Here is a 55355-nt window from a genome sequence, read left to right on the forward strand (position 1 = left end):
TTACGGAGTACGGCGGCCGACGCGGGCGGTTCCTCACGGAGTGCGGCGGCCTGCGTGGGTGTCAGGGGGCGGATGGGGCGGTCGCGCAGCAGCAGCCACAGTCGCGCGGTCTCCTCCAGCTCCTCCACGACATCGGCGGCGGTCGCCAGGTCCGCGCCCGCGACGATCGGACCGTGGTTGGCCAGCAGCAGGGCGTGCGCGTCGCGGGCGGCCCGCTCGGCGATCGGCCCCAGCGCCGGATCACCGGGCGCGTGGTACGGCAGCAGCGGCAGCCGCCCCACCCGCATCACGTAGTAGGCGGTCAGGGGAGGCAGCGCGTCGTCCGGATCGAGCCCGTCGTGGCAGGACACGGCGACGGAGTGGGTGCTGTGCAGGTGAACCACCGCGCCGGCGTCCGGGCGGGCGCGGTAGAGAGCGGCGTGCAGGAACGCCTCCTTGGACGGACGCGGGCCGTCCAAGTGGTCGCCCGCGAGCCCGACGAGGGACAGCCCACCGGGCGAGAGGTCGCCCAGCGACCCGCCGGTCGGCGTGATCAGGAAGCCGTCGCCGGCGCGGGCACTGATGTTGCCGGTACGCCCGTGCGTCAGCCGCCTGCGGAACAGGGACGCGCCCAGCTCCGCGATCCGAACGGATATGTCGGTCATGTCGTCTCCACGGCCTGGACCAGGAGGTCAGGACGGCCGAAGTTGCCGGATTTGAGCAGCAGCGCCAGCGGCCGGTCGCCCGTGGTGAGCAGCCACGGCACGCCCGGGTCCGCCTCGGCGCCCACGATCACGCCGGTGACGCCGAGCGCATTGACCACGGCGCCGGAGGTCTCGCCGCCCGCGACGACGAACCGGCGCGCGCCGAGCTCGGCGGCGCGCGCTGCGACGGCGGCCAGCGCCCGCTCCAGAGGCTCAGCCGTGCCCGGCGAGCGCTCCTCGGGCGGGGCCGACGAGTAGACCATGACCGGACCGCCCGCGCCGAAGTGGCTCTCCAACCACTGGATCGCCTCCTCGACCAGGCCGCCGTTCTCGGGACGGAGCCGATAGGAGGGCATCCGCTCGCGGGCCCGCGCCACCTGCTGAAGGGTGGCCGCCGAACAGCTCCCCGCGAGCACCACACTGGGCCCCACCGGCAGCTCGGGCATCCCGACCGCACTACCCGAGCTGGTCGCCCCAGACACCGCGACCTCGCCGGGCACCTGGACCACATCAGACGCCCCGGTCTCCCCGGTCGCGCCGGACACCCCGCTCGGGCCGGCCACCCCATCCGGAGCGGCCACCCCGGTCGGGCCGGACATCCCGACTGCGGCAGGCGCCCCGATCGGGCCGGTCGCCCCGGTCGAGCCGGTCGTCGTTGTCGGGGCTGACACGCCGGGAACGCCCGTGGGGCCGGGCGCGACAGCCGCCAGGAGTGTGCCTGCCGCGCGGCCCAACCCTGCCGCGCCGGTGATGACCGGCAGGTGGGCGGTGGCGCGGGCGATCGTGTCGAGGTCGTGGTCGTCGATGGCGTCGGTCACGGCATGGCGGACGCCGCGCGCCTCCAGGTCGTCCAGGGCCGCGCGTACGGCGTCGGCTCCGCGCGCGACCACCGCGTGCGGGACCAGCGCCACAGGGTGCGGCGTCTGCCGTCCCAGCACCCGTACCAGGTCCGGGTCGGTCATCGGGGTGAGCGGGTGGTGCCGCATCGGCGACTCCGACAGCAGCCGGTCACCGACGAACAGATGCCCCTGATAAACGGTGCGGCCGTGCTCCGGCGAGGCCGGACAGGCGACGGTCAGCCGCGCCCCTGCCGCCTCAACCAGCGCGTCGGCGACCGGGCCGATGTTGCCGTCGTCGGTGGAGTCGAAGGTGGAGCAGTACTTCACGTAGATGCGACCCACGCCCTGCCCGGCCAGCCACAGCCACGCGGCCAGCGACTCCGCCACGGCCGTCTCCACCGGCACGGAACGGGTCTTCAGCGCGATCACGACGGCGTCGCAGTCCGGAACAGCCGTCCCGTGCGGTGGCGTGCAGAACAGCAGGACCGTGCGCAGCCCCGACCGCCGCAGCGCCGCGGCGACGTCGGTGCCGCCGGTGTAGTCGTCGGCGACGCAGCCGAGCGAAGGGCTCATACCAGCGCCTCGCGCAGCGCCCGCGCCGCCATGAGCGGTGGGCTGAGCACCGGCACGCCGAGCCGGTCGGCCAGTTCGGCGTGCACAGGGCTGATCGAGTACTGGCCGAGCAGGACCAGCTCGGCCAGGCCGAGCGAGGGCTCGGCGGCCCGCGCGAGCGCGTCCACCAGGGCCGGCCAGTCGCGCACAGCGGCTGCGGCGGCGGCCCCGGGCGCCGCGACCCCCTTCACCTCGACGCCCTCGACGACACGCTGTAGCCGCCGCGCCGAATCCGCCGCCGCCGAGTCGAGTGAGCCGAGCACGAGGACCTTGCCGGGGCGCCGCTGGGCGACGTCGGCGAACATCGCCTCGTCCGAGCCTGTCACCGGTACGTTGTGCAACCGCCGCGCCAGCTCGGCGGCGGGGCCGTACATCGAGCAGGACAGCAGCACGGCGTCCGCGCCGCCGCGCACCGCGTAATCGATGAGGGCCAGCATCCGGCGGGTCAGAGCGGGCGTCATCCCCCCTGCCGCGTCCGCCTCCGTCACGAGCCGGTCGTCCATCAGGTGCCAGGCGGCGGCCTCGGGGAATCCTTGGCCGAGCCCGTCGGTGGCGGGCCGCATGGAGGCGGGCGTGGCGTTGACGACCGCGACCGTGAAGCTCATCGCTTCACACCGGCCGCGACGGCCTCGGCGAACGCGCGGGTGCCCGCCGTGCCGCCCATGTCGCGGGTACGGGTGCCGGAGCGGACGGTGTCGGCGACCGCCGCCTCGATCAGCGCGGCGGCCTGGCTCAGCGTGGCGTCCTGGTGGCGGGTGGCGAGCCAGTCGAGCAGCATGGCGCTGGACAGGATCATCGCGATCGGGTTGGCCAGGTCCCGTCCGGCGATGTCGGGGGCCGAGCCGTGGGCGGCCTGGGCCATGGCGCGCTCGTTGGAGGCGTTGATGGACGGGGCGATGCCGAGTGAGCCGGCGATCTCGCCCGCCAGGTCGGACAGGATGTCGCCGAACATGTTCTCGGTGACGATGACGTCGAAGTCGTCGGCCCGGCGCACCAGGTGGACGGTCATCGCGTCGATGTGGAAGTCGTCCACCGTGACGTGCGGGTAGCGGGCGCCCACCTCCTGGCAGACGTCGCGGAACAGGCCGGTGGTCATCTTCAGCACGTTCGCCTTGTGCACGATGGTGAGCTTGCCGCGCCGGCGGGAGGCGAGTTCGAAGGCCTCGACGGCGATCCGCTCGACCGCGGGCCGGGTGATGATCCCCATGGCGATGGCCACGTCGGGGGTGGGCATGAACTCGCCGCTGCCCTTGTAGGTGCTGCGGTCGGCGTAGAAGCCCTGGGTGTTCTCCCGGACGATGACCAGGTCGGTGCCCGGGACGACCGCGTCGGCCCCCTCGAACGACTTGGCCGGGCGGATGTTGGCGAACAGGTCGAAGTGCTTGCGGATGGTGCCGCTGGGATTGAGGCGGGAGCGGTGCGGCTCGGGGTAGGCGGCGCTGTCGTGCGGGCCGAGCAGCCAGGCGTCCAGCCCGGCGAGCGCGGTCAGCGTCGAGTCCGGTACGGCGTCCCCGTGCGTGTCGATGGCCGAGCCGCCCAGCGGCAGCTCCACCCACTCGACCGGTGACGCACCGGCCGCCGCGAGCGCGGCGTCCACGACCAGAACCGACGCGGGGACGATCTCGGGGCCGATGCCGTCACCTTCGAGTACGCCAAGACGGTAAGAGGTCACGTTTTGTCCTTCTTCAATCGGTGACGGTGACGAGTGCCTGCACGTCCTGAGGCAGGACGCCGGTGGTCGGGTAGACGAGGCAGGCCGCGGGCTCGGCGAGGAGGGTGACCTCTCCGGCCAGGCCGGGGCGGGCGCTCTCGACCTGGATGATCTGGTTGCCCAGGCGGAGGCCGTACTCGTAGCGGGAGCCGATGTAGGAGCTGGTGAGCACCTGGGCGGTGAGTACGTTCACGCCGTCGGGGGTCGCACGTCCGGTGGGCAGGATCTCCAGCCGTTCGGGGCGGACGGCCACGCTGACCGCCTGCCCGGTGGCCGCGGCGCCGGGCTGGACGGTGATGGTCTGGCCGGTGCAGTCCAGCCGCACTTCCTGCGGGCCGGTCGCCGTGCCGGTGAGGAAGTTGCACCGTCCGACGAAGGCGGCCACCTCCGCGGTGGCGGGCGTCTCGTAGATCTCCATGGGGGTGCCGATCTGCACCATGTCGCCCTTGGACATCACCGCGATGCGGTCGCTCAGCGCCAGGGCCTCCTCCTGGTCGTGGGTGACGTAGACGGTGGTGATGCCGAGCTCCTCCTGCAGCCTCTTGAGCCAGGCGCGGGCCTGCTCGCGCAGTTGCGCGTCGAGGTTGGACAGCGGCTCGTCCAGCAGCAGCACGCTGGGCGAGTAGACCAGGGCGCGGGCGAGGGCGACGCGCTGTTGCTGGCCGCCGGAGAGCTGGTGCGGGTAGCGGTCCTTCAGCTCGGCCAGGCCCACCTTGCCCAGGGCCTCGGTGATGAGCTCGTCCTGCTTGCGCCGGTCGACTTTGCGGATCTTGAGGGGCATGGCCAGGTTCTGGGCGACGGTCATGTGCGGCCACAGCGCGTACGACTGGAACACCATCCCGAGGTTGCGGCCCTCGGGCGGCACGAACGTGCCCGCGTCGACGAAGGTGGCCGCTCCGACGGCGATGCTGCCGTCGGTCGGCCGCTCCAGCCCGGCGATGCAGGCCAGCGTGGTGGACTTGCCGCAGCCGCTGGGGCCCAGCAAGGTGAAGAACTCGCCGTCGGCGATGGTGAAGGTGATGTCACGCAGAACGGCGTTGTCGCCGAACTGCTTGCACAGGCTGGTGACCTTGACCTCAGGCATCGTTGCGTCCCTTGAGAAGTAGTCCGGCGAGTCCGACGAAGGTCGCCGTGATGGCGATCTGCAGGCTGGCCAGCGCGGCCACGGAGCCGGTGTTGCCCTGCACCCACAGTTCGAGCATCGTCGTGCCGATGATGTTGGAGTCCGCCGAGCCCAGGAACACCGCGGGCGAGTACTCCTTGAGCAGCGTGACGAACGTCAGGATCAGCGCCCCGGCGAACGCCGGCCGCAGCAGCGCGGCCAGGATGCGGGTGAACGTACGCACCCAGTCGGCTCCCGACACCCGGGCGGCGTTGTCGAGCTCCCGGCCGATCTGCATGACCGACGGGGAGATCGAGCCGAACCCGCTGGGCAGCGCGCGCAGCCCGAAGCCGATGATCAGCGCCCACAGCGTGCCCTGGATGAGGGAGCCCAGCCCGAAGGGGGCGAAGGCCAGCGCCCAGAACAGGCCGATGCCGACGATGATGCCGGGCATCGCCTGCGGGGCGAGCGCCAGGTACTCGACCGCGCGGGCGAAGCGGAAGGTCGAACGCCGCGACACCATCACCGCCAGCAGCGACAACGCGCTCACCAGGACGGCGCCGACCGAGGCCACGATGAGGCTGTTGACGATGGACTGCACGTACACCGGATAGGTGAAGATCCGCTCGTAGTTGTCGCCGGTGAGGGTCTTGAACGGCGACTGCAGCGGCGTGAAGATCTGCGTGAACGAGCGGAAGATCAGCCCGCCGATGGGCACCAGAGCGCCCATCACCACGTAGAAGCCGATGACGGCCACGCTCAGCCACTTCAGCCAGCCCAGGTCCAGGCGGCGCGGACGGGTGGCCTTCCCGCGTACGGAGACGAACCGCTGGGCGTTCTTCAGCAGCTTGGCCTGCAGGGCGACCAGGCTGATCGTGACCAGCAGGATGATGGCCGAGGCCGCGCCGAGCACTCCGTAGTCCGGGCTGATCGACTGCAGGCCGTTGCGATAGAGGAAGGTGGAGAAGACGTCGATCCCCACCGGCTGGCCGAACAGCAGCGGCACGCTCAGCGTCTCGACCGCCATGCTGATCACCAGGATCGAGCTGTAGACGATCGGCGGGCGCAGCAGCGGCAGGACCACCGACCGCAGGATCCGCAGCGGGCCCGCCCCGCACACCTGCGCGGCCGACTCCAGCGAGGCGTCGCTCTGGCGCAGCGCGTTGGCGCAGAAGGTGTAGGCGATGGGGGCCAGCGCCACCGCCTCGGTCACCGCCATGCCGGGGATGGAGTACAGGTTCCACGGCAGGAAGCCGAGGGCCCTGCGTACCTCGACGCTGACGAACCCGGCCGGGCCGTACATGGTGATCCAGCCGAAGCCGAGGATCAGCGAGGAGATGAAGAACGGCCACTGCATGGCGGCGGCGAACACCCGGCCGCCGGGCAGCTTGGTGCGGACCACCACCACGGCCATCGGCACCGCGATCAGCAGGCTGAGCACGGTGGTGAGCCCGGCGAACAGCGCCGTGTTGAGCACGACGCGGCCGAAGCCCGCCTCGGTGAACAGCCGCACGTAGTTGCCGGCGCCCAGGACGCCGCCCGCCTCGTACAGGGGGCGGTCCAGGAAGGACTGGTACAGCGTCGGGACGACCGGCGCCAGCACCAGGACGGCGAGCAGGACCAGCACGCCGTACTGCAGCCAGGTCTCCCGGGCCAGCCCCAGCGGCCTGCGGTAGCGCGGCGGGGGCTCCGCCTGACGCGGCGGGGACAGGGTGGTCATCTCGATCCTTTCGCCTGCCGGTCAGTGACCGAGCAGGCCGTTCCACTTGGCGGTGAAGGACTTGACCTGGTCGTCGGGGACCTTCGTGTACTTGGGGAGGATCACGTTGGCCTCGCCCACGGACTTCACGAGCTCCTGGTAGGTGTGCAGGCCGTCACTCGCGGGGACGTCGTCGCGATAGGAGGTGAGCCCGCCCTCGGCCACCGCCCGCTGTCCCTCCTGCGACAGGACGAAGTCCACGAACAGCTTCGCCGTCGCCGGGTGCGGTGCCTTGGCGGCGATGCCGATGCCGCGCGGCAGCGCCACGGTGCCGTCGTCCAGGAAGGAGATCGCCAGCAGGCCGCCGCTCTTGGCCACCACCGGGTAGGCCGGGGCGGCGCTGACAAAGAAGCCGGCCACGTACTCGCCGGAGGTGATCTTCTCCAGCTGGGTGCCCGAGGAGGTCTCCGGGCGGGCCATCGGCAGGACCGACTGGAGCGATGCCCAGGAGCCGGGGCGGGCCTCGGTGAAGGCGTGCGAGACGGTGAAGCCGAAGGCGCCGCTCACGTCCCGCGTGGTGATCTTGTTCTTGTACTGGGCAGGGTCCTTGGCCAGGATCGCCGCCAGGCTCTTCAGGCCGGTCGGCTTCTCCGGCAGCAACGAGGTGTTGTACGCGATCGACAGCGGGTCCACCGACATCGCGTAGACCTTCGGCAGCGGCTCGGCGAAGTCCGGGAGTTTGTCCCGCTCCGGCGAGGCGTAGTCCAGCAGCGTGCCGGGCCGGCCGGCGAAGTCGGCCCACGCCTGGGCGGCGTTCGAGACCGCCAGGTCCGCGGGCGAGTTGCCGGTGGCCTGCTCGCTCAGCAGGCGCTGGAACACCTCGTCGCTGTCCAGGTTGTTGGCCGCGATCTTGGTCACCCAGGGGTACTTCTTCTGGAAGTCGCGGAAGATCGGCGCCCAGTTCTCCTGGTCGGTGTTGGAGTAGATGGTGAGCGAGCCGCCCTCCTTCTTGGAGGCCTCCACGATCTGGCTGTAGGCGCTCGGGTAGTACGACGGAACCTGCCCCGTGGCGATCGGGTTGGCCGGCGGCTTCTTCGCCGCCTCGCCGCCACCGCCGCCGCCGCAGGCCGTGACGAGCCCGAGCGCGAGTACGGCGGCACCGATGGCGCGGAAAGTGGGGTGGAAGGTGGTCATGTGCTTCCTCCTAGACCAAGCGAGGCTGGCCGCCGTCGCCTGCGATGGCGCACACTCTGCTCGTTATAACCTATGACGTCAACCCTTTGTTTCCGGAACGTAACGTTCTCTAGCTGCCATGATGCCTTATATCGGGTGCTACAAACCCCATATAAGGCATGCACAGGAGGACCCAGGGCTTGGCGACAAAGACGCGGAGCGGTGTAGGTTATAACCGTGACCGATGAGACGGGACAGCGATGAGCGAACCAGCGGCAGAGCTCTACTCCACCAAGGCGGACTACGCCTACCTGCGGGTCAAGGAGCGGATACTGTCCGGCGAGCTACCACCCGGCTCCGTCATCGCGCAGGCCAGGCTGGCCCGCGACATCGGCATCAGCACCACTCCCCTGCGTGAGGCCCTGCGCCGGCTCAAGAGTGAGGGGCTGGTGGAGCTGGACGCCCACCGCGACGCCCGCGTCGCTCCCCTGGCCGCGGAGGAGGCCCGCGACCTGCTGGAGATGCGGCGCTCCCTCGACCCCCTGGCGGTCGCGCTGGCCGCCGAACGCCGGACCAAGGCCGACATCGCCGAGATGCGCGCCGCCGCCGACGGGCTCAAGCCGCTGCCCGGCAACCCCGCCTACGAGCACCTCGTCGCCCACCGCAGGTTCCACACCGCGCTCTACGCCGCCTCGCACAACGACTTGCTGATCCAGACGCTCGACAGCCTGTGGGACAAGGCCGACCGCTACCGCCGGCTCGCCCTGGAGGTCGAACGCGGCCAGCAGGCCCGCGACCGCAAGGCCGCCGAGCACGAGGCGCTGCTGGAGTGTGTGATCGCGGGCGACGCCGACGGCGCCGCCACCGTCATGCGCGAGCACATCGACACCAGCCTCGGCGCCCAGGCCGCCTGGCGGCTCCGCAAGCATTCATCCGGCGACCAGGAGGACGCGTCATGACCATCGTCACGGCAGACCTGTACGACGAGCACGGCGACCGCCTCGACTCCTGCGACCTGCAACTACGCCAGTACGGCGGGCGCCACGCCTTCGCCGGCCCGATCGCGACCGTCCGCTGCCACCAGGACAACGTCCTGCTCAAGTCCGCCCTGTCGGAGCCGGGAGCCGGACGCGTGCTCGTCGTGGACGGCGGCGGCTCCCTGCACGCCGCCCTCATGGGCGACCTCATCGCCGGGCTGGCCGTCTCCAACGGCTGGTCCGGCGTGGTGATCAACGGAGCCGTACGGGACGTCGCCGCTCTGCGCGAAATGGACCTGGGCGTCAAAGCGCTCGGCTCGAACCCCCGCAAGAGCGACAAGCAAGGCACCGGCGAGCGCGACGTCCCCGTCACCTTCGGCAACGTCACCTTCCGTCCAGGCGCCGACCTGTTCAGCGACGACGACGGCATCCTGGTGACGCGGGCCTGAGCGCCAGACGCGGGTCTAAGGGCCAGACGCGGGCCTGAAGGGCCAGACGCGGGCCTGAAGGGCCAGACGCGTCCCCGCCGGGCCGCTCGGCCTCCTACCATACGGCCCATGACCACGCACGGATTCACGCTCACCGCCGAGGGCCCGTTCGACTTCGGCGCCTCGCTGCGCTTCGTCGAGGACTGGCCGGCCACCAGCGCGCTGCCGTCCGACGGGCGGGCGCTGCGCTTCGCCTACGCGGCGGAGTCCGACTGGCGGCCGATCGGCGTGACCGTGACGGCCGCGCCGGGCGGGGTGGCCGTCGCCACGACACGCGCCGCGGGGCCGGGGATCCGGGGTGAGGTGGCGCGCATCCTCTCCCTGGACGTGGACGGCGCCGGTTTCGCCGGGCTCGGCGAGGCCGATGCGGTGCTCGGCGACCTGCAGCGGCTCCGTCCCGGCCTGCGGCCGGTCTGCTTCTGGAGCCCATGGGAGGCGGCGTGCTGGGCGGTGATCGTCCAGCGCTCGTCGATGCTCATCGCCGCGCGCATCAAGCAGCGCATCGCGGAGCGGTACGGCGCCAAGGTCACCATGGACGGGCAGGTGTACCCGGCCTTCCCGCCGCCCGTGACCCTGCTGGAGGCCGGCGGCCTCGGGCTGCCCGCGCAGAAGGAGGAGTGGCTGCGCGGGCTGGCCGGCGCGGCGCTGGACGGCGTGCTCACCACCGAGCACCTGCGCGCGCTCGCCCCCGAGGAGGCGCTGGCCGAGCTGCGCGCGCTGCCCGGCGTGGGGCCGTTCTCCGCGGGCCTGATCCTGATCCGCGGCGCGGGCGCGCCGGACGCGTTCCCGGGTGACGAGCCGCGGCTGTTCGGGATCCTGCGTGAGGCGTACGGCCTGCCGGAGGACGCGCCGCCGGCCGCCTACCGGAAGCTGGCCGAGGCGTGGCGGCCCTATCGCTCCTGGGCCTCCTTCTTGTTCCGGGCGGCCACCTATGGCGTCATGGACGACCCGGTGAAGGTCTAGAGCGCGAAATCCCGGGCAGTTCGAGGGTCTTTGACGGACACTCGGGAGAATCGCATGAGCGAAGCTGAGGCCGTAGCACGCCGGGCGGCGGACAGCCCGGCCATGGACAAGCTTGCGCGGGTTGGGCTGGTTTGTCGCGGTGTGCTTTATGGGCTGATCGGAGTGCTGGCCGTCCAGATCGCGTTCGGCGGCGGCGGGCAGCAGGCCGACAAGAACGGGGCCATCAGTACGGTCGCGGCGCTGCCGTTCGGATCCGTGATCTTATGGGTCATGGCCGTGGGGTTCGCCGCCCTGGCACTGTGGCAGGCGTCCGAAGCGATCTTCGGGGCGCACAAGCTCAAGGACCGGATCGAGCCGGGCAGCCGGGTCGTGGTCTACGTGCTCATCTGCGCCGCGCTGCTGACCATGCTGCTGACCGGCAAGACCGGGTCCGATGACAAGAAGTCCCAGGATCTGACGGGCAAGCTGCTGGAGCTGCCCGCCGGACAGGTCATCGTGGGGCTGATCGGGCTCGGCATCCTCGGGCTGGGCATCTACTGGGTGCGGTACGGGATCAAGAAGGAGTTCCGCAAACAGCTCAGGCCGATGCCGCCGCGGGCCGGCGCGGTGATGAACCGGCTCGGGCTCGCCGGCTACCTCGCTCGCGGGGTGATCGCCGGTCTGGCCGGGGTCTTCGTGATCCAGGCGGCCATCACCTTCGACCCTGACAAGGCCGGGGGCATCGACGCGACACTCAGGGCGTTCGCCGACACTCCGGCGGGGCCGTGGCTGCTGGCGGTGGTGGCGCTCGGGCTGCTGCTGTTCGCCCTGTACTGCCTGGGGGAGGCTCGCTGGCGACGCACCTGAGGCTTGACCGGGTGGCCCGTGTGATTGGCTGAGCAGCATGGAAGCACCTTCGGTAGTCGCGTCGTCCAGCACGTCGCACCGCGTCACCCGGCTGCTGCGCGAGCACCCGCTGATCGACGGGCACAACGATCTGCCCTGGACGGCGCGCAAGCTCGCCGGATACGACTTCGACCGGCTCGACATCGGTGGCGACACCTCCGATCGGACCCATACCGATCTGCCCCGGCTGGCGGCCGGAATGGTCGGCGCGCAGTTCTGGTCGGTCTTCGTGCCTTGCCGCCCCGCTGAGAAAGCGGTCACCGCGACTCTGGAGCAGATCGACTGCGTGCTGGCCATGGTCCGGCGCTACCCCGACCGGCTGGCCCTGGCGACCACGGCCGACGAGGTGGAGCGCGTCTTCGCCGGGGGCCGGATCGCCTCGTTGATGGGTGCCGAGGGCGGGCATTCGATCGACTGCTCGCTGGGGGCGCTGCGGATGCTGTACGCCCTCGGGGTCCGGTACATGACGCTCACCCACAACGACAACACCCCCTGGGCCGACTCCGCGACCGACGAACCGGTGAACAACGGGCTGTCCGCGTTCGGGGAGGAGGTCGTACGGGAGATGAACAGGCTGGGCATGCTGGTCGACCTGTCCCACGTGTCGGCCGACACCATGCGCGACGCCTTGCGGGTGACCCGGGCGCCGGTGATCTTCTCGCATTCGTCGGCGCGGGCGGTCTGTTCCACGCCGCGCAACGTACCCGATGACGTGCTGGAGACGCTGGCGGCCAACGGCGGGGTCTGCATGGCCACGTTCGTGCCCGACTTCGTGTCGCAGGACGCCCGGGAATGGCGGCTGGCCGCGACCGACGCCGCCCGCTCGGCCGGTGTCGACACCCATGACTACGAGGCGTTCCACGAGTTCCTGAACACCCGGGCGAAGTCGCACCCGAGGCCCGCCGTCACGATCGACCATGTCGTGGCGCACCTGGCGCACATTCGCGACGTGTCAGGCATCGACCACCTCGGTGTCGGCGGCGACTACGACGGGTGCGACGGGCTGCCCCACGGGCTGGAGGACGTGACCGGCTATCCCCGGCTGTTCGCGGCCCTGGCCGACCGGGGCTGGTCCGACGCCGACCTGGCGAAGGTGGCCGGCCGCAACGTGCTGCGGGTGCTGCGCCAGGCCGAGGCCACCGCCGATGACCTGCGGCTGCGCGAGGAGCCGAGCACGATGCGGTTCACCGCTACCGAAAGCGGCTGACCGGTCACACCGCCGGTAGGCAGATCGTGAGCGCGCCCGGGACGGCCTTGGCCTTGATCCGCGTGGTGGCCTCGCGGTCTCCGCCGTCGAGCTCGTACGTCAGCGGCGTGCCGAACCGGGCGGACACCTTCCTGGCGCGGGTGATCCGGACGAACGGGGAGTCGTCGGAGCGGCCGGCGGCCATCCTGCCGATCACCCGGGCCCACTGGATCGGCCCCTTGGCGGTGGAGACCCCGACCTCCAGCCAGCCGTCGTCCGGCCGGGCGTCGTCGAACGCCTCGATGCCGCCGGCGATCGTGCTCACGTTGCCCAGCAGCAGACAGCTCGCGTCCCCTTCGAACCAGGTCGTCCCATCGATCTTGATCTTCATCGGCACCAGCGGCCCGCCGACGTGCCGGACGGCCGCCTTGACGTAGCTCAGCTTGCCGAGCTGCCTCTTGGCCTGCCCGTCGGCGTCGGCGATCATCTCGGCCTCGAACCCGGCGCCGGCCATCACCGCGAAATGCTCGCCGTTCAGCAGGCCCAGGTCCAGCTTCTCCCGCCGTCCGTGGAAGCCGATCTCCACCGCCTCTTCGAGGTCGATGGGGATGCCGAGGTTGGTGGCGAACAGGTTCCCGGTCCCGGCCGGCAGGACGGCCATCGGCACGCCGGAGCCGGCCATCACGTCGGCGCACCGTTGCACCATGCCATCGCCGCCCCAGACGAACACCAGCTCGGCGCCCTGTTCGAGCGCCTCGCGGACTTTCTTCCGGGCCTTCTTGCTCTTGGGCACCTCGTACCAGAGGAGCTCGCCGACGTCCTGCTCGGCGATGAGCACGCGCAGCCTGTCCAGGCCTGCGCCGAGAGTCTTCTTGCGGTGCGCGACAACCGCCACGGTGGGGGACATGCCCTCCGGACTACCCTCGCCGCCGGCTTTCAGGCAGGAATCAATTCCCGCCGCCTGGGTAGCCGAGCGCGAACGCTTATCGAGGAAGGAGCGGGGCTGTGAGGCGTCAATGGCTCAAGGCACGCGTCGATCGGGACCGCAGTCTGGGGCTGCGGCTGACGATCGCGAGCCTCGCGGTGGCGCTCGTCATGATCCCGTTCAGCCTGCTGCTCGTCGTGGCCAAGATGCCCGTCAACGGGCTGGACGCGGACGTCGCCGAAGATCTGCACGCGTACGCGGTCACCCATCCAGACGTGACCAGAGTGCTCATCGTATGGACGGATCTGTTCGGCCCGTGGCCATGGCGTATCGCGGTCATCGCGTACGCCGGCTGGCTGCTGCACAAGGGCGCCCCGAGGCTGGCCATCTGGGCGGTCACCACCGTGACGGTGGGCGGGCTGCTCGGCCTCGCGCTCAAGATCATCATTGCCCGGGCCAGGCCGCATCTGCCGGATCCGGTCGCGCTCGCGCCGGGTGACTCCTTCCCGTCGGGCCACGCGGTCAACGTGACGCTCGGCGCCGGAGTGATCGTTCTTCTCGTTCTGCCCAGGTTGCCCCGGTGGGGGCGGCGGGTGGTGTGGGCCGTGGCCTGGTTCCTGGTGCTGTCGGTCGGCTACACCAGGATCGCGCTCGGCGTGCACTGGGTGAGTGACGTGGTCGCCGGGATCGTCCTGGGCGTGGCCGTGGTCGCCGCCACCGCGGCGGGATTCGAGACATGGCGGCGCGAGCAGGGCCGGAAGCCCGCCTCGCCGCAGGCCGAAGGAGTGGAACCCGAATCAGTGAAGGTGACCCATGACCAGAGTTGAGCACGTGAAGTACTACGCGCTGACGATCTTATTGCCGATGCTCCTGATGGCCGGGGTGACGTTCGGCGTCGGCAAGCTGATCCTCGCCTGGCCCACCGGCGAGGCGGAGGTGAGCCGGACCCTGGCCGCCGACCGCACCCCGCTGTGGAACACGCTCACCGACTACGGCACCAGCCTGTCGGACACTCCCTACATTGTGGCGCTCACCGTGATCGTCGCGATCGTGTTCAGGCTCGTGTACAAGCGCTGGCGCGAATCGATCTTCCTTGTCGCGGCCGTCTGGAGCCAGTCGCTCATCTTCCTGGCCACCACCACGCCTGTCGGACGGCACCGGCCGCCCGTGCAGCACATCGACCCGGCCCCGCCCACCTCCAGCTTCCCGTCGGGGCACGTCAGCGCCGCCGTCGGGTTCTACTGCGGGGTCGCGCTCGTCCTGAGCACGCACATCCGCAACAGGGCGCTCCAGGTGGTGATCTGGGTGCTGGGCATCGCCGCCCCGCTCATCGTCGCCTTCTCCCGCCTGTACCGCGGCATGCACTTCCTCACCGACGTCATCTGGGGCCTGCTGCTGGGCGTCGGCTGCGTCGTGATGGCCGCGCGGGCGATCCTGTACCGGCGCGAGAAGCAGCGACGTCAGCGGCCGGTCGTAGCCGGTCAGGAATCAAGAAGCGCCCGCCTTTGAGCCGCACCTAGCCTGACCGCCATGGACCTCACCATTCACTGGACCTTCCTCCCGCACGACGACCCGGACGCCGCCCTGGCCTTCTACCGCGACGCCCTCGGCTTCGAGGTCCGCGACGACGTCCGGCACGACGGGAGGCGCTGGATCACGGTCGGCCCCGCCGATCAGCCCGGCACGTCCATCGTCCTGGAGCCGCCCGCCACCGGCCTCGGCATCACCGACGACGAGCGGCGCACCATCGTCGAGATGATGGCCAAGGGCACCTACGCCCGCATCACCCTGGCCACCGCCGACCTCGACGGCACCTTCACGCGGCTGCGGGCCGCCGGAGCCGACATCGTCCAGGACCCGACCGAGCAGCCGTACGGCATCCGCGACTGCGCCTTCCGCGACCCCGCGGGCAACCTGATCCGCATCAACGAGGTGCGCTGATCCGTCGGACGTTTGTCGGCCGGTCACCGGGTATCGAGTGATTTTCATGAGCGACCTGGATACCGGCACCGTCACCACCAAGGTGCCCGCGAGGCTGGATCGGCTGCCGTGGTCACGCTGGCACTGGATGATCGTCATCGGTCTCGGCACCGTCTGGATCCTGGACGGGCTCGAAGTGACCATCGTGGGCAACCTCTCCGCCCAGCTCGCCAAGCCCGGTAGCGGCATCGACATCACGCAGGCGCAGGTCGCCGGCCTCGCCGCCGCGCTGTACGTCGCGGGCGCCTGTACGGGAGCGCTGTTCTTCGGCTGGCTGACCGACCGGTTCGGCAGGAAGAAGCTGTTCCTGATCACGCTGGTCGTCTACCTGGTCGCGACGCTGATGACCGCGTTCTCCTTCGACGCGTGGTGGTTCTTCCTGTTCAGGTTCATGACGGGATTCGGCATCGGCGGGGAGTACGCGGCGATCAACTCGGCCATCGACGAGCTGATCCCGAGCGCCCACCGGGGACGGATCGACATCATCATCAACGGCAGCTACTGGCTCGGGGCGGCGGGCGGCGCGCTGCTGACCGTGCCGCTGCTGAACGACCTGCCGGTCAACATCGGCTGGCGCGTCGCCTTCGGGATGGGCGTGGTGCTCGGACTGGCCATCCTGCTCGTACGACGACACGTGCCGGAGAGCCCGCGCTGGCTGTTCATCCACGGCCGTGGCCAGGAGGCCGAGAAGATCGTCGACGACATCGAGCACCAGGTCGGCGGCGACCTGCCGGAGCCGGCGCGGTCGATGACGATCCATCAGCGCAAGTCGATCGGGTTCGTCCGGATCGCGCACACCATGGTGGCGCTCTATCCCAAGCGGACGGTGCTCGGCCTGTCGCTCTTCATCGGCCAGGCGTTCCTGTACAACGCGATCACCTTCGGGTACGCGCAGATCCTGTCCACGTTCTTCAAGATCGACACGCATACCGGCTACTACTTCGCGGTCATCGCGGTCGGCAACTTCCTGGGCCCGCTGCTGCTCGGGCCGCTCTTCGACACGGTCGGCCGGGTCCCGATGATCTCCGCCACGTACATCGGGTCGGGGGTGTTGCTGCTGGGCACGGCCTGGCTGTTCAACCAGGGGATGCTCACAGCGGTGACACTGACGGCCTGCTGGTCGGTGGTGCTGTTCGTGGCCTCGGCGGGGGCCAGTTCGGCCTATCTGACGGTCAGCGAGATCTTCCCGATGGAGACCAGGGCGATGGCCATCGCGTTCTTCTTCGCCATCGGCACGGCGGCGGGTGGCATCGCGGGCCCGCTCGTCTTCGCCCATCTGGTCGAGACCGGAGTGCCCGGCGACACGGCGCTGGCCTTCACGATCGGCGCCATCATCATGATCATGGCGGGTCTGGTGGAGCTCTTCCTCGGGGTCAAGGCCGAACGCAAGGGCTTGGAGGAGATCGCCGCTCCGCTGACGGCCGCCAAGGTGGACAAAGCGGCATGACGCTATACGTGATCAGTGCGCAGCGGTGCGCGCAAGAGGCTTTCGCGGGTGCGGGACAGCAGACCGAGTAGTCGCTGTTCGCTCGCGGGGCCTCCGGGGAGCAGGCGGTTGCAGTGCATGTGCACGAAACTGGACATCAAATGCGCTTTGGGCACCCAGAGCGCACCACGCGCGTCCAGGTCGTCGAGCCGGCGAGTGACCGACCGGATACCGGCCGCGCGGTCGCGGAGGAGCTGTTCGAGCTCTGGTCCGGCGGGCTGAGCGCTCGGCCAGGCGGGATCGCCCAGCGCTGAGCGGAGATCGGTCTGCCGTTTCCGGTATGCCGTGCCGGTGGTGCGGCCGTCGGGGGCTCGCTCGCGGTACCAGGTCGCGCGCCCGGCCTCGTCCAGGCCCATGGCGGCGAGCAGGTCGTCGACCGTACGGGCGGCGGTGAGCGTGCGGTCGAGCCCGGGATCGAGGTTCAGCAGGTCAGCCACGGCCTCGCTGTCCACCGCGAACAGCGTTTCGGCCACGGCGAGCCCGTCCGGGCCGCCGTACCGTTCGACCTCCCGGTCGTAGGTGTCGACGCAGAAGCGACCGCAGCGTCCGGCGTCGATGAGCGAGGTCGCCCAGCGGAACAGCCGCGGCGCCAGGACGGTGGCCAGCGCGTCGGGGTCGCCGCGCAACCGGAAGCGCAGGTGCGGCTCCGGATCGGCGTAGCGCAGGAAGAACCACTCGTCGGCCAGGCCGTCGGCGCGTACGGTGGCGCCGAACTCCCGCACGGGGCCGGCGATCAGCTCGTCCGCCGATTCCGGCGCGTGGTACAGCTTGACGTAGAGCCAGTCACTGCCGGGCGGGCGGACACGATCGGTGGCCTGAACCGACCGGGTGACCGGCACGGCCCGGCGTACGGTGTCCGGTGGCGGCGGTTGCTCATGGTCGAGCACCACGGGGACCAGCAGCTCACTGATGTAGTGGCCGTCGGCTCCGGGCAGCCAGGCGTCCTCGGGCGCGGGCAGCGCCTCGTGGAGGATCAGTGTCCCGCCCTTGGGCAGCAGCCCGAGCTCGTGGTGCACCTCGTCGAGCTGGGCGGGGTCGGCGAGGTCGAGCAGGAGCCGGTTGTCGCTGAAGGTCAGGTAGACGTATCTCGGCAGCCGCCACTGCTCCCGCCAGGCGGCGAACAGGCCCGGCGGCATGCTCGGCACCCGCCAGATCGCCGGGGTCAAGATCACCCTCCCCACCCGGACCCTGGGCAGGAAGGGGAACTGCGCCGCCGGGCCCCAGCCGAACCCGCCGAGCCGCGGCTGACCGGCGCAGGCGACCTCGTCGAGGAAGCGGACGACCGCGGGCGCCTGCCGGCCGGTGAGCATGTGTCCCGCGCAGGCCGTCACTTCCCGATCGAGCGCCGGCCACCGCACCACGAAGCGGCCGTCGCGGACGCCGACGAACAGCTCGTCCACCGGTACGGCCCGGCCGGGCGCCGTGGGAACGGCGTCGAGCACGATCGCGTGGTCGCGGACGAGCGGCCGGATCGTGACGTTGCCGCTGCGCGCCCTGCGCGGCTGGTAGTCCACCTCGGCCCAGAGCCGGCCGGGGCGGACGGCGGCCTCGGCCCGCGCGGCGGAGGCCAGGGCGGCCACGGCGTCGTGGCCGATCAGGTGGGCGAAGCGGCCCAGCGTACGCCCGGCGGCGCCGCCGCCCTGGTTGGGGCCGATGACCAGCGAGAAGTCGCCGTCGTCGACGGCGCTTGGAGAGGCCGCCAGCACGAATACCGAAATGTCGAGCGAAGTCGGGGCGGCCGAGGGCGACGGTTCCCAGGTCTCCAGGGCGGTCAGGGCCGCCTCATCCAGGTCGACGACGCGCCGGCCGTCCCTGATCGCCTCCAGGGCCAGGTTCAGCAGTATCTGGTGCCGGTTCGCGGTGGCCGTTCCGGAGCCCTGCGAGTACTCCGGCGGGCCGAGACCGATCTCGGGGTCGAGCAACTCCAGAAGGGGAACCTCGGTTTTCTTCCCATAGCGCGCCTCGAACGCGCGCCGGTAGGAGTCCAGGGCCGCCGCGCCTCTCGGCATCGGGGACAGCCGCAGCATCAGCTCGGCGGCCCTGGCCACCTCGACGGCGACCCTTCGATGAACCGTCCGGCCGCCCAGCGGGAGCGCCATGTCGCTCTGCAGCCGGGCCTGGCCGGGCGCGGCGGGGTGCACGGACTCGGCCTGTTCGACGAGATCGGCGAAGCGGTCGGCGCCCGCCTCGGGAGGCAGCCGATCCCACCTGCTCATCGCCGCCAGCAAGTGGTCGAGCGACTTGGCCTCGGTGTGGGTCGCGGGGAGCTCCGCGAGCCGCCGGGCCACCTGCCGGGCCGGATCGCCGCCCGTCAGCGGCGGCCGGAGGTCGGTCAACAGCACGCCGTGCGCCCACAACTGCTCAAGCAGCCGGGCGACCTTGTCCGCGGTCGCCGCCGAGCCGCCGGTGAGTTCGTCGAACAGCCACTGGTAGGGAACCGGTGCGCGGGCGACCTTCAGCGCGCGAAGGACCGGCGCGGTGGCGCGCAGCGAGACCGATCCGGCCGCTCCGTCGCCGCTCGGCGCGCGCTCACCGAGCCGGACGCGGCCCGCTTGGACGAAGGCCGCCGGGTTGGCGAACCAGCGCAGCCCCGTACGCACCTCCGCGCGGCGCTCCAACTCGGTGACCAGGGACAGCAGCCATTCCATGTCCGGCCGGGTATGGATGCGGGGCTGGTCGGCCGTCAGGGTGAGACCGGTCCGTTCGCCCCAGGCGCCGAGGCCGACCCCGGCGAACAGGCCGTACGGGGTCGGCCGGGTCGACATCCGGGTCAGGTAGCGCCGGAGCTTGCGGGCCGATTTGCGCCCTGCCCGGTCGTCCTTGAACGACCGGGCCAGGGCACGCGGGAGATCACCGCCGCCGACCAGCAGCGCACGGCGTATCCGCGCGTCCGCGGGCAACGCGGTCCCGCGGACGCAGTCGGGGGGCCCTTCGCCCAGGGCCAGGTAGTCCTCGACGGGCAGTAGCGGGGTGCGTACCACGAGCCAGTCGAGCGGACGGTAGAGCGGGCGACGGAGGATCATGACAGCAGGAAGAGCCGGTCCCACGCCGGCGGGACGTCGGTGGCGGCGGCGAGCAGGGCGAGCGCGACCCCCGGGGCGCCGTCGAGCAGCCCCGGCTGGTCCACGCGGTTGCCGCCGGGCTCCAGGTCGCCGAAGCCGAGCGGAAGATCCGGCTGGTAGAGCCCCAGAATCTGCTCGGTGAGCTCGGCGGCGGCCTGGCCGAACATCGCGTCCCCGGTGTCGTTGGCGAAGCGCGTGGTGATCTGCAGCAGCCCGGCGACGCCGTGGCAGAAGGTCGGCGAGTCGATGAACCGCCGGCTGAGGGGACGGCGGTAGGTGGCGGCCATCGCCTCTACCGCCAGCGCGCGCAGCTTCGGCGCGTCCAGTGCCGAACCGGCCAGCCACAACGCCCGCGCCACCCCTGGACTGCCGTAACACCAGGCGCTGCGGCCGGGTCTCGGCTGCTCCGGGGGCGAGTCCGGGGAGGGCAGGGCGACGGCGGACGGCCAGTTCGCGCCCCACGCGTCGTCCGCGCGGTGCTCGGCCAGCCAGTCGGTCACCCGCTGGACCGCTTCCCGCTGCCCCGGAACGGTGATCCCCGCCCGCATCGCCAGCGACATCAGGGCCAGCGGACCAGGGATGCCATGCGCCAGGCCACAGTTGAGGTTGCCGTGCGGGAACTGGCGGGCCATGGGCTCGTCGGCGCCCATGGCACCGATCGGCGTATGCCAGTTGGGCAGCCCGTCACGGTCCTCGCACAGCGCCACCAACCCGGCGAGCACCGCCTCCAACGCCCGCGCCGCACCCGCCTCATGCCGGCGGCACAGCAGGTAGGCGCCGGTCCCGGCCAGTCCCGCGATCACGTCGAACGTGCCGACCGGAAGGCCGGCACCGGCCAGCGCCAGCCGGCGAGCCGCTTGTGCCGCCTGGGGAGCCAGCCACCGGTCCAACTCCCCGAGGAGTCGTCGGTAGCGGCTGCCGTCACGCGACAGCGAGTGCGCGGCGAACGCGACACCGGCGATGCCGCCGAAAAGACTCGGCCGTACGTGCGTCATGTCCTGAGCGTCACGCGCCGCCAGGCTCAGATACTCGTGCGCGCACCTGTCCCAGCCGTCGCCCGGCAGGCAGGCGTCCAGGTAACCGAACAGCAGCGCCAGACCCGCGTCTCCCTGCGCGACATCGGACGGACGCCACCGCCGGTAGGCGGCGAAAGCGCTCTGCCGGCTCGCGTTCTCCGCATGGACCCGGACCTGCCGAGGGTCGCGCATGCGGCCCGCCACCTCTTGCGCGACGGAAACGGCTCTCGCGGCCATCGCGCTCGGCAACACCGGGGCCCAGGCGCTCTTAGTCGTGGCAGACATGACGCGATCCGCAGTCGATGCAGGTGTCACAGGTATGGCAGGCGGTGTCACCGCACGTCGGCCCCCGTACGGTGTGGCAGGCCGGACAGGTGTCCTGGGTCGGGCAACCATGGCACGTGGCGCAGTTGGTGTGGCAGGTCTCGCAGGTTTCCTGGCCGCAGGTGTGGCAGGTCGGCTGGTCGCAATTGGTCTGGTGCGTGCACAGCGCGGGGCAGGTGTTGCAGGTGACGCAGGTCTGGCACCCCGTGATGCACGTGCTCGTCACGTCGGTGTCGAGAGTGCTCGGCCGGGGAACCCCGGGGGTGCCGAGCCGGATGTCCAGATCGAAGTCATCATCCGCCGGGCTCATGACCTGGCCACCTTCCTCACAGTTACCTTGCGACTCTATAGTGTCACGATCCGGCAAGGCCAGGACCAGAAATCGGCAACGAGCGCCCGCGCGGTCGTCAGGGTGCCGCCGGCGGTGTTCGGAGATCGGGACGAGGTCGAAGGGTCAGTCCGTCGATGCCGGTTCGTGGGGTGTCGCGTCGTGGCTGGGACGGCGTGGAGCGCGGAGTCCGAGGGTGCGCCGGCCGGCCTCGGTGAGATGCCTGCGCAGCGTGTCGTCATCGAGGCGGACCAGTGCCGGACCGGCCGCGGCGGCGATGCCCGCCATCACCATGGCGGCGTTGACGCGCCCGGACGGGCCGGGGGTGACGCCGGCGAGCAGGTTCAGCTGGCGGTTGATCAGGTCGCTCGTCTCGGGCTGGGCGCGCAGCATCTCGATCGCGCCGGCGTCGTTGGCGAAGACGGCGACCACGGCTCGATGCTCCACCGACAGGTCGACATATCCGGCGAGCAGGTGCTCCGCCCGCGCGTGGGGAGTGCGTTTCGCTTCGGCGGTTTCGATGATGGCCCGCAGCCGGCGCAGCACCGGCTCCACCACCGCGGTGAGCAGCTCCTCCCGGGTGCGGAAGTGGTGGTAGACGGCCGCCTTGGTGATCCCCATCTCGTCGGCGATCATCTGGAGCGACGTGCCCGCGAAGCTGCGCCGAGTGAACAGGCGCACCGCGACGTCGATGAGCCGCTCCCGCGTATGGGGCTCACCGGACGCCTTCTGGACGGCTTTGACGGCCACGGCTGCTCCTCACCGCAGCGTCCCCGCCGCGTTCGATCTCCCGAATTCCTCGATCGTAGCTTGCCGATCGGCAAGCAGCCAACTTGCCGATCGGCAAGCAGCCAACTTGCCGATCGACAAGTGACTTGCGTCACAATGGCTGGCCTATTTGCTTGCCGATCGGCTAGGAATGGGCTTGCCGATCGGCTAGGCGACAGCCTGCCGTTCCGGCCCGAGATCGACGTGAGGGAGACCCATGACCGACACATTGACCGGCACCGCCGGATCCGTTCCCGGCTACCCGATGACCAGGGACGCCGGGTGCCCGTTCCATCCGCCGGCGACCGTACGGCAACTGACCGCCGAAGCGCCCGTCTCCAAGGTGCGGATCTGGGACGGCAGCCTGCCCTGGCTCGTCACGCGCCACGCTGACCAGCGGACACTGCTCACCGATCCGCGGATCAGCATCGACGAGAACCTGCCCGGGTTTCCCCACATGACCCGGGGCCGGGCGGAGGTCGCGAAGGTCACACCGCCACTGATCACCAACACCGACGCGCCCGAGCACACCCGGCTCCGCCGGATGGTCAACGTCCCGTTCACCGTCAAGAAGGTCGAGGCTCTGCGGCCCGCCATTCAGCAGATCACCGACGATCTGATCGACACCATGCTGGCCGGGCCGAAGCCGGCCGATCTCGTCACCGCACTGGGCCTGCCGGTGCCGACGCTGGTGATCAGCGAGCTCATGGGCGTGCCGTACGAGGACAACGAATTTTTCCACCACAACAGCTCTGTCGCGTTGAGCCACGGCTCGTCGGCGCGGCAGGCACAGGAGGCGAGCACCGCGCTGGTCGGCTACCTCGATGGCCTGATCGAGCGGAAGATGACCGCCCCCGCCGACGACATGCTGTCGGAGCTGGCCGCCCGGATCAAGGCCGGCGAGATGACCCGCGCCGAGGCCGCCACCATGGGGGTGGCCGTGCTGATCGCCGGGCACGAGACCAGCGCGAGCATGATCCCCCTCGGCACGCTCGCCCTGCTGCAGCACCCCGACCAGCTCGCGGTGCTGCGTGACACCGATGATCCGAAGGTCGTCGCCGCCGCGGTCGAGGAGCTCCTGCGCTATCTGACGATCGTGCACACCGGGGTGCGCCGGATCGCCCGGGAGGACATCGAGATCGGCGGTCAGGTCATCCGCGCCGGGGACGGGATCATCTTCGACCTGTCCGCCGCGAACTGGGACGCCGAGATGTTCCCCGAGCCCGAACGGCTCGATCTGGGCCGGTCCGCCCGGCTGCACCAGGCGTTCGGCTACGGCCCCCACCAGTGCCTCGGCCAGTCGCTGGCCCGTGTAGAGCTCCAGGTCGTGTACAGCACGCTCTACCGGCGCGTTCCGACGCTCCGCCTGGCCGCCCCGATCGATGAGATCGAGTTCGCGTTCGAAGGAATCGCCTACAGCCTGCGCTCCCTGCCCGTCACCTGGTGACCAGCCCTCAACAACAGAAGGAAGAAGTCCCATGCGTGTAGAACTTGACGAACCCAAGTGCGTGGCGTCCGGCCAGTGCGTCCTGGCCGCCCCCGAGGTGTTCGACCAGCGAGAGGACGACGGCGTCGCGATCCTGCTGGACGAGATGCCCCCCGCCGAACTCCACGACGGGGTGCGGGAGGCCGCGGCGATCTGCCCGGCTGCGGCCATCCGGCTGGTGACGACATGAAAAGGATCGTGGTGGCCGGTGCTTCGGCCGCCGGACTCGCGGCGGCCGAGACCCTGCGCCGGGAGGGCTTCGCGGGCCCGCTCACCCTCATCGGCGACGAACCACACCTTCCCTACGACCGGCCGCCGCTGTCCAAGCAACTCCTGACCGCGCAATGGGAGCCCGACCGGCTGACCCTGCGCTCGCCGGACGACCTGAGCGCCCTCGACCTCGACCTTCGCCTGGGCGTCAGCGCGACGGGGCTCGATCGTGACACTCGTACGGTGCTGCTGTCGGACGGCGGGCACGTGTCCTATGACGGGCTGATCGTGGCCACCGGAGTGCGTCCGCGTCGCCTGCCCGGCCACGGCGCGCATGTGCTGCGTACCCTGGACGACGCCTTGGCGCTGCGCGGCCGGCTGGGCCGCGGGCGGCGGCTGGTCGTGGTCGGCGCCGGTTTCCTCGGCGCGGAGGCCGCGGCCGTGGCCCGGGGTCTCGGCTGCGCGGTCGTCCTGCTCGAACCCGCGCCGGTGCCGCTGGCCCACGCGGTCGGCGAGGCGGTGGGGCGGGTGCTGTCGCGGGCCCATCTTGAGCACGGTGTCGAGCTGCGCACCGGGGTCACCGTGACCGAGGCGACCGGGAGCGGGGTGCGCCTCGCGGGCGGCGACCTGGTCGAGGCGGACGAGGTCCTGATCGCCGTCGGCTCGGTGCCGAACACCGAGTGGCTGGCGGGCAGCGGCCTGACGGTGGACGACGGCCTGGTGTGCGATGCGTACAGTGCCGCCGCCCCGGATGTGTACGGCGCCGGAGACGTCGCCCGCTGGCACAACCCGCTGTTCGGGGTGCGGATGCGCGTCGAGCACCGCACCAACGCCGCCGAACAGGGGATGGCCGCCGCTCGCAACCTCCTGCGCCCTGGGGCGCGCAGGGCGTTCGCCCCGGTGCCCTACTTCTGGTCCGATCAGTACGACATGAAGATCCAGGCCCACGGTTACCTGCGCGGCCACGACGCCGTCGCGGTGGTGGAGGGGGATCTGGACGAGCGCCGGTTCGTGGCCGCCTACCGTACCGGCGACCGGCTGGCCGGCGCGCTTTCGGTCGGTATGCCACCCAAGGCCCTTCGCCCCTGGCGGCAGGCCATCGCGGTCGGCGCCAAGTGGCACGAGGTCGTCGGCGAAGCGACGTTGGCGGCCTGAGCCCGCTTTCTCACAGGAAGAGAGTCACAACAATGGGAGTCACAAAAATGAGATCTGTACAGACCAGCGCACCGGGCGCGGTCGAGGTCGTGGAGCTCGAACGTCCCGTTCTCGGGCCCAAGGACGTGCTGCTACGGGTACGTGCCTGCGGCATCTGCGGCACCGACGCGACCTTCATCCATCTGGGCGGCATGCCCCAGAGCCCGGAAGGACAGACGAGGGCGGTGGCGCTGGGGCATGAGCCCGCCGGCGAGATCGTCGAGGTCGGGTCCGAGGTCACCGGCCTGGCGGTCGGCGATCGCGTGGTGGTCAATCCGCAGGCCGCGCCCTCCGGCATCATCGGCTGCGGCGGTGCGCTGGGCGGCATGCGGGACTACCTGCTCATCGAGGACGCGGCCGTCGGCAGGAGCGTGGCGGTCATCCCCGATTCCCTCCCCTTCGACGTCGCCGCGCTCAACGAGCCCATGGCGGTCGCCCGGCACTGTGTCAACCGCTCCGAAGCCCGGCCGCAGGACAAGGTCGTGGTGTTCGGAGCCGGGCCGATCGGGCTCGGCGCCGCGATCTGGCTGAAACTCCGCGGTGTCCAGCACGTGGTCGTGGTCGACGTCATCGCCGAACGCCTGAAGACCGCGCTGGCGGTCGGGGCCGACGCCGTCATCGACTCCTCTCATCAGGACGTGACGGCCCGCCTGCTGGAACTCCATGGCGAGGGCGCCAACGCTCTCGGGGCGACCCGCCCGGACACCGACATCTACATCGACGCGGCCGGTGCCGCCGCCGTCATCAACACCGCGACGGCGTCGGCGAAGTGGGGTGCGAAGCTCGTCATGGTCGCCGTGCAGAAGAAGTCGGAGGCCATCGACCTCGGCGCGATGCTCAGGAGCGAGATGACGCTCATCGCGTCCCAGGGTTACCCCACGGAGATCTTCGAGGTCACGTCGGAAATCGCCGAGCATCAGGAGCGTTTCGCCCGGCTGATCAGTCACCGCGTGCCGTTCGCCGAGGCCGAGCGGGCCTTCCAGCTCGCCCTGACACCGGGCGCGGCGGAGAAGGTGGTCGTGACGTTCGACGATCATCGGTAGCGCTAACCGAGCAGGCTGTCGACGACGTCGCGAAGCGGGCCGATCAGATCGTCGGCGGTCGCGTCGCCCAAGGGCTGCAGGCCCACCGCGGATCGTACGACGGCGATGCCGACACCCAGCGCGACCAGGAGTTCGGCCCTCAGCAGGCGTTCGTCGTCGTCCCGCCCCTCGCTCGAGGCTTCGAGCACGCGCCGGCTGAAGTCCTGCAGCGCCTGCCTGCGCAGGCCGTCCACCCGCTCGTCGCCGGAGACACGCAGCAACAGCAGCACCGGGTGCTCGCCAGGCCAGGCGCCGGCCGACAACTGGTGGCTGAGGGCCTCGGCGAGGGCGGCGCGGTCTCGCGGGAACTCGTCCGCACCCCCCAGGAACCGGGGCGTGCCGGCCAGCGCCGCCTTGAACAGGCCCTCCTTCGAGTCGAAGTACCGCTTGATGAGGGCGAGGTTGACCCCGACGTCCGCGGCGACGTCCCGCAGTGTCGTGCGGTCGTACCCCAGGCGGATGAACCGGTCGCGGGCGGCCTGGAGGAGCGCCTCACGGGTCGCGGCCGCGTCCCGCCGCCGACGACCCCCGACAGGCTGTCCGGACCCGTCGGTCTTTCTCGTCGCCACCGGCGACCTCCCTCGAGACGTCATCGAGCCGGAAACTCCGGCATGTCACCGCAGCATAGCCCTGCGACGGCAGCAAGTAATCACGCGTTGACATGGTTCTGGCAGCTGGCTACGCTGCTGCCAAGTAATCAGCTGATGACTTATCTCAGGAAGGGCAACAGTGGCCAAGCAGGCTCTCCTCGTCATGGACGTCCAACGCGCCGTCGTCGACCGTTACCCCGATCCCGCCTACCTGCCACGCCTGGGCGAGGCGATCGGCGCCGCCCGCGCGGGCGGCGTTCCGGTGATCTATGTGGTCGTCGGGTTCCGCCCCGGGTACCCGGAGATCAGCGCCCGCAACAAGATGTTCGGCAGGCTCGCGCGCGCCACGCCACCGGCCGGTGGCGACGAGGCCACCCAGGTCCATCCGGACGTGGCGCCCGAACCGGGCGACATCCTGGTCACCAAGCGACGCGTCAGCGCCTTCGCCGGCAGTGACCTCGACATGGTGCTGCGGGCCGGTGACATCGATCATCTCGTTCTCACCGGCATCGCCACGAGCGGCGTCGTGCTGTCCACCGTGCGCCAGGCGGCCGACCTGGACTTCGGCCTCACCGTTCTGGCCGACGGCTGTCTGGACGCCGACCCGGAGGTGCATCACGTACTGACGGAGAAGGTGTTTCCCCATCAGGCGGATGTCACCACCGTGGCCGGCTGGGCAGCGGAGCGCTGACGAAAACGTCAGATGCGGTGCGTGGTCCAGAACGACGACAGGTTGACCGTCGTGGCGGCCTGCGCGGCGGCCTTGAAGTCGGCCACGGTGGAGATGCCGTACCAGTGGGAGGCGGCGTAGTCGTGCAGGAGCGTCTGCATGGCCGACGTGCCGATCAGGCGGCGCAGGTCGTGCAGGGCGCACTTGCCGTAGGTGTAGACGACGGTGCCGTACCTGCTGGAGTGGGCGTCCCAGTAGGCCATCGAGTTGCTGATCCGCTCGGCCGATGACGCCCAGGTGACGCTGTTCCAGCAGTTGGTGCCGGTGATGCCCCGGTACAGGTCGGTGGCGTAGTCGGCGAAGGACTCGTCCAGCCACGGGGTGTTGTACTCGTCGTCGCCGACGATGCCGTACCACCACTGGTGGGCCAGCTCGTGGGCGAGCGCGGTGGAGCTGACCAGGTCGAGCACGAACCCCGGGTACTCCATGCCGCCGAACCAGAAGTTGTTGTCCAGGACGATGTCGACCTCGCCGTAGGGGTAGGCGCCGAAGCGACCGGCGTGGGCGACCAGCGAGCCCGTGGCGGTGGTCATCATCGAGGCGGCGCTGGCCGCGCTGATGCCGCTGACGCGGTAGACGTTCACGGTGACGCCCGTGCTGGTCATGCCGGTGGTCTTGGTGAACGCGCCGGCCCCCCAGGCGAACTCACGGACGTGCGTGGCGGTCGCGGTCGTGATCGTCCGGCCGGAGCTGCCGGGTGTGTCCACGGAGGTGCCGGTCGCGGGCACGAGCAGCGAGCTCGGGTGGTCCAGGGTGACGCGGTAGTCGCTGGCGAGCTGGTAGAAGGACTCGCCGTTGTTGGTGTACGGGTCCAGGTGCCAGCCGGCGCCGTCTCTTACGGCCAGCACGGGCAGGGCGTTGCCGATGAAGTTGTACGCGCCGTCGTGGCCGAACCGGTCGGCGCCGCTGGGTACGACGATGCTCAGGTCGAAGCCGACCGAGCCGTTCTGTCCCTGGGCGAGCGGCGTGGGGAGGGTGATCTTCAGTGCCGTGCAGGAGACGCTCAGCGCGCTCGCCGTGCCACCGCTGACGTTCGTGACCGTGATCGGGGTGGACGGGCAGCTTCCGTGGTAGTTGTCCCACAGGCGCAGATAGACCTCGTTGAGGGGGTCGGCGGACGGGTTCGTGAAGCTGACGCTCTCGTGGCCGGTCCACGTGGTGCCCGAGGAGTTGCTGGTCAGAGTCACGGTGTAGGTGGGCGACCCTGGTGTACGGGTGGCGTCGGCCGCCCGGGCGGCGGTGGGGAGTCCGATGAGCAACGCGGCGATCGCACAGAACGTCAGCGTTTTTCGGATCATGGGTTGGCTCCTTGTGTGACGCTAGGGCCCCCGATCTGCCGACGAAACGTAACTTCCTTCGCCACACCCGTCAATATCTGTGACAGCAAGGGTTACGCGCCGGCATGACCGTAACTGCATGATCCACTAGGGTGCGTTCTCATGCGCATTCTCGCCGCCGCCCTGGTCACTTTTTTATCGCTGACCGGAACAGCCCACGCGGCCCCCGCCCCTTCCCCCTTGACGAAGAACCCGCTCTACAAGACGGGCAAACTCCCCGCCCAGACGTGCGAAGAGCCTGAGGTCAACCAGGATCACGACGCGATCCGCCTGTACGTCGAAGCCATTACCGCATGTCAGGAAAAAGCCTGGTCGACGCAGGTGACAAAGGCTGGATTCCGCTACCAGAAGGCCAAGGTGGTCGTGAAGTACGGCGATCGGATCAAGACCGCCTGCGGCGTCTACCACCCGGATGACGTCTACAGCCTCTACTGCATCCCCAACAAGACCATCTACCTGATGCTCACCGATTACGGCCTGGCCGACGAACTCGACAGCCCGGAAATTCTGGAAAGCCTCTCCATCGGCTACGGCTATCACGCGCAGAACATGGTCGGCATCGTCGACCAGGAAGATCGAGCCGTCAAGAAACTGCCCAAGGCCAAGGCCCTCGCGCTCACCACCAAGGGCTCGCTCCAGAGCATCTGTTTGGCGGGCGCGTTCATCGGCAGTGTCTGGGATTCGCTGGGGCACTCCCGTGCGCACGGCTCCGAGTACTTCATCAACCGGCACGCGGTAGAAGGAAACTACAAGGGGTTCGGCACGGCGAAGAACCGCGTCTACTGGCAGCGACGCGGCTTCGACGCGGCCTCGCCGTCGGCGTGCAACACCTACACCGCTCCCGCCTCCAAGGTCCGCTGACCGAGCGGCCACATCGACGCCCACACTCCGTGAACGGCGGGTGAATTCTGCCGTAAGGTCGCCCTTCCACCGCGCACCCCCGACAATCGCCCTCCCATAATTCCAGTCATGGGGGCCATTTCACGAAATGGGATGCGATGAAGCGGTGGATCGGCGTGGCTCTGGCCGCCGTTCTCGCCGGGGTGGTGGTGGTCGCGATCATCATCGGGAACCAGGGGCCCGGGGTCACCGTGGTGCGGGGGGTCATCGGCTCGGAGAAGCGGCCGTTCTTCGACGATCCGCGGGTCAAGGCGGCCTTCGCCAAGCACGGGTTACAGGTCGAGGTGGACACCGCCGGGTCGCGGCAGATCGTCACCGACGTGGATCTGAGCCGCTACGCCTTCGCCTTCCCCTCCAGCGTCCCGGCGGCGGAGAAGATCAAGCACGATCGTCAAGCCACCACGACGTTCTCGCCGTTCTACTCGCCGATGGCGGTGGCCACCTTCGAGCCGATCGCCGGGCTCCTGGCCAAGGTGGGGGTGCTCACCGATTCCGGCAAGGGCTACCAAACCCTCGATATAAAGAAATATCTAGAGTTAGTAGCAAAAGGCACTCGGTGGGATCAGATTCCCGGTAATTCACTTTATAAAGCGCGAAAGCGTGTACTGCTTACCACCACTGACATTCGTACGTCGAACAGCGCCGCGATGTACCTGTCGGCGCTCGGCTACGTCGCCAATGGCGAGGACGTGATCAGCTCCGACGCCCAGATCGCCAAGATCGCGCCCATCGTCGCGCCGGTCGTGCTCGACCAAGGCTTCTCCGAGACCACGAGCGAGGCCTCGTTCGACGACTATCTGGCGCTCGGCGCGGGCAAGACGCCGATGCTGGTCGTCTACGAGGCGCAGTACCTGTCACACGTCTTCGCCGCAGACGGGGCGATCAAGCCGGAGATGCGGCTGGTCTATCCCTCGCCGACCGTGCTCAGCAAGCACACCCTGGTCCCGCTGGCCGAGCCGGGGACGCGGGTGGGCCGGCTGCTCACCGAGGACCCCGAACTCCTCGCGCTGGCCGCCGCGCACGGCTTCCGCACGACGAACCCCCGCGCCTTCGCCGACCAGGTCGCCAAGACCGGGGCGCGGGCGGCCGAGCTGGTGGACGTCGTCGAGCCGCCCACCTACGAGCGCCTGGACAAGCTGATCACCACGGTCGACGCCGCGTCCCGCCCGTAGCCAGACCTTCCGACCTTGAGCAAGGAGATCCCCCACGTGTCCGATCTGGTGCTCACGCCACCCGCGCCGGTCACGCCGGTACCGGTCGAGACCGCGGCCACCACGCTGCCGCTGTCCGGCGAACGCGCCGGCGAGCTGGCCGCCAAGGCCCAGGACTTCGCCGGCGAGCTGGACGGGCTCGACCCGCGCTCGCCGGAGTTCGCCCGCAAGGTGCACGACATCTCCTCGATGGGCGACACCGAGATCAGGTCCGCCTCGCAGGTGGCCAACCGCATGCTCAAGCGGCCGGTCGCGGCGCTGAGCGCGTCGCGGGGCGAGGGCGCCGACGCCCAGGCCAGAGTGGCCGACCGGCTCGTCGCGCTCCGCCGCACCATCGTGGATCTGGACCCCAAGCAGGCCGCGAGCGGGACGCGCAGGTTACTCGGGCTCATCCCGTTCGGTGACCGGCTGCGCGACTACTTCGCCAAGTACCACTCGGCGCAGCAGCACATCGACGACATCATCCGCGCGCTCAAGTCCGGCCAGGACGAGCTGCTGCGCGACAACGCCGCCATCGAGGGCGAGAAGGCGAACCTGTGGGAGGCGATGACCCGACTGCAGGAGTACGCGGTCATGGCCAAGGCGATCGACGCCGCCCTAGAGGAACGCATCGCGCTGGCCGACGAGCAGCGGGCCACGGCGCTGCGCTCCGACGCGCTGTTCGCCGTACGGCAGAAGCACCAGGACCTCCTCACCCAGCTGGCCGTCTCAGCGCAGGGTTACCTGGCACTCGACCTGGTCCGCAAGAACAACCTGGAGCTCAGCAAGGGCGTGGACCGGGCGACCACGACGACGGTCGCCGCGCTGCGGACGGCGGTGACGGTGGCGCAGGCGCTGGCCAACCAAAAGCTGGTGCTCGACCAGATCACCGCGCTGAACGCGACCACGAGCGACCTGATCCTGGCCACCAGTGAGATGCTGCGCACCCAGGCCGGGGAGATCCAGAACCAGGCGGCCTCGACGACCGTCGACCTGGACACGCTGCGCAAGGCGTTCGACAACGTGTACGCGACCATGGACCTGATCGACACGTTCCGGGCCCAGGCCGTGGACAACATGGCGGCCACCGTCGACAGCCTGGGCGCCGAGCTGGCGCACGCCAGGACGTACCTGGAGCGGGCCCAGGAGTCCGCCCAATGAGAAGGACGCTCACGGCCGTCGTGCTGGCGGCGGCCCTGCTGGCCGCCGGCTGCTCGGCGGGAGACGACGACTCCGCCGACGGGCCCGACGTGCTGCGGGTGCTGGCGGGCAGCGAGATCAAGGACCTCGAACCGCTGCTCGGCCGGGCCGCCGACGAGATCGGGGTGCGGGTGCGGCTGACGTACACCGGCACGCTCGACGGCGCCGAGCAGGTCGCGAGCGGCCGCGCCGACAGCCGGTTCGACGCGATCTGGTTCTCCTCCAACCGCTACCTGTCGCTGATCGACGGCGCCCCGGCCAAGCTGTCCACCCAGACCAAGATCATGGCCTCTCCCGTCGTGCTGGGGCTCAAGCCGGCCAAGGCCAAGGAGCTGGGCTGGGATCGGGGGCCGGTCTCGTGGACGGACATCGCGGCGGCGGCCAAGGGCGGGCGGTTCAGCTTCGGCATGACGAACCCGGCCTCCTCCAACTCCGGATTCTCCGCGCTGGTGGGGGTGGCGGCCGCGCTGTCCGACGCGGACGGGGCGCTCAGCGCCGAGCAGGTCAGCACGGTGACGCCCAAACTGAAGGACTTCTTCTCGGCGCAGCGGCTGACGGCCGGCTCGTCGGGCTGGCTGGCCGACGCCTACGCCCGCGACCCCCGCGTCGACGGCATGGTGAACTACGAGTCGGTCCTGCTCGGCCTGCGCGACCCGCTCACCCTCGTCTATCCCGGTGACGGCGTGGTCAGCGCGGACTATCCGCTCACGCTGCTCGCCTCCACCCCCGAGGAGAAGAAGGAGCTGTACGGCAAGCTGGCCGCCTGGCTGCGTACGCCGGCCGTGCAGAAGGAGATCATGACGGGCACGCACCGGCGGCCGATCGTGCCCGGCGTCGCGCTGGATCCGCGGTTCGGCTCGGCGCAGCTCATCGAGCTGCCGTTCCCGAACCAGCGCCGCACCGCGGACGAGCTGATCGCCACCTATCTCGACCAGGTGCGCGTACCGGCGGAGGCGCTGTTCGTGCTGGACACCTCCGGCTCGATGGACGGCGACCGCATCCAGGCGCTGCGGCAGGCGCTGATCGCGCTGACCGGCGCGGACACCTCCGCCTCCGGAACGTTCTCCCGCTTCCGCAACCGGGAGACGGTGACGATGATCCCGTTCAACGGCCAGGCGGGCACGCCGGTGCCGTTCACCGTCCCCGAACGCGACCCGGCGCCGGTGCTGGCGCAGATCAAGCGGTTCGCCGAAGGGCTGGACGCGTCCGGCGGCACCGCGATCTACGACAGCCTCACGGCCGCCTACGACCGGCCCGCCCTGCCCGGCCACTACTCCTCGATCGTGCTGATGACCGACGGCGAGAACACCGACGGCTCCGGTTACGACGACTTCGCGACGCACTACCGGCTGCTGCCCGAGGCCCGGCGGCACACGCCGACGTTCGTGGTGCTGTTCGGGGAGAGCGACGTCGAGGAGATGCGCAAGATCGCGACGCTGACCGGCGGGGCCGTGTTCGACGCGCGGTCCAGCTCGCTGAGCAGCGCCTTCAAGGAGATCCGTGGGTATCAGTGACCGGGTGCTGCGGTACCTGGGCTCGACCAGGAACATCGTCGGCTCCGTGCTGGCGCTGCTCGGCCTCGCCGCGCACTTCCTGGGGCTGGCGGGGGCGTTCTGGCCGGTGGTCGTGGCGGCGTTGTACGGGGTGGGCGCCCTGCTCGCGCCGCCGGACCGGGTGCGGCTGACGATCTCGCACGCGGAGGTGGAGACGGCGGGGCTGCGGGCCGACCTCGACGCGCTGCTGGGCCGGATCGACCGCCGCTTCCCCGGCGACGTGCACGCGGCCGTGGCCGCGCTGGCCGAGGTCATCAGGGGTGTGCTGGGGCGGGCCGAGCAGCTGGCCTCCTCACCGGACCAGCTGCACGTCGTGTCGCAGACGATCCGCAGCTACCTGCCCGCCAGCCTGGAGGCGTACGCGAACCTGCCCCGGGGGTACGCGCTGACCAGGAGGGTGGACCGCGAGCGGAGCGCGCACGAGGAGCTGCTGGCCCAGCTCGCCCTCCTCGACGCGCAGCTACGCAAGGTCGCCGACGCCATTCACCGCGGGGACGAGCAGGCGCTGCGTGACCAGGGCCGCTTCCTACGGGACAGGTTCGGCGGCTCGGACCTGGACCTGGACTAGCGTCAGCCCGGACCAGCGTCAGGCGGTGTGGCGGTAGACGGCGGGCGCCGCCTGCGGGAAGAGCCCGTCGAACACCGCGGCCCGGTCGAAGGCCATCGCGCGGGCGCGGGCGCGGAGCTCCAGGTCCTGCCGCTCGGCGGCGGACATGTCCAGGACCACCCGGTCCACGGCCGCGGCCAGGCCGGTGATGTCCTCGGGCTCGACGATGACGGCGGTGTCGCCGACCGCCTCAAGGGTCCCGCCCGTGTCGGTGGTGATGATCGGTCCACCACCCGCCAGCATCTTCTCGGCCAGGGCGATGCCGAACGTCTCGACGAAGTCGGGCTCGGGCTTGGTGGGCAGGGCGTAGGCCGCGCAGCCGCGCATGAGCAGCGACTTCTCGTGGTCGTCGACATCGGTGAGGAAGACCACCCGGTCGTCCTCCTTGGCCATCGCCCGCACCTCCTCCAGCGCGGGCCCGGTGCCGGCGACGACCAGCTTCACCCGCGACCGGCAGCGCATCCGGTCGAAGGCCATCACCAGGTCGTGGATCCCCTTGGCCCGCGTCACCCGGGACAGGAACAGGATGTACCCGTCACGCTCCAGACCGCGCCGCGCGAGTGCGGCGTCCACACGCGCCGGATCCCGGTCGAGAAAGGCGGCGGAGTCGATCGGCGGGTAGCTGACGGTCACCCGGCGCCGGCACTCTTCGGCGAATTTGGTGCCGCAGTAGGCGTCCACCTGCTCGGCCGAGGCGACGATCTCCTCACGGGTGTACTCGGAGACCGCGACGACCTCGTCGTTGGCCAGGAACGTGGTGAACAGCACGGTCGCCGCGCCGAACCGGCCGTCCCGCAGGCACGACCGGATCACGTTGGTCACGTCGGAGCCGACCGCTTTCGCCACCGTGTGCACGTCGGGCGCGAATCCGGCCGCGCGCGCCGCCGCGACCGCGTCGATGACCACCGCGGTGTGCGGAACGAGGTACATGGACAGGCAGGTCGTGGGCACCGGCTCGGCGAGCAGCTCGACGAGGCGGCCGGTGAGTCCGGCCAGGTGACGCCCGTCCGGCACCCGGTAGTCCCCCACCGCCTCCGGCCGCTCCACGGTGATCCCGGCGCTGTACGGCAGCAGCCGGTCCAGCGGCTTGAGCGGCAGCCCGGCCGCCCGCAGTGCCGGAATGGGCCAGGTCAGCAGCCGTACCTCGTCGAACCCGCGGGTCAGCGCCACTTCGGCGAGGTTACGGGCCTCGCCGGAGTGACCACAGATGACCGGGTCGGCCCGGACCACGATGACGAGACGGCGACGGGGGTGGATCATCGTGCTTCCTATCTGACCGGATCTGACAGGGACGGCGGGCGGATCCCCCGCCCCCACGCCGACGGCTCCGGGCCCAGCCGCAGGTGCAGCAGGCCGCCGCGGTGCACGGTGGCGGCGCTCAGGTGCGTGGCGTGCAGGGGCTCGCCGTTGAGGGTCGCGGACTGGACGTACTGCGCCGGTGGGTCACGATCGATGCCGTCGACGCCGATCGGCGTCTCGCGGTGCCCACTGGTCTCGATGACGAACTCGTTGCCGCCGGCCCGGAGCACGGCCCGGGGGAAGGCGGGCGCGTTGACCAGGAACAGGTTCTGGCCGGCGATCGGGAACAGCCCCAGCGACGCCCAGACGTACCACGAGCTCAGTCCGCCGGAGTCGTCGTTACCCGGCAGCCCGCCGGGTCCGGTGCCGAACTGCCAGGTCAGCGCCGCGTGCACCACCTGGGCGGTGCGGTCGGGACGGCCCGCGTAGTGGTAGGCCCACGGCGTCTCCATGTCGGGCTCGTTGTTCAACCCCTCGAACCGGTTCAGGGCGTATCCGGCCCTGATCTCCGCCGCCCGCGGGCGCCGGCCGGGCTGCGTCACCGGTGCGGCCCCGAAACCGAAGAACCTGTCCAGCTTGTCGATGAAGGCCCCGTCGCCGCCGGCCAGGGCGATCCTCGCGGCCATGTCGTGCAGCAGCCGGAAGGAGTAATTCCACTTGCCGCCCTCGTAGAACTCCGAGTCGCGCAGCAGCCCCGTGCCCGGGTCGAAGGCGTTGGACCACTGGCGGCCGCGCTCCTCCAGATCGTCGGCCAGGCCCCGGTCGTTCAGCGCCCGGGCGACCTGGGCCGTGCAGTGGTGGGCGTAGGCGAGGTCGAGGGTGTGCGTGATCGGGTGCACCACTCCGTGCTCGAAGAAGTCCTCGCCGTACAGACGATGCAGGTCGCCGACCATGTGCACGAGCGCCCAGTTCCAGTCCAGGCCGGTCCGGCCGAGAGCGTGGGCGTCCGCCAGCGCGGTGTGGACGAGCGCGCTGGCCTGGCGGAAGAACCGGTCGGCGCCGCGAGCCATCCGGTAGCCGATGGGGAAATTGCCCTCTTCCTCGCAGACCCGGATCAGCGACTCCAGCAGGTCCGCGGCCCGGTCCGGGGCGATGGCCGCGAGCAGCGGCAGCTGTGTCTTGTAGATGTCCCACATGGTGCACACGTCGAACGCGAACGGTCCGGGGGTCGGCCAGAACGGGCTTTCGTCGTCGGCGAAGCAGGGCTTGATCAGCGCATGGTAGAGCGCCGTCGCAAGCACGGTGCGGCGGGCCGGCGTGCCACCCTCGACCTGGACGTGGTCAAGGTGCTCGCGCCAGCGGGCCCGGGTCCGGGAACGTACCGCGTCGAACGCCGGCTGGGCGTGCCCGCACTCGCGCTCCAGGTTCTGGCGCGCCTGGTCGCACCCGCGCAGCGAGAACCCGAGCCGCACCTCGATGGTCTGCCCCGATGCGGCCGGGCCCATGAAGAGCAGGCCGAAGGGCCGCAGCGTGGTGTGCCGGATGCTGTCGAAGTCCAGGCGGGTGCCGCCGTCGATGAGCCGCCGGTCGTACCAGAGCATCTGCCGCCAGCCCGGGCTGTCGACCTCCACGTACACCGACAGCGGGACGCCCTCCATCACCACCGTGCCCTGGGCCCGGCCGTGGCCCATGCTCTCCACCTGTGCCCGCAACGGCACGGTGCGGCCGAGCTCGATGGCCAGGCCCCCGCAGGACAGGTCGACCACCACACGGGCGCTGCTGTGCTGCGGGAACGTGTAGCGATGCACCGCGGCCTTGGGGCCCACGGTGAGCTCACAGCGGACCCCGGTGTCCAGGGTGGCCGCGTAGTAGCCCGCCTCCGCCACCTCGTCGTGCAGCGGCCACGCCTCCCCCAGCATGTCCAGCGGCTGCACCATCGGGGTGACGCGCACGTAGTTGTAGTACTTGCGGATCGCGCCCGTACCGGATTGCTGGAAATGGGTGAACCCGGACGCCTGCAGCCGCTCGAACATCTCCTCGGGCACGCCCTCGGTGTTCTTCGTGTAGCGCCCGTAGCCGGTGGGGTAGGCGCCGGAGTAGGCGCAGGCCGACACCATGCCCAGTGGTGACGTGGCACCCGGGTGGGTGTTGCCGACCTGCGGTTTCGGCCACCACCAAGTGGCGGCCAGACCGCGTGCCCTGGGCAGGTCGGTCGCCGCTGTGCCGATGAATGGGTCAACGTTGTCGAGGATGGCGGGACTCTACCCAGCACGCGCCCACCTTGGGTTTCGAGGAGGTGAACGGCTTGGTTCAACGGCATTAAGCCGCCGGGTATTGATCGTTTTCGCCTAGAGTGGGGCTCGTGTGGTACGCGCTCATCCTCGTGGCGGCACTCGTCGCCGTCCTGGCCGCGGCGGTCGTCGTCGCCCGGCGCCGGTTCGTCGTCGTCCAGGTGAGCGGTATGAGCATGTGGCCGACGTACCGTCCGGGTGATCGGGTGCTGGTCCGCCGCGCTGCCGCGCGCGAGGTGGGGCGCGGCGAAGTGGTGGTGTTCGAGCCGGCGGGACGCACCGGGTGGAGCACGGGTCCGCTGCCCGCTCCCCAGGCCGCGGCCTGGGTCATCAAGCGGGTGGCCGCGCTGGCGGGCGACCCGGTGCCGGCCGAGGTGGCGGCGGCCGCGCGGGCGGAGCCGGGTGCGGCCGTTCCCGAGGGCGCGCTCGTCGTCGTGGGAGACGGCACGTCGAGCGCCGATTCCCGGATGTGGGGCTACCTGCCGGCCGACCGGGTGCTGGGCGTGGCCGTGCGGAGGCTGTCCTCGGGCCCGTCGTCCCCAGACCCGTCGTCCTCGGACCCGTCATACCCAGGCCCGTCGTCCCCTGACGCGGAGCCGCGCTCGTAGCCGCTGGACTGCAGGGTGAACAGGCGGGCGTACTCGCCGCCCGCCGCCATGAGCTCGTCGTGCGTGCCGCGTTCGACGATCCGCCCGTCGCTGAGCACCACGATGAGATCGGCGTCCCGTACGGTGCCGAGCCGGTGCGAGATGAGCACGCTCGTCCGGTCGCCGCGGTAGCGCCGCAGGCTGCTGTGCACCTCGTGCTCCGCCTCGGCGTCCAGACCCGAGCTGGGCTCGTCCAGGATGAGCAGGTCCTGGCGCCACCGCATGAAGGCGCGGGCCAGGGCCAGGCGCTGCCACTGCCCGCCGGACAGGGCGACCCCGGCCTGGTCGTCGCGGTCGCCGAAGACGCGGCTGAGCATGGTGTCGTACCCGCGCGGCAGTGCGGTGATCGCCTCGTGGACGCCCGCCTGGCGGGCCGAGTCGTGGACGCGGTCATGGTCGTCGGCGGCGGTCAGGTCGCCCAGCTTGATGTTCTCGGCGGCGGTGAGGTCGTAGTCCATGTAGTCCTGGAACACCGCGCCGATCCGCCCGCGCAGCTCGTCCGGGCTCGCGTCGCGCAGGTCCACCCCGTCCCAGCTGATCTGCCCCCGGACCGGGTCGTACAGCCGGCACAGCAGTTTGACCAGCGTGCTCTTGCCCGCACCGTTCACCCCGACGAGGGCGACCGTATGCCCGGACGGGATGAACAGGTCCACCCCGCGCAGGATCCAGGGGTGCTCCTCGCTGTAGCGGAACCACACGTCGCGCAGTTCGATCCCGTCGCGCAACCCGGGCAGCGGGGTGGGTTCGGCCGGAACGGGCAGGTCGGGCTCGGCGTCGGTCACGGCCGTGTAGTGGCCGAACATCAGCAGGGCGTTGTGGGCGTCCGCCCACTGGCTGACGATCGCCGTCAGCGCCATCTGCACCCCGGCCACGGCCGCGACGAACACCGTCACGTCGCCCACCGTGATGCCTCCGGAGGCGGCGCTGAGGATGGCCCACAGCAGCCCTCCGGCCGCCACGACGCTGCCGAGCAGCGCCATCATGCCCTGGCTGCGCAGTGTGCGGCGATCGACGTCCCGTTCGGCGCGGTTGACGCCGCTCACCTCGTCGAGCATCCGCGTGCGCAGGTAGTCGCCCAGGCCGAACAGCCGCACCTCCTTGGCCGCCTCCGGCCTGGTGAGCAGGTCGCCGAAGAACACCTGGCGGCGCATGGCGGGGGTTATCTGCCACATCACCTCGGCCCGCTCCCGGCTGAGCATGAGCTGGACGCGTACCGAGGGCAGCGCGGCGACGACGATGACGGCCACCATGAGCGGGCTGACGGCGAACAGCGTGACGACAAACCCCGACAAGGTGATGAGTGCCTGGCCGATCGCCAGCGCGCCGACGACCAGCCGGTCCGGTGCGTTGTGGCTCGACTCGTACGCCAGCCGGAGGGTGTCGTGGAAGGCCGGGTTCTCGAAACGGCTGAGTCCCGGATGGCGGTTGACGGCCCGGAACAGCCGGTCGTAGATGAGCAGGCGCAGCGATCTACGCAGTAGCGCCTGTACGTACACCGACACGTGCGGCAGCACGATGACCGCCAGGCCCGCCAGGGCGAGGCCGCCGCCCAGCGGCACCAGGGCGGCGGCACCCTCGCCCCTGGCCAGCGCGTCGAGCACCAGCTTCGTCAGCCAGGCGGTCGCGACCGGCGCCGCGCCGGCGAAGACGCCCAGGACCGCCGCGGCGACGGTCGCCGCCGGATGGGCCGTCCAGGCGAGGGCCGCGGCGACCCGGACCCGCCTGAGCGTGGAGTCCGCCATGAGGTAGGACATCAGCGTCCTTTACGGTTCAGCGGAGCGCAGCTGCGATCCCACGGAGAAATGCCAGGAGCACGGCGCTAGCCAAGGACCCGTCCGGCCGGCGCCGTGCTCCCTCTGCCATCAGTGATGCTCAAACCTGGGCATCCACCGTCACAGGTGGCAGTACTTGGTACCGGAGTAGAGGCAGCACGTCATGCGGAGGATGGGGTCCCACCAGCAGGGTTCGGCTCGGGCGGTGGTGGAGGGCAGGAGCCGGTCGAGCAGACGGTCACTCATCCTGTTGAGAGCACGGAACATAGAGGTCCTCCTCTTCGGTGGGTTTTGCGTCGGCTCTGGCTCAGACGCCGCAGTACGTCTTGCCGGCGATGATGCAGCACCTGAAGCCGGAGGGGTGCCAGAAGCACACATCGGCCTCGGCGGTGGCGGAGGGCAGGAACCTGCCGAGCAGACGGTCACTCATCCTGTTGAGAGCGCGGAACATAGAGGTCCTCCTCTTGGTGCGGACCGGCTGGTGGGGTTGCCGGTGATAGCCGACATAGGCGATATGGGTGATCATCCCTGCCGACAGCAGGACAATAACGACTGACGATCAACGGGCGTAAGCATGCGGGACTGACAGCAAACTGCATGACTGTGCAGTTTGCTGCCAATCCGCAGGCATACCGCGTCGGCCCCTGTTGCACTATTCGGAGCCCACATGAGCCTCAGTAGTCTCGGATTGACCGCGCTCGACGAGACCGTGTACCGCGCCCTCTTATGCGGCGATGAGGCGAGCCCCGACCTGGTGGGCACAAGCGCGGCGCTGGAGCGGCTGGTGGCGCTGGAACTCGTACGGCTGGAGCCGGACGGCCGGCCCGTCGCCGTCGACCCGGAGATCGGGATCGACCGCCTGATCAGGCGACGCCTGCTGGAGACGAGCGCGGAGCAGCGCCGCATCGCGGACGCCTGGAAGGCGCTGCACCTGCTGAGCGCGCAACGCCACGGGCCCGACCGTACGGTCACGATCGAGCGGATCGACGGCATCGACCAGATCGACGAGCGGATCTGGTCCCTGGCGCTCGACGCGCGAGAGGTGCTGACCGTGCAGTCCGATCGGCGGCGTCCCCGCCCGGACATGCTGCCCGCCTACCTTCACCGGCTCGGCGAGGGCGTCCGGTGGCGCACCATCATCTCCCGGAAGAGCCTGGCCGACCCGGAGCTGATGGAGTACAGCCTCACGCTGCATCGGGCCGGCGACCACCATCGGCTCGTCGACGACGCCGGGCAGCAGATGGTGATCGTGGACCGTTCGGTGGCCTTCGTCCCCACCACGCCGGACGACTGCGCCCAGAGCGCCCTGATGATCTCCCAGGCGGGGGCCGTCGCGACGATGGTGGACCTGTTCGAGCGGGTGTGGACGCACGCGGTGGACCTCGAACCCCACCCCGCCTCCAGCCTCACCCCCAGAGAGCGGCAGGTGCTGCACCTGCTGTCCAGCGTCGACAAGGACGAGATCGCGGCCAGGGAGATGGGCGTGAGCCTGCGGACCTACCGGCGGCACGTGGCCGACCTGTTCGACCGGCTCGGCGCCGCGAACCGCTTCCAGGCCGCGCTGCTCGCCAAACAGCAGGGCTGGATCTGATAGACGGCTGCTGACTCGCCGGGCCTGGACCTCTCCGCGGTGGGTGCCGGCGCCCTTAGCATTTCGCACGTGACCACCTACGACGATACTGACGCGTTCGAGTACCTGGACTTCTCGGCCCTGCCGCCGCGCCAGCAGCGGATCCTGGCCACGATCCGAGACTGGGTGGTCAGGTACGGGTACCCACCGAGCACCCGCGAGATCGGCCGCGCGGTCGGGCTGCGGTCGTCCTCGTCGGTGTCGAAACACCTGAAGAGCCTGGAGGAGAAGGGATTCCTCCGCCGGAGCACGACGATGACCCGGCCGATCGACGTGCGGCTGTTCCTGCGGGCCTCGGCACCCGAACCGGCCGCTGACGTGGTGACCGTGCCCGTGGTCGGAGACATCGCCGCGGGCAGTCCCATCCCAGCCGACGAGCACCTGGGCGGCACGCTGACCCTGCCCCGCGAGCTCACCGGCCGCGGCAATCTGTTCGGCCTCCGCGTACGGGGCGACTCGATGATCGAGGCCGCGATCTGCGACGGCGACATCGTCGTGGTACGGCAGCAACCCGAGGCGCACTCAGGCCAGATCGTCGCCGCGATGATCGACGGTGAGGCCACCGTCAAGGTGTATCGCCGACGCGACGGACACGTCCATCTCGAACCGCGCAATCCCGCCTACGACATCATCGACGGCGACGACGCCGCGGTGCTGGGCATCGTCGTCTCGGTCCTGCGCAGCGTCTGAACACCGCGCCGCGCTGCCCCGGAAGCGAGATCAGCGCGGCGCGTTCTTACCTCACCCCAGCCGGCGCCCTACTTGGACACGTCCTCGCAGCGGACCGTGACCAGCGCGAAGAACACATGCGTTTTCGCGTTTTGGGAGACCACCGACTCGAACACCGAGCACTCCGTGAACCCATTGTTGAGCGCGTTCTGCCTGGCGGCGGCCTCGGCGTCGGCGAGCGCGATGTCCTCGTCGAGGTTCTTGGCGAATCCGTCGAACAGCGCGCCGATCTGGGCGTTGGCGAAGGCGGGCAGCGCGGTGACGGCGGCGCCGGCGACGACGCCGGAACCGGCCAGCGTCGCGGCAGCCAGCGCGACCAGCAGTTTCTTCGTCAGGTACGTCATGGGATCTCCCCGTGGTTCGATTGATGGGCCACGCCCGATAGGCGTTCCATCCCGTTCCATCGGTCACCGGAGATCAGGACTTGACCAGCGCGTACGCCCGCGCCGGATCGATCCCCACGGTCACGTTCGTGCCCTCGGCCAGCAGGCACTGCGGGTCGGGTCCCGGTACGGTCACCGCCAATGTGCCGGCGCCGGTCTCGACCTCGTAGTCCACGCTGTGCCCGTGGAACGTGGCCCGCAGCACGGAGCCGATCCCGCCCTCCGGCGCCGCGGTGAGCGAGAGGGTCTCCGGCCGGACCATGAGGTAGGTGGCGGCGTTCGCCCGCACCTCGGGGTGGGCCGCGACCGTCAGGTCCCGCCCCAGCGCGGTGACCGCCGCGCTGCCCGCCTCGACACGCGCCGGGACGACCTCGATGAAGTTGGCCCGGCCGATGAAGTCCGCCACGAACACGGTCGCCGGCCGGAAATAGATGTCGGCCGGACTGGCGACCTGCTCGATCCGGCCCTTGTTCATGACCACGACCCGGTCGGACATGGTCATCGCCTCGTCCTGGTCGTGTGTGACGTACAGGCCGGTGATGCCGAGCCGGCGCTGGATGCGGCGGATCTCGGCGCGCATGGCGCCGCGCAGCTTCGCGTCCAGGTTCGACAGCGGCTCGTCGAACAGCAGCACCTCGGGCTGGACGACGAGCGCGCGGGCGAGCGCCACGCGCTGTTGCTGCCCGCCGGACAGCTCGTGCGGGCTGCGGTGTTCCAGGCCGACGAGGTTCATGCTGGTGAGCGCGATGCGGAGGGCGGAGTCCGTCTCGTCCTTGCCTTGGCGGCGGGTCCGCAGGCCATAGGTGATGTTCTCGCTCACGGTCAGATGGGGGAACAGAGCGTAGCTCTGGAACACCATGGCCATCGGGCGGCGCTGCGGCGGCAGGTCGTCGATGGTGTCGCCGTCGAGCCGTACGTGCCCGCTGGACGCCTCCTCCAGGCCGGCCACGATCCGCAACGTCGTGGTCTTGCCGCAGCCGGAGGGCCCGAGCAGCGTGATGAACTCACCGGGCGCCACGTCGAGCGAGACCGAGTCGACCGCGACGACCGGCTCCCTCCCTTGGGTGGTGAACGCCTTGGTCAGCTGGTCGAGGCAGAGCCAGCCGCGCCGGGTGTCGTCCGTCATCGTTCGTACCTTCCTGAGACGCGGTGAAGGGTGGCGGTGCGGCCGACGAGCAGCCGGATGATCCCGAAACCGGCAAGTACGAGCGCCGTCAGCACCGTGCAGTAGGCGAAGGCGACGCCGTAGCGGCCGGTGTTCGCGGCGCTGAGGATCTGTGACGTGATGATGTGCGTGCCGGGGGTGACGAGCAGGATGATGGTCGACAGGGAGGTCATGCAGCGCGCGAAGCCGTAGCCGAGCCCGGTCAGCAGGGCCGGCCGGATCAGTGGCAGCGTGATCGTGCGGAACGTCCGCAACGGCCCGGCGCCCAGGCCCTTCGACGCCTCCTCCAGGCTCGGGTCCAGCTGCGACAGCGCCGCCGTGCCCGTACGCAACCCGGCCGGCACGGACCGGACGACGTACGCGAGCACGATCGCGACCGCTCCGCCGGCCACCGCGCTCCCGCCCACGAGGCCCGGCAGCACCTCCAGGTCCCCGACGTAGCGGCTGGGCCGGTAGGCCAGCAGGTAGCCGATGCCGAGCACGGTCCCCGGCACGGCGACGCCCAGCGTGCCGGCGAAGTCCAGCCAGCCGCCGGAGCGCGGCAACTGCCGGACCGCGAGCCAGGCGATGAGCAGGCCGAAGACGCCCGCGATCGGGGTGGCGATCGCGGCCAGCAGGGTCGTGTCCGTCAACGCCTCCTGGCCCACACCGAACAGCACCTCACGCAGGTGGGTGAAGGTGAGCGAGTGATCCACGCCGAACACGCGCGTGACACCGCCCACGATCACCGTCCCATAGAGGGCCACGATGACCAGGGAGACAAGCACGGCCAGCGCCAGCACGGGCCAGCGGGCCCAGGTCGTGATCAGATGCACGGTGCCGGACGGCCTGCCGGTGACCGTGGTGCGGACCTTGCGGCTCAGCCAGTACCGCTGCGCGACGAACACCCCGATGGAGGGCACCAACAGGATCAGGCTGTAGACGGAGGCGCTGGTGGTGTCGTACTCGCCGGTGACGGCCAGGTAGGCGCGGCTGGCCAGCACCGTGTAGTCGCCGCTCACGACGAGCGGGTTGGCCAGGTCGGCGATGGCCTCCACGAACAGCAGCAGGAACGGGCCGGCGAGCCCCGGCGCCAGCAGCGGCAGCATCACCGTGCGGAAGACCCGCCACCGTGCGGCGCCGAGGGTCATGGCGGCCTCTTCCATGGCCGGATCCAGGCTGCGCATCATGCCCAGCAGGCCCAGGTACGCGACGGGGAACAGCGACAGCGACAGGACGAACACCAGCCCGTCGAGCCCGTAGATGTCGTACTCGAGGCCGAACAGCTCGTGCGTCACCAGCCCGCGCCGGCCGAACAGCACGATGGTGGCCGTGGCCACCGCGAAGGGCGGGCTCACCACCGGCATGAGCGCGATGAGGTGCAGTACCTTCTTGCCCGGCACGTCCAGCCGGGCCTGTACGAAGGCGAACAGGAAGCCGATCGCGGTGCCGGCCAGGCCGACCAGCACGCCCAGGACCAGCGTGTTCCACAAGATCCGCAGGTCGACCGAGGAGGTGAAGAACTCCACGTAGCGCGGCCAGGCCTCCGGCGACAGCGCGGTCCCCAGCACCGCGCCGACCGGGAAGACGCTGCCGACCAGGACCAGCGCGACGCAGGCGACGATCGCGACCAGCACGCTCGCCTCGCGGCGACGCCGACGCGTCATGACCGCGGCGCCTTCGCGACCTCGGAGTCGAACCGCCGGGTGAGCTCCAGCTTGTGCTCCCCCGCGGCGGTGCTGTCGTAGTCGATCAGCTTCAGCGCCGCCAGGTCGGCGCTCTTGTCCGACCGCTTGGCCCTCGGGTTGGTCGGCACCTGGTACGACCGCACGCTCGGCCCGATCTCCTGGGCCGCCGGAGTGAGCGCCCAGTCGATGTACTTCTTCGCGCTGACGGGATCGTGCGCCCCCTTGATCAGCGCGACCCCGCCCACCTCATAGCCCGTACCTTCGGCGGGGAAGGTGACCCGCAGATCGGGGAATCCCTGCTCCATGGTCGCCACGCAGTCATGGGAGAAGACGACGCCCACGCCGACCTCGCCCCTGGCGACCTGCTGCGCGGGGGCGACGCCGGACTTGCTGTACTGCAGGACGTTGGGGTGCAGCCGCTTCATGTACGCCAGCGCCTGGTCGACGTTCCCGCTGTGGAGCGCGACCTGCGTCCACAGCGTCGTGTACGCGGTGCCCGACGTGGACGGATGCGCCATACCGACGTCCTGTTTGAGCGCCGGATCCAGCAGGCTCTGCCATGACTCGGGAGCCTTCAACCGCTTCTCCGCGAGCACCTTGGTGTTGGCGCAGAAGCCCAGGACGCCGACGTACACGCCGGTCCAGCTGCCGTCGCCGGCCTTGTACCTGCCGGGGATGACGGCCGCGTTCGGCGAGACGTATTTCTCCAGGAGGCCGTGCCCGGCCGTGGCGGCGTACCCGTCGGCGGGGCCGCCGTGCCAGACGTCGAACTCGGGATCGGACTTACCGGCCTGGATCCTGGCCAGCGTCTCGCCGCTGGACAGGCGGACGAACTCGGACTTGATGCCGGTGGCGGCGGTGAACGCGCTCGTCATCGCCGCGCACCACTCCTCCGTGGCGCCGCAGACGACCACGACCTTGCCGGTGTCGGCGGTCACCGTGCCGGCCGCGCGGGCGCACCCTGACAGCACGAGCGCGCCGGCGAGGAGCAGGGATGGGGAAAGGTACCGAGGAACCATGGTCGACCACCTCTTGTGGGCCGAGGGCTACCGTGCACCGAACGTAAGCCGCGCGACGGGAGGCCCCGGTAACGCGCCCGTGAGCGTTGGTGACGACGTCGTCACCTACGGATCGGGCATGAGGTACCCGACGTTGCGCACGGTCTGCACGTAATGCGCGGCATCGAGCGTGGCCAGCCGGGACCGCAGCCGGTACACCCCCGTCTTGACCACGTCGCGACCACCCCACACGTCGGAGGCGCCCCACACCGTGCGGAGGAGCGCCTGCCACGGTTGCGGGGTGCCCCGATGCTCCGCGAGATGGGCGAGCAGCCTGAACTCGGTGTACGGCAGCTCCAGCCGCCGCCCGGAGATCGTGACCGTGTGCCGGTCCAGGTTGATGACCAGGTCGCCGACCCGCAGCACCGCCTCCTCCCCACCCCGGCGGCGGCGGACCAGCGCCTTCGCCCGCAGCGCGAGCTCACGGGGGTGGAACGGCTTGGTCACGTAGTCGTCCGCGCCCCGCTCCAGCCCGGCGATGACGTCCTCCTGCTGGCCGAGTGCGCTGAGCAGCATGATCGGGACGTCGGACCTGGCGCGGATCCGCTCACAGAGCGTGAGCCCGTCGAGTGCGGGCATGAGCACGTCGAGCACCACCAGGTCGACCTCGCACGTACGCAGGATGTTCAGGGCGGTCGCGCCGTCGTGCGCGGTGTGGACGGTGAAGCCCTGGGTGGCCAGGGCGAATTCCACGATGATGGTCATCTGCAGTTCGTCGTCCACGACGAGCGCTGTGCTCACCGCGGCTCCTTCCGCGCCGGCAGGGTGAACAGGAACGTGGTGCCGAGCATCGAGGTGGTGTCCACCATGATGGACCCGCCGTGCAGCTCGACGATCGCCTTGGTGATGACCAGCCCCAGCCCGGTCCCGTCGGCCAGCGGCCGGCCCGTGACGAACCGGTGGAACAGCCGCTGCCGCTGGTCCTTGGTCATTCCCGCGCCGTCGTCGGTGACGTACACCGCGATCCCCGTGTCGATGGCCATCACTCGTACGTCGATGCTGCCACCCATACTGGTGAACCGGCTGGCGTTCGACAGCAAATTGGTCAGCGCCTGAGCGGTCAGCGTCGGATCGGCCGGGATGGGCCGCGTGACCTGAGGAGTGTCCAGGCTGATCCGCTGCCCCCGCTCCGCGCACAGCGGCCGCATGGCGGTCACCACGTCACGGGCGACCACCGAGACGTCCACCGGCTCCAGGCGCGGGGTGAAGAGGCCCGCCTCGATCTTGGCCTGGGTGAGCAGACTCTCGCACAGGTTGATGACCTGCGCGCACTGCCGGTCCACGATCGCGATGAACCGCTTCTGCGCCGGCGTCAGCGGCCCCGGACTCTCCTCGCCGAGCAGGTCCACAGCACCCTTGATCATGCTGAGCGGGGTACGCAGCTCATGGCTGAGCGCCGTCACCTGCTCGGCCCGCCGCTCGACCAGCTCACCCAGCCGGTCCAGCTCGACCCGCTGCGTCGCCACCACGAGACGCAACCCGGCCACGGCCAGCCCCGCCCCTCCAGCCATCCCGGCCACCGCCGCCACCACCGGCCAGGCCCCGGCCAGCACCGCACCGACCGCACCCGAAACACCGAGCAGACCGCACAGCAAGGGCAGTCGCGGCGACCGCACCACCACCCGGTGCGCCCACCCGGCAAGTCCCATCGGGAACCACCCCTCCCCGCTGCGTCGGCATCAGGATGACCTTCCGAAACGCCTGGCGAAAGGGGCGTCGTGTGATCGGGTCCGCGCTGGGCTTCGGCCCTGCTCTGCCGAACGCACGGAAATGGCTCAGTACGGGTCGCGGCCCGCGCGGTTGAGTACGGCGTCGAACATCGCAGCCGGGAGTTTCAGTCCGGATTGGCTGCGGGCTATTTTCCCCGCGCTCGGCACCTCTCCGCGCTCCGGCCAGCTGTCCGTATCCCACAGCGACGAGCGGACAAAGGCCCGGCTGCAATGCAGGAACAGTTCCTCGACGCGCACCTCCACCGCCAGTTGGGGCGTTACTCCCTGGATGGTCATCCTCTCCAGGTAAGGAGCTTCGGCGACTATTCGAGCGCGGCCGTTGACCCGCACGGTGTCCCCCGATCCGGGCACGAGGAACAGCATTCCGACGTGCGGGCGTTGGAGGATGTTTTCGAGGCTGTCCAGGCGGCGGTTGCCTTTTCGGTCGGCGAATGCCAGGGTGCGGTCGTCGAGCACCAGGACGCTTCCCGGTGGGTCGCCGCGGGGTGAGACGTCGCTGGTTCCGTCCTCTGCCGAGGTCGCCAGCAGGAAGAACGGGCTCAGTTCGATGAAGCGCCGCGACTCGGCGTCGATGTGGTCGATGCCCTTCTCCGCGATGACGCGCAGCGGCCGTTTCACGTATTCGCGTAATTCCGCGACTGTGCCGATTATCTTCGTCATACTTTCTCCTGGTCTTGAGCCGCCGCGAGCCGCAGGCGTACGCCGTCGAGAAAGAGCTCCAGGCCGTACGCGAAACGCTCCTCGGGGTCGGCCTTGATCACGCCGTCCATCGCGCGGTGCAGTTCCGTGTCGGCCAGTCCCGTTCCGCGCTGCTCCCAGTCACCGGCGGCGAGCTGGGCCTGCTCCTCGATCGTGTGACCGAGCACGTAGTACATGGCCGTGAAGATGACCCAGCCGGCCCGGTCGAGCGGGAAGCCCGCGTCGGTGAGGATTCGAGCGGCTTGCTGGCCGCCCCGCACGGTATTCGGCTCCACCACGTACGTGCCGGCGACCACGCGGGCGCCGTCACGGTGCGCGAGCAGGGCGCGGCGCGTGCGGTGAGCGATCTCCGCCAGTTGCGCGTCCCAGGGGCCGGGGGTGAGCGGGGTTTCGGTGATCTCGCCGACGATCCGGTCGGCCATGGCGCCGAGCAGCGCCTCTTTGTTCTTGAAGTGCCAGTAGATGCCGCCGGCCTGCACTCCGAGCCGGGCGCCCAGCTTGCGCATGGTCAGCCCGTCGAGACCGTCGGTGTCGAGAAGGGCCAGGGCCCCGGTCACCACGTCCGCACGCTTCAACTGCATGCGTGGAGTGTCGCAGCAAACCTGAACAACGTTCAATCTTGAACGGCGTTTAAGTGAGCGACATCACACTCGGCTCAGCCCACACCTACCGGGCCGAGCTGGGCACGAGATCGCGTGGCTCTACGGCGTGGCCCGCAGGACGATCTCGGCCGAGCGCGGAATCCGAACCAGCCGCCCGGCTCGCCCCCCGTAGCTCTATCGTTTGCGGCAGCATGATCGAATCGTTGAGGAGTGGGAGGCGCGCTTGGTCGTTTTCGTGTGTGCGGGGTGCGGTGCCGTTTTGACCGCGAGGGTGTCGCAGGTCGCGCTTCCCGACCACGCCGACCAGAAGTACGGCCATGACCTGCTCCCCGCGCTTCTGGAGCCCGGAACCTACACGGTGCGATCCGAACCCTCCGGACCGCCGTGGCGGGTATGGGACGAGGTCGGTGCGGACGAGGCGGAAGCCCGTGGCGTGTACCTGCAGGTGTATTCCCTGTCGTACGGGCCCCCGGGAATGGTTGGGGTCACGCCGGGTGATGTCCGCGGAACTGCCCTCATCCGGGAGCGGTGTGACGGCCTCTGCTGCGGCCTGGACGAACGGAACGGTTCCAACCTGGCGTGCGTGAAGTGCGGGCTGGCCGTGGCGACCCGCATTGACGACTGCGGACGCTGGCAGGTGGTGTGGCTGGATCCACGCGCCGTGCGTCCGGTCAGCGTCGAAGGCCGGGCTCGCACGCTGGTCGGCTGGGAGGAACTGCGGGCGGCTTATCCGGACACGCCGCCCGTTGAGCAGCCCGGGTGGTGGAGCCCACGGTGGGAGGCGTCGGTCGCGGCGGCGTTGGCACACCTGCTGGCGGTCTCCGGCGGCCAGCGGATCGCCGTCCCTGACGGACCGGTCGCCGAGGCGTTTCGCAAGGCGCTCGACACCCTGCTCCCTCCGGGCCCATCGGCACGGGACCTCGTCCTGGCTGGGCCTGGGCTGTCCGTCGCGATCGCGGACATCGCCCTGGTGCCGCGGCATCCGCAGACCGGTGAGTCATGGCCGTGCGGCGCGAGAACGGTGGTGCCGCTGGCCACTGACGTGTGGATGTACATGGCCTTCAATGACGATCGGCGTCTTGTCCCAGCGGCGGAAAGGATGCCCGACATTGTCCGCCGCGACGATCCGCCACCGCTGCTGCCGTGGAGGCCCTTTCGACCCGATGTAGATGTGTTTCTCCGCACGCTGGCACGATTACCGGCAGCTCGTGAGCCGTGGTTACGCGCGATCTACGACCAGGTGGAAGATCACCGGTACAGCTTGCCGTGCTTCTAGGACTCGCCGCGCTACTGCTGGGCGCCCGGGCGGAGATCGAGGGGATCACCCGACGTCAATCACCGCTCAGGGTCAGAGATGGCGACGGCTGTGTACGGGGTGGCGGGGGTGGGCTTGGTGTCGAAGCGGGCGTTGGGGAGGTACAGGCGAGCACCGTAGGCTGCCACGGTCGCCGGTACGTCGAAGCGGCGATCACTCACCCGCCGTACGACGCGACCGCGCCGGACCAGTCGACGCGGAACAGTCGGCCGGTGTTCGACTGGACGACGATCAGGCCCCGGCCGTCGGGCGTGGGCGTGATGCCGTTGGCGTTGAAGCCGTCGCCGTACACCAGATCCCCGGTGAGGGGGATCCGCTGCGCGGCGGCAGGTAGCTGTCGGCCGCGCAGCGGCAGCTTGTAGAGCACCGGGTTGGTGGAGTCGGTGAACCACGCGGCGCCGTTGGTGAGGATGACGTCGTTGACGAACGCCTTGCCGGTGGCCAGTCGGTAGGAGGCCAGTACCCGGCCGGTGTGGGAGTCGAGGATTCGCGCGTCACCACCCGTGCCGCCTGCCACGAACAGCCGTCCGCCCGGGTCTATCTTCATCCCGAGGGCCGGTGTGCCGGGCCCGCGACTGATGATCGCGCCGCGTCCGGTACGCAGGTCGGCGCGGTAGATGGAGCCGTCGGCCATGGAGCCGATGAAGGCGAACGGGCCGGGGCCGATCGCGATGCCCTCGGGCTGGAAGCCCTCGGGCAACGAAATCGAGGTCGGGAATTTCCCGGGCCGCCGGTGCACCGTCGCTCCGGCGGAACCGCTCATGGCGATGGCCAGTCCGAGTGCGGTGAGAATCGCACCAAGGCCGCTGATCGATCGCTTCATCTGATGCCTTGGCGTGGTCGTCTCGTCGTCGTCATGCGCCCAGCCTCGGCGATGAGCGATCGATGAGTCCAACACATGTTTGTCATCGGCAACGATCGTGCATCACGATTGATCTATGAAGCTCCAGCAGCTGGCTTACGGCTGCCGTTCGACTGGGCTGGTGGCGCGTTGTGGGATCACCTGTCATGATCTTTGGCGAATTACACTCAGCCGAAAATGAGGTCATCCATGAAAAGAACGACGGTGCGCAGGGCCGGTGTCGTGGCGCTGGCCCTGACCAGCCTGATGGCAGTGGGCGCCACCGCGCAGGCCGACGCCCAGCGGCTCGCCAGCTGCGGCGCAGGCGCCAGCTTCTGCCTGTTCGAGCACGACGACTACGCCGGTGCCCGACAGGATTTCCTCTTCACCTCCCCCTCCGGTGGGTGCGCCAATGCTGGACCGCTGAACAACAAGGCCAGCTCCATGAGGAATCCTTCGAGCCGCCGGATTCAGTTCTACAACAGCGCCAACTGCGCGGGTTCCTACGGCTACGCGGCCGCCCCGAGGTCGTCGGACAGCGATCTGACGAACAACGACTTCGACAACCTGACGAGCTCCGTGAAGAGTGTCAGCCCGTAGCGTCTCCTGATCACGGGTGATCTGGTGTGGCCGATCCCGTCCCTTCGTGACTTGATGGAGCTATTTGTCCCTGTCGGTAGCTGGTTACGATCTTGGTCGGTTTCGGCCCTATCAGAATGACAGTGTGCTGCGGCGGCACCGGGCGCGGCTGCTGTTCGAGATGCTGTACGGCCAGCCGTACGGACCACGGACGTCGGCCGGCGTCACACCTTGTAGCTGAACTCGTCCGCCGGGGTCGCGGGGGACGAGCAGCCCTCCGACAGCACGGTCACGTTCACGAGAGGTGCCCAGGATGGTGATGACGCCCTCGGGCGCGTAGGCGGTGATCTGGGTGCCGTCGCTGCTGACGTCGAACCGGGGGCACAGCACCGTACCGCAGCCGACCGCAGAGCCGGCGCCGAAGCCACTGCCGGTGATGGTGACCCCGGTACCCGCCGCGCGTCCGATCGAGCCGAAGTAGTCGCCTCCGATGCGCACACCTTCTCTCCTTCGGGTGAACGGACACCTGCTGAGTCGCACGAATCTACTAATAAGCATCGTAGTCGGGCGCCCGGCAGGCATCCGTTCATCCAAGGGGACGGTCAGACGGCGGTCAGCTCGTAGCCCGCCTCTTCGACGGCGTCACGGAGAAGGGCCTCCTCGGCGGACCCGGCCACGGTGACCGTGCCACTGGTCAGGTCGACCTCGACCCCGGTGACCCCGTCCACCTTGGCGAGCTCCGTCTGCACCTTGCCCGCGCATCCGCCGCAGGTCATCCCGCTCACCTTGTACGTGCTACTGCTCATGCCATCTCCTCTTATATCCGAGAACTTAACCCCCGAGGGGTATTTTGCACCATATACCCCCCATCGGTATAGTCCGGGACCATGGGAACCTTGAACACCATCGCCGTCGTCGGTGCCTCCCTGGCCGGGCTCCGCGCCGTACAGACGCTCAGGCGAGAAGGCTTCACCGGCGACATCACCCTGATCGGCGCCGAACACCACCTGCCCTACAACCGCCCGCCCCTGTCCAAGAGCATGCTGCGGGGCGACGACGAGATCACCCTGCCCGGCGCCGACGACCTCGGCGACGAGTGGCTCAAGGGCCGCCAGGCAGTACGCCTGAACGCCGCCGACCAGCACCTCACCCTCGACGACGGCTCACGGATCCGCTATGACGGCCTGGTCATCGCCACCGGCGCCCGCCCCCGCCGCCTGCCCCACCACCCCGACGGCGTCCACACCCTGCGCACCCTCGAAGACGCCCTCACGCTGCGCGCCGCACTGGCCGCCGGCCCTCAGCGCGTGGTCGTCATCGGCGGCGGCTTCATCGGCGGCGAGGTCGCCTCCACGGCCCGCACGCTCGGCCTGAACGTCACCCTCGTCGACGCCGCCCCGTACCCCATGGCCAAGGTCCTGGGCACCGAAGCGGCCCGCTGGCTCGCCCGCCACCACCAGGACCACGGCGTCGAACTGATCAGCGACACCCGCGTCACCGGCCTCGAGCCCGACGGCGTGCGCTTGACCAGCGGCCGAACGCTCTCAGCGGACCTGACCATCGCCGGCGCGGGCGTCACCCCGAACACCGGCTGGCTGGAGGGCAGCGGCCTTACACTGAATGACGGCGTCGTCTGCGACGAGACCCTGTTCGCCGCCGACAACGTGGTCGCGGCCGGCGACGTGGCCCGCTGGCCGCACACCCTGTTCGGCGGCGAACTCATCCGTGTCGAGCACTGGGCCAACGCCAACGACCAGGGCGCCCTCGCCGCCCTCAACCTGCTGACCGGCCGTGAGAACGCCAAGCCGTACGCCGACCTGCCCTCCTTCGCCACCCACATCCACGGCGCCCGCATCCAGACCGCCGGCTTGCCCCACCTGGCAGACACCTCACGCATCGTCGCGGGATCCCCCGAAGAGGACCGCTTCGCGATCGCCTTCGCCAGGAACGGCGTCCTGGTCGGCGCCGTCGCCGTGAACGCGCCCAAGGACCTCATCCGCGTCAAGCGCGCCATCATCGCCGGAGACCACCTGGACGCACTCACCTGAGCAAGGTCCGATCTACGATCGCGGACAGCATGAGACGGACCGCGGACAGAGGGTGGGACCGAGATGTTCATTCGTCGAGTGGGAAACGTCCCTTGCAACGAAAGAGGTGACGGCCAGATTTCGCACCTGTTGCTCGGCCTTCCCGGAGAAGACACGCCGATGTCGGTGACGATCGTCCACGCCGACCCCGGCAGCCGCCAGGATGAGCACGTCCACCCGGACAGCACCCAGGTCTACGTCGTCATGGCCGGCACCGGGCACATGCTCGTCGGCGACGAAGAGTCCGAGGTGACCCCCGGGACGATGATCCGTATCCCGCCGGGCACGAAGCACGCCATTCGCAACACCGGTGAAGAGCGGTTGACCTATGTGTCGGCGACCGTTCCGCCGTTTCCCGTCCAGGTCGAAGGCACCACCTGGCGTCCCGCCGGCTGACGAACGATGGGAGATGCCAGACGGAGTCGGCACTTTCCGGGGCGTACGAGCATGCACCGAGCGCGGTCGGAACCGCTCGCGATCAGTCGCGGCAGTCGGTCCTCGCCGCTTCAGTCGTCCTCGTCATCCCAGTCGTCATCCTCGTCGTCCCACAGGTCGCTGGGCGGCAGCGGATGCTCATCGTCGATGAGCGAGTCATCCACCGAGCGTCGCCAGGCGTGGCTCTCGTCCGGGTCGGC

Annotated in this window: 57 protein-coding genes and 1 pseudogene (2 of these 58 running past the window's edge); 26 read left to right on the top strand and 32 right to left on the bottom strand. The window is 70.1% G+C overall.

The window, feature by feature from the left end; genetic code table 11:
- The 7 genes in view from otnC to AB0B91_RS42175 are tightly spaced (at most 21 nt apart) and all read right to left on the bottom strand, a layout consistent with a single transcriptional unit that may run on beyond the window.
- Positions 1–644, bottom strand: partial view of a 3-oxo-tetronate 4-phosphate decarboxylase gene (otnC, locus tag AB0B91_RS42145; protein ID WP_358332696.1) — the 5' portion only. 43 nt of this gene lie to the left of the window's left edge; only the first 644 of its 687 coding nucleotides appear in the window; the start codon lies at positions 642–644; its stop codon lies beyond the left edge, outside the window.
- Positions 641–2095, bottom strand: coding sequence for a four-carbon acid sugar kinase family protein (locus tag AB0B91_RS42150; RefSeq protein WP_358332699.1), 1455 nt, complete (start codon positions 2093–2095; stop codon positions 641–643). Before AB0B91_RS42150 ends, otnC begins: the two co-directional genes overlap by 4 nt.
- On the bottom strand, positions 2092–2739 hold the full coding sequence (locus AB0B91_RS42155) for an aspartate/glutamate racemase family protein (protein ID WP_358332702.1): 648 nt from the start codon (positions 2737–2739) through the stop codon (positions 2092–2094). Before AB0B91_RS42155 ends, AB0B91_RS42150 begins: the two co-directional genes overlap by 4 nt.
- Positions 2736–3806 carry an isocitrate/isopropylmalate dehydrogenase family protein gene (locus AB0B91_RS42160; protein ID WP_358332705.1) on the bottom strand — a complete coding sequence of 357 codons (1071 nt, stop codon included), beginning with the start codon at positions 3804–3806 and terminating at the stop codon, positions 2736–2738. The genes AB0B91_RS42155 and AB0B91_RS42160 overlap by 4 nt, the downstream gene beginning before the upstream one ends.
- 13 nt (positions 3807–3819) lie before the next feature.
- Entirely contained in the window at positions 3820–4929 is a 1110-nt protein-coding gene (locus tag AB0B91_RS42165; protein ID WP_358332708.1) for an ABC transporter ATP-binding protein, read from the bottom strand.
- Positions 4922–6667 carry an iron ABC transporter permease gene (locus AB0B91_RS42170; protein WP_358332710.1) on the bottom strand — a complete coding sequence of 582 codons (1746 nt, stop codon included), beginning with the start codon at positions 6665–6667 and terminating at the stop codon, positions 4922–4924. The genes AB0B91_RS42165 and AB0B91_RS42170 overlap by 8 nt, the downstream gene beginning before the upstream one ends.
- A gap of 21 nt (positions 6668–6688) precedes the next feature.
- The gene (locus AB0B91_RS42175) at positions 6689–7840 is read right to left on the bottom strand and encodes an extracellular solute-binding protein (RefSeq protein WP_358332713.1); all 1152 of its coding nucleotides are present in this window, start codon (positions 7838–7840) and stop codon (positions 6689–6691) included.
- A 239-nt stretch (positions 7841–8079) separates the two neighbouring features.
- Between AB0B91_RS42175 and AB0B91_RS42180 the strand changes: the two genes are divergently transcribed.
- From AB0B91_RS42180 to AB0B91_RS42200, 5 genes are all read left to right on the top strand, one after another.
- Positions 8080–8778, top strand: coding sequence for a GntR family transcriptional regulator (locus tag AB0B91_RS42180; RefSeq protein ID WP_358332716.1), 699 nt, complete (start codon positions 8080–8082; stop codon positions 8776–8778).
- Positions 8775–9245, top strand: coding sequence for a ribonuclease E activity regulator RraA (rraA, locus tag AB0B91_RS42185; RefSeq protein WP_358332719.1), 471 nt, complete (start codon positions 8775–8777; stop codon positions 9243–9245). Before AB0B91_RS42180 ends, rraA begins: the two co-directional genes overlap by 4 nt.
- A 108-nt stretch (positions 9246–9353) precedes the next feature.
- Complete coding sequence (locus AB0B91_RS42190) at positions 9354–10247, top strand: hypothetical protein (RefSeq protein WP_358332722.1); 894 nt, start codon at positions 9354–9356, stop codon at positions 10245–10247.
- Positions 10248–10301: 54 nt separating this feature from the next.
- Positions 10302–11093 (top strand): DUF1206 domain-containing protein, encoded by a 792-nt coding sequence (locus AB0B91_RS42195; protein ID WP_358332725.1) that lies wholly within the window; start codon positions 10302–10304, stop codon positions 11091–11093.
- Positions 11094–11130: 37 nt separating this feature from the next.
- Complete coding sequence (locus AB0B91_RS42200) at positions 11131–12339, top strand: dipeptidase (RefSeq protein ID WP_358332728.1); 1209 nt, start codon at positions 11131–11133, stop codon at positions 12337–12339.
- A gap of 4 nt (positions 12340–12343) precedes the next feature.
- Here the strand turns inward: AB0B91_RS42200 and AB0B91_RS42205 are convergent, their stop codons facing one another.
- Positions 12344–13225, bottom strand: a complete 882-nt coding sequence (locus AB0B91_RS42205) for a diacylglycerol kinase family protein (protein WP_358332731.1) — start codon at positions 13223–13225, stop codon at positions 12344–12346.
- A 98-nt stretch (positions 13226–13323) separates the two neighbouring features.
- Between AB0B91_RS42205 and AB0B91_RS42210 the strand changes: the two genes are divergently transcribed.
- The 4 genes from AB0B91_RS42210 to AB0B91_RS42225 are packed head-to-tail and all read left to right on the top strand — an operon-like array spanning position 13324 to position 16670.
- Complete coding sequence (locus tag AB0B91_RS42210; protein WP_358332734.1) at positions 13324–14070, top strand: phosphatase PAP2 family protein; 747 nt, start codon at positions 13324–13326, stop codon at positions 14068–14070.
- Positions 14057–14752, top strand: coding sequence for a phosphatase PAP2 family protein (locus AB0B91_RS42215; RefSeq protein WP_358332737.1), 696 nt, complete (start codon positions 14057–14059; stop codon positions 14750–14752). The genes AB0B91_RS42210 and AB0B91_RS42215 overlap by 14 nt, the downstream gene beginning before the upstream one ends.
- A 21-nt stretch (positions 14753–14773) precedes the next feature.
- Positions 14774–15184, top strand: coding sequence for a VOC family protein (locus AB0B91_RS42220; RefSeq protein ID WP_358332740.1), 411 nt, complete (start codon positions 14774–14776; stop codon positions 15182–15184).
- 46 nt (positions 15185–15230) lie between these two features.
- A complete protein-coding gene (locus AB0B91_RS42225; RefSeq protein ID WP_358332743.1) occupies positions 15231–16670 on the top strand; it encodes an MFS transporter in 1440 nt (479 codons plus the stop codon).
- A gap of 2 nt (positions 16671–16672) precedes the next feature.
- Here the strand turns inward: AB0B91_RS42225 and AB0B91_RS42230 are convergent, their stop codons facing one another.
- The 4 genes from AB0B91_RS42230 to AB0B91_RS42245 form a co-directional block, all read right to left on the bottom strand.
- Positions 16673–19732: a lantibiotic dehydratase gene (locus tag AB0B91_RS42230; protein ID WP_358332746.1), complete on the bottom strand. Its 3060-nt coding sequence runs from the start codon at positions 19730–19732 to the stop codon at positions 16673–16675.
- Positions 19729–21072 carry a lanthionine synthetase C family protein gene (locus AB0B91_RS42235; protein ID WP_358332749.1) on the bottom strand — a complete coding sequence of 448 codons (1344 nt, stop codon included), beginning with the start codon at positions 21070–21072 and terminating at the stop codon, positions 19729–19731. The genes AB0B91_RS42230 and AB0B91_RS42235 overlap by 4 nt, the downstream gene beginning before the upstream one ends.
- Complete coding sequence (locus tag AB0B91_RS42240) at positions 21056–21421, bottom strand: hypothetical protein (protein ID WP_358332751.1); 366 nt, start codon at positions 21419–21421, stop codon at positions 21056–21058. Before AB0B91_RS42240 ends, AB0B91_RS42235 begins: the two co-directional genes overlap by 17 nt.
- A 144-nt stretch (positions 21422–21565) precedes the next feature.
- Positions 21566–22189, bottom strand: coding sequence for a TetR/AcrR family transcriptional regulator (locus AB0B91_RS42245; protein WP_358332754.1), 624 nt, complete (start codon positions 22187–22189; stop codon positions 21566–21568).
- Positions 22190–22424: 235 nt separating this feature from the next.
- Here AB0B91_RS42245 and AB0B91_RS42250 point away from each other — a divergent pair, with 235 nt between their 5' ends.
- From AB0B91_RS42250 to AB0B91_RS42265, 4 genes are read left to right on the top strand one after another with little or no spacing between them, the layout of a single operon-like run.
- The gene (locus AB0B91_RS42250) at positions 22425–23654 is read left to right on the top strand and encodes a cytochrome P450 (RefSeq protein WP_358332757.1); all 1230 of its coding nucleotides are present in this window, start codon (positions 22425–22427) and stop codon (positions 23652–23654) included.
- Positions 23655–23685: 31 nt separating this feature from the next.
- Positions 23686–23883 carry a ferredoxin gene (locus AB0B91_RS42255; protein ID WP_358332760.1) on the top strand — a complete coding sequence of 66 codons (198 nt, stop codon included), beginning with the start codon at positions 23686–23688 and terminating at the stop codon, positions 23881–23883.
- Positions 23880–25058, top strand: coding sequence for an FAD-dependent oxidoreductase (locus tag AB0B91_RS42260; RefSeq protein ID WP_358332763.1), 1179 nt, complete (start codon positions 23880–23882; stop codon positions 25056–25058). The genes AB0B91_RS42255 and AB0B91_RS42260 overlap by 4 nt, the downstream gene beginning before the upstream one ends.
- A 47-nt stretch (positions 25059–25105) precedes the next feature.
- Entirely contained in the window at positions 25106–26140 is a 1035-nt protein-coding gene (locus tag AB0B91_RS42265; RefSeq protein ID WP_358332766.1) for a zinc-binding dehydrogenase, read from the top strand.
- 2 nt (positions 26141–26142) lie between these two features.
- Here the strand turns inward: AB0B91_RS42265 and AB0B91_RS42270 are convergent, their stop codons facing one another.
- On the bottom strand, positions 26143–26748 hold the full coding sequence (locus tag AB0B91_RS42270; protein ID WP_358332769.1) for a TetR family transcriptional regulator: 606 nt from the start codon (positions 26746–26748) through the stop codon (positions 26143–26145).
- Between the two features lie 160 nt (positions 26749–26908).
- Between AB0B91_RS42270 and AB0B91_RS42275 the strand changes: the two genes are divergently transcribed.
- Positions 26909–27460 (top strand): isochorismatase family cysteine hydrolase, encoded by a 552-nt coding sequence (locus tag AB0B91_RS42275; RefSeq protein ID WP_358332771.1) that lies wholly within the window; start codon positions 26909–26911, stop codon positions 27458–27460.
- A gap of 8 nt (positions 27461–27468) precedes the next feature.
- Here AB0B91_RS42275 and AB0B91_RS42280 read toward each other — a convergent pair whose 3' ends face one another.
- Complete coding sequence (locus AB0B91_RS42280; RefSeq protein WP_358332774.1) at positions 27469–28797, bottom strand: M1 family metallopeptidase; 1329 nt, start codon at positions 28795–28797, stop codon at positions 27469–27471.
- 141 nt (positions 28798–28938) lie between these two features.
- On the opposite strand from AB0B91_RS42280, the gene AB0B91_RS42285 reads away from it, so the two are divergent.
- From AB0B91_RS42285 to AB0B91_RS42305, 5 genes are all read left to right on the top strand, one after another.
- The gene (locus AB0B91_RS42285) at positions 28939–29697 is read left to right on the top strand and encodes a neutral zinc metallopeptidase (RefSeq protein ID WP_358332777.1); all 759 of its coding nucleotides are present in this window, start codon (positions 28939–28941) and stop codon (positions 29695–29697) included.
- 137 nt (positions 29698–29834) lie between these two features.
- Positions 29835–30908, top strand: a complete 1074-nt coding sequence (locus tag AB0B91_RS42290; RefSeq protein ID WP_358332779.1) for a hypothetical protein — start codon at positions 29835–29837, stop codon at positions 30906–30908.
- A 36-nt stretch (positions 30909–30944) separates the two neighbouring features.
- Complete coding sequence (locus AB0B91_RS42295) at positions 30945–32087, top strand: toxic anion resistance protein (protein ID WP_358332781.1); 1143 nt, start codon at positions 30945–30947, stop codon at positions 32085–32087.
- Entirely contained in the window at positions 32084–33640 is a 1557-nt protein-coding gene (locus tag AB0B91_RS42300; protein ID WP_358332784.1) for a VWA domain-containing protein, read from the top strand. The genes AB0B91_RS42295 and AB0B91_RS42300 overlap by 4 nt, the downstream gene beginning before the upstream one ends.
- The gene (locus AB0B91_RS42305; protein ID WP_358332786.1) at positions 33627–34247 is read left to right on the top strand and encodes a hypothetical protein; all 621 of its coding nucleotides are present in this window, start codon (positions 33627–33629) and stop codon (positions 34245–34247) included. Before AB0B91_RS42300 ends, AB0B91_RS42305 begins: the two co-directional genes overlap by 14 nt.
- Before the next feature lie 18 nt (positions 34248–34265).
- Here the strand turns inward: AB0B91_RS42305 and AB0B91_RS42310 are convergent, their stop codons facing one another.
- The gene (locus AB0B91_RS42310) at positions 34266–35546 is read right to left on the bottom strand and encodes a glycosyltransferase (protein WP_358332789.1); all 1281 of its coding nucleotides are present in this window, start codon (positions 35544–35546) and stop codon (positions 34266–34268) included.
- An 8-nt stretch (positions 35547–35554) separates the two neighbouring features.
- Positions 35555–37777 (bottom strand): glycoside hydrolase domain-containing protein, encoded by a 2223-nt coding sequence (locus AB0B91_RS42315; RefSeq protein WP_358332920.1) that lies wholly within the window; start codon positions 37775–37777, stop codon positions 35555–35557.
- A 131-nt stretch (positions 37778–37908) separates the two neighbouring features.
- On the opposite strand from AB0B91_RS42315, the pseudogene AB0B91_RS42320 reads away from it, so the two are divergent.
- Positions 37909–38271, top strand: a pseudogene (locus AB0B91_RS42320) (S24/S26 family peptidase); the annotation flags it as partial.
- A gap of 20 nt (positions 38272–38291) precedes the next feature.
- Here the strand turns inward: AB0B91_RS42320 and AB0B91_RS42325 are convergent.
- From AB0B91_RS42325 to AB0B91_RS42335, 3 genes are all read right to left on the bottom strand, one after another.
- Entirely contained in the window at positions 38292–40217 is a 1926-nt protein-coding gene (locus tag AB0B91_RS42325) for an ABC transporter ATP-binding protein (protein ID WP_358332792.1), read from the bottom strand.
- A gap of 138 nt (positions 40218–40355) precedes the next feature.
- On the bottom strand, positions 40356–40481 hold the full coding sequence (locus tag AB0B91_RS42330; RefSeq protein WP_358332795.1) for a hypothetical protein: 126 nt from the start codon (positions 40479–40481) through the stop codon (positions 40356–40358).
- A 61-nt stretch (positions 40482–40542) separates the two neighbouring features.
- On the bottom strand, positions 40543–40665 hold the full coding sequence (locus AB0B91_RS42335; protein ID WP_358332798.1) for a hypothetical protein: 123 nt from the start codon (positions 40663–40665) through the stop codon (positions 40543–40545).
- A gap of 237 nt (positions 40666–40902) precedes the next feature.
- On the opposite strand from AB0B91_RS42335, the gene AB0B91_RS42340 reads away from it, so the two are divergent.
- The gene (locus AB0B91_RS42340) at positions 40903–41826 is read left to right on the top strand and encodes a LuxR C-terminal-related transcriptional regulator (RefSeq protein ID WP_358332800.1); all 924 of its coding nucleotides are present in this window, start codon (positions 40903–40905) and stop codon (positions 41824–41826) included.
- Positions 41827–41895: 69 nt separating this feature from the next.
- Positions 41896–42555, top strand: coding sequence for a transcriptional repressor LexA (gene lexA, locus AB0B91_RS42345; protein ID WP_358332804.1), 660 nt, complete (start codon positions 41896–41898; stop codon positions 42553–42555).
- Between the two features lie 68 nt (positions 42556–42623).
- On the opposite strand, the gene AB0B91_RS42350 is transcribed toward lexA, so the two are convergent.
- The 8 genes from AB0B91_RS42350 to AB0B91_RS42385 all read right to left on the bottom strand — a co-directional run bounded on the left by AB0B91_RS42350 (position 42624) and on the right by AB0B91_RS42385 (position 49877).
- On the bottom strand, positions 42624–42938 hold the full coding sequence (locus tag AB0B91_RS42350; RefSeq protein WP_358332807.1) for a hypothetical protein: 315 nt from the start codon (positions 42936–42938) through the stop codon (positions 42624–42626).
- A gap of 73 nt (positions 42939–43011) precedes the next feature.
- Positions 43012–44103, bottom strand: coding sequence for an ABC transporter ATP-binding protein (locus AB0B91_RS42355; protein WP_358332810.1), 1092 nt, complete (start codon positions 44101–44103; stop codon positions 43012–43014).
- The gene (locus tag AB0B91_RS42360) at positions 44100–45788 is read right to left on the bottom strand and encodes an iron ABC transporter permease (RefSeq protein WP_358332813.1); all 1689 of its coding nucleotides are present in this window, start codon (positions 45786–45788) and stop codon (positions 44100–44102) included. Before AB0B91_RS42360 ends, AB0B91_RS42355 begins: the two co-directional genes overlap by 4 nt.
- Positions 45785–46828 (bottom strand): ABC transporter substrate-binding protein, encoded by a 1044-nt coding sequence (locus AB0B91_RS42365; protein WP_358332816.1) that lies wholly within the window; start codon positions 46826–46828, stop codon positions 45785–45787. The genes AB0B91_RS42360 and AB0B91_RS42365 overlap by 4 nt, the downstream gene beginning before the upstream one ends.
- A gap of 105 nt (positions 46829–46933) precedes the next feature.
- Positions 46934–47608, bottom strand: coding sequence for a response regulator transcription factor (locus AB0B91_RS42370; protein ID WP_358332819.1), 675 nt, complete (start codon positions 47606–47608; stop codon positions 46934–46936).
- On the bottom strand, positions 47605–48516 hold the full coding sequence (locus AB0B91_RS42375) for a HAMP domain-containing sensor histidine kinase (RefSeq protein ID WP_358332822.1): 912 nt from the start codon (positions 48514–48516) through the stop codon (positions 47605–47607). Before AB0B91_RS42375 ends, AB0B91_RS42370 begins: the two co-directional genes overlap by 4 nt.
- Positions 48517–48642: 126 nt before the next feature.
- Entirely contained in the window at positions 48643–49257 is a 615-nt protein-coding gene (locus tag AB0B91_RS42380) for an MSMEG_1061 family FMN-dependent PPOX-type flavoprotein (protein WP_358332825.1), read from the bottom strand.
- Entirely contained in the window at positions 49254–49877 is a 624-nt protein-coding gene (locus AB0B91_RS42385) for a TetR/AcrR family transcriptional regulator C-terminal domain-containing protein (RefSeq protein ID WP_358332828.1), read from the bottom strand. The genes AB0B91_RS42380 and AB0B91_RS42385 overlap by 4 nt, the downstream gene beginning before the upstream one ends.
- A 202-nt stretch (positions 49878–50079) precedes the next feature.
- On the opposite strand from AB0B91_RS42385, the gene AB0B91_RS42390 reads away from it, so the two are divergent.
- Complete coding sequence (locus tag AB0B91_RS42390) at positions 50080–51174, top strand: hypothetical protein (protein WP_358332831.1); 1095 nt, start codon at positions 50080–50082, stop codon at positions 51172–51174.
- Between the two features lie 59 nt (positions 51175–51233).
- On the opposite strand, the gene AB0B91_RS42395 is transcribed toward AB0B91_RS42390, so the two are convergent.
- Positions 51234–51374, bottom strand: coding sequence for a hypothetical protein (locus AB0B91_RS42395; protein ID WP_358332834.1), 141 nt, complete (start codon positions 51372–51374; stop codon positions 51234–51236).
- The gene (locus AB0B91_RS42400) at positions 51371–52036 is read right to left on the bottom strand and encodes a hypothetical protein (RefSeq protein WP_358332837.1); all 666 of its coding nucleotides are present in this window, start codon (positions 52034–52036) and stop codon (positions 51371–51373) included. Before AB0B91_RS42400 ends, AB0B91_RS42395 begins: the two co-directional genes overlap by 4 nt.
- A 228-nt stretch (positions 52037–52264) precedes the next feature.
- Here AB0B91_RS42400 and AB0B91_RS42405 point away from each other — a divergent pair, with 228 nt between their 5' ends.
- Positions 52265–52654: a peptidase inhibitor family I36 protein gene (locus tag AB0B91_RS42405; protein WP_358332840.1), complete on the top strand. Its 390-nt coding sequence runs from the start codon at positions 52265–52267 to the stop codon at positions 52652–52654.
- 111 nt (positions 52655–52765) lie between these two features.
- On the opposite strand, the gene AB0B91_RS42410 is transcribed toward AB0B91_RS42405, so the two are convergent.
- Positions 52766–53131 (bottom strand): hypothetical protein, encoded by a 366-nt coding sequence (locus AB0B91_RS42410; protein WP_358332843.1) that lies wholly within the window; start codon positions 53129–53131, stop codon positions 52766–52768.
- Positions 53132–53235: 104 nt separating this feature from the next.
- Complete coding sequence (locus tag AB0B91_RS42415; protein WP_358332846.1) at positions 53236–53439, bottom strand: heavy metal-associated domain-containing protein; 204 nt, start codon at positions 53437–53439, stop codon at positions 53236–53238.
- 81 nt (positions 53440–53520) lie between these two features.
- Here AB0B91_RS42415 and AB0B91_RS42420 point away from each other — a divergent pair, with 81 nt between their 5' ends.
- Positions 53521–54681 (top strand): FAD-dependent oxidoreductase, encoded by a 1161-nt coding sequence (locus AB0B91_RS42420; RefSeq protein WP_358332849.1) that lies wholly within the window; start codon positions 53521–53523, stop codon positions 54679–54681.
- 159 nt (positions 54682–54840) lie between these two features.
- A complete protein-coding gene (locus AB0B91_RS42425) occupies positions 54841–55116 on the top strand; it encodes a cupin domain-containing protein (RefSeq protein WP_358332851.1) in 276 nt (91 codons plus the stop codon).
- 110 nt (positions 55117–55226) lie between these two features.
- On the opposite strand, the gene AB0B91_RS42430 is transcribed toward AB0B91_RS42425, so the two are convergent.
- On the bottom strand, positions 55227–55355 hold the end of the coding sequence (locus tag AB0B91_RS42430; protein WP_358332853.1) for a hypothetical protein. Its footprint extends 1755 nt past the window's final position; only the last 129 of its 1884 coding nucleotides appear in the window; the start codon falls outside the window, past its right edge — the gene reads right to left on this strand; its stop codon occupies positions 55227–55229.

The organism is Nonomuraea sp. NPDC049141 (assembly GCF_040648415.1).
Classification (GTDB): Bacteria; Actinomycetota; Actinomycetes; order Streptosporangiales; family Streptosporangiaceae; genus Nonomuraea.

Coding starts and splice junctions, on each gene's coding strand:
- AB0B91_RS42150 (WP_358332699.1), bottom strand. CDS start 2,095: ATGAGCCCTTCGCTCGGCTGCGTCGCCGACGACTACACCGGCGGCACC.
- AB0B91_RS42155 (WP_358332702.1), bottom strand. CDS start 2,739: ATGAGCTTCACGGTCGCGGTCGTCAACGCCACGCCCGCCTCCATGCGG.
- AB0B91_RS42165 (WP_358332708.1), bottom strand. CDS start 4,929: ATGCCTGAGGTCAAGGTCACCAGCCTGTGCAAGCAGTTCGGCGACAAC.
- AB0B91_RS42170 (WP_358332710.1), bottom strand. CDS start 6,667: ATGACCACCCTGTCCCCGCCGCGTCAGGCGGAGCCCCCGCCGCGCTAC.
- AB0B91_RS42175 (WP_358332713.1), bottom strand. CDS start 7,840: ATGACCACCTTCCACCCCACTTTCCGCGCCATCGGTGCCGCCGTACTC.
- AB0B91_RS42180 (WP_358332716.1), top strand. CDS start 8,080: ATGAGCGAACCAGCGGCAGAGCTCTACTCCACCAAGGCGGACTACGCC.
- rraA (WP_358332719.1), top strand. CDS start 8,775: ATGACCATCGTCACGGCAGACCTGTACGACGAGCACGGCGACCGCCTC.
- AB0B91_RS42190 (WP_358332722.1), top strand. CDS start 9,354: ATGACCACGCACGGATTCACGCTCACCGCCGAGGGCCCGTTCGACTTC.
- AB0B91_RS42195 (WP_358332725.1), top strand. CDS start 10,302: ATGAGCGAAGCTGAGGCCGTAGCACGCCGGGCGGCGGACAGCCCGGCC.
- AB0B91_RS42200 (WP_358332728.1), top strand. CDS start 11,131: ATGGAAGCACCTTCGGTAGTCGCGTCGTCCAGCACGTCGCACCGCGTC.
- AB0B91_RS42205 (WP_358332731.1), bottom strand. CDS start 13,225: ATGTCCCCCACCGTGGCGGTTGTCGCGCACCGCAAGAAGACTCTCGGC.
- AB0B91_RS42215 (WP_358332737.1), top strand. CDS start 14,057: ATGACCAGAGTTGAGCACGTGAAGTACTACGCGCTGACGATCTTATTG.
- AB0B91_RS42220 (WP_358332740.1), top strand. CDS start 14,774: ATGGACCTCACCATTCACTGGACCTTCCTCCCGCACGACGACCCGGAC.
- AB0B91_RS42225 (WP_358332743.1), top strand. CDS start 15,231: ATGAGCGACCTGGATACCGGCACCGTCACCACCAAGGTGCCCGCGAGG.
- AB0B91_RS42230 (WP_358332746.1), bottom strand. CDS start 19,732: ATGATCCTCCGTCGCCCGCTCTACCGTCCGCTCGACTGGCTCGTGGTA.
- AB0B91_RS42235 (WP_358332749.1), bottom strand. CDS start 21,072: ATGTCTGCCACGACTAAGAGCGCCTGGGCCCCGGTGTTGCCGAGCGCG.
- AB0B91_RS42240 (WP_358332751.1), bottom strand. CDS start 21,421: ATGAGCCCGGCGGATGATGACTTCGATCTGGACATCCGGCTCGGCACC.
- AB0B91_RS42250 (WP_358332757.1), top strand. CDS start 22,425: ATGACCGACACATTGACCGGCACCGCCGGATCCGTTCCCGGCTACCCG.
- AB0B91_RS42255 (WP_358332760.1), top strand. CDS start 23,686: ATGCGTGTAGAACTTGACGAACCCAAGTGCGTGGCGTCCGGCCAGTGC.
- AB0B91_RS42260 (WP_358332763.1), top strand. CDS start 23,880: ATGAAAAGGATCGTGGTGGCCGGTGCTTCGGCCGCCGGACTCGCGGCG.
- AB0B91_RS42265 (WP_358332766.1), top strand. CDS start 25,106: ATGAGATCTGTACAGACCAGCGCACCGGGCGCGGTCGAGGTCGTGGAG.
- AB0B91_RS42280 (WP_358332774.1), bottom strand. CDS start 28,797: ATGATCCGAAAAACGCTGACGTTCTGTGCGATCGCCGCGTTGCTCATC.
- AB0B91_RS42285 (WP_358332777.1), top strand. CDS start 28,939: ATGCGCATTCTCGCCGCCGCCCTGGTCACTTTTTTATCGCTGACCGGA.
- AB0B91_RS42290 (WP_358332779.1), top strand. CDS start 29,835: ATGAAGCGGTGGATCGGCGTGGCTCTGGCCGCCGTTCTCGCCGGGGTG.
- AB0B91_RS42300 (WP_358332784.1), top strand. CDS start 32,084: ATGAGAAGGACGCTCACGGCCGTCGTGCTGGCGGCGGCCCTGCTGGCC.
- AB0B91_RS42310 (WP_358332789.1), bottom strand. CDS start 35,546: ATGATCCACCCCCGTCGCCGTCTCGTCATCGTGGTCCGGGCCGACCCG.
- AB0B91_RS42325 (WP_358332792.1), bottom strand. CDS start 40,217: ATGTCCTACCTCATGGCGGACTCCACGCTCAGGCGGGTCCGGGTCGCC.
- AB0B91_RS42330 (WP_358332795.1), bottom strand. CDS start 40,481: ATGAGTGACCGTCTGCTCGACCGGCTCCTGCCCTCCACCACCGCCCGA.
- AB0B91_RS42335 (WP_358332798.1), bottom strand. CDS start 40,665: ATGAGTGACCGTCTGCTCGGCAGGTTCCTGCCCTCCGCCACCGCCGAG.
- AB0B91_RS42340 (WP_358332800.1), top strand. CDS start 40,903: ATGAGCCTCAGTAGTCTCGGATTGACCGCGCTCGACGAGACCGTGTAC.
- AB0B91_RS42350 (WP_358332807.1), bottom strand. CDS start 42,938: ATGACGTACCTGACGAAGAAACTGCTGGTCGCGCTGGCTGCCGCGACG.
- AB0B91_RS42355 (WP_358332810.1), bottom strand. CDS start 44,103: ATGACGGACGACACCCGGCGCGGCTGGCTCTGCCTCGACCAGCTGACC.
- AB0B91_RS42360 (WP_358332813.1), bottom strand. CDS start 45,788: ATGACGCGTCGGCGTCGCCGCGAGGCGAGCGTGCTGGTCGCGATCGTC.
- AB0B91_RS42365 (WP_358332816.1), bottom strand. CDS start 46,828: ATGGTTCCTCGGTACCTTTCCCCATCCCTGCTCCTCGCCGGCGCGCTC.
- AB0B91_RS42375 (WP_358332822.1), bottom strand. CDS start 48,516: ATGGGACTTGCCGGGTGGGCGCACCGGGTGGTGGTGCGGTCGCCGCGA.
- AB0B91_RS42380 (WP_358332825.1), bottom strand. CDS start 49,257: ATGACGAAGATAATCGGCACAGTCGCGGAATTACGCGAATACGTGAAA.
- AB0B91_RS42385 (WP_358332828.1), bottom strand. CDS start 49,877: ATGCAGTTGAAGCGTGCGGACGTGGTGACCGGGGCCCTGGCCCTTCTC.
- AB0B91_RS42400 (WP_358332837.1), bottom strand. CDS start 52,036: ATGAAGCGATCGATCAGCGGCCTTGGTGCGATTCTCACCGCACTCGGA.
- AB0B91_RS42405 (WP_358332840.1), top strand. CDS start 52,265: ATGAAAAGAACGACGGTGCGCAGGGCCGGTGTCGTGGCGCTGGCCCTG.
- AB0B91_RS42415 (WP_358332846.1), bottom strand. CDS start 53,439: ATGAGCAGTAGCACGTACAAGGTGAGCGGGATGACCTGCGGCGGATGC.
- AB0B91_RS42420 (WP_358332849.1), top strand. CDS start 53,521: ATGGGAACCTTGAACACCATCGCCGTCGTCGGTGCCTCCCTGGCCGGG.
- AB0B91_RS42425 (WP_358332851.1), top strand. CDS start 54,841: ATGTCGGTGACGATCGTCCACGCCGACCCCGGCAGCCGCCAGGATGAG.